78 protein-coding genes and 1 pseudogene (2 of these 79 cut by a window edge) are annotated in these 53150 nt (G+C 52.0%); 13 read left to right on the top strand and 66 right to left on the bottom strand.

The genetic code is table 11. The annotated features are described in order from the left end of the window. The 3 genes and pseudogenes from JD108_RS04785 to JD108_RS04775 all read right to left on the bottom strand — a co-directional run. A protein-coding gene (locus tag JD108_RS04785) for a bifunctional metallophosphatase/5'-nucleotidase (protein ID WP_198828779.1) crosses the window boundary here: on the bottom strand, positions 1-163 show its 5' portion. It extends 1277 nt beyond the left edge of the window; 163 of the gene's 1440 nt are visible here — the first part of the coding sequence; its start codon is at positions 161-163; its stop codon lies beyond the left edge, outside the window. Positions 164-232: 69 nt separating this feature from the next. Further along, positions 233-1057, bottom strand: coding sequence for a sulfite exporter TauE/SafE family protein (locus tag JD108_RS04780; RefSeq protein ID WP_198828778.1), 825 nt, complete (start codon positions 1055-1057; stop codon positions 233-235). A 44-nt stretch (positions 1058-1101) separates the two neighbouring features. Then, positions 1102-1704 (bottom strand): annotated as a pseudogene (locus tag JD108_RS04775) (DUF72 domain-containing protein). 31 nt (positions 1705-1735) lie between these two features. Between JD108_RS04775 and JD108_RS04770 the strand changes: the two are divergent. Further along, positions 1736-2209: a M67 family metallopeptidase gene (locus tag JD108_RS04770; protein WP_198828777.1), complete on the top strand. Its 474-nt coding sequence runs from the start codon at positions 1736-1738 to the stop codon at positions 2207-2209. Positions 2210-2228: 19 nt separating this feature from the next. Here JD108_RS04770 and JD108_RS04765 read toward each other — a convergent pair whose 3' ends face one another. Together JD108_RS04765 and JD108_RS04760 are read right to left on the bottom strand one after the other, a co-directional pair. Then, on the bottom strand, positions 2229-3818 hold the full coding sequence (locus JD108_RS04765) for a flotillin lipid rafts scaffold protein FloT (protein ID WP_198829989.1): 1590 nt from the start codon (positions 3816-3818) through the stop codon (positions 2229-2231). A gap of 5 nt (positions 3819-3823) precedes the next feature. Beyond that, positions 3824-4360 carry an NfeD family membrane protein gene (locus tag JD108_RS04760; RefSeq protein WP_198828776.1) on the bottom strand — a complete coding sequence of 179 codons (537 nt, stop codon included), beginning with the start codon at positions 4358-4360 and terminating at the stop codon, positions 3824-3826. A gap of 232 nt (positions 4361-4592) precedes the next feature. Here JD108_RS04760 and JD108_RS04755 point away from each other — a divergent pair, with 232 nt between their 5' ends. Together JD108_RS04755 and JD108_RS04750 are read left to right on the top strand one after the other, a co-directional pair. Next, entirely contained in the window at positions 4593-6332 is a 1740-nt protein-coding gene (locus JD108_RS04755; protein WP_198828775.1) for a SulP family inorganic anion transporter, read from the top strand. Positions 6333-6348: 16 nt separating this feature from the next. After that, positions 6349-6702, top strand: a complete 354-nt coding sequence (locus JD108_RS04750; RefSeq protein ID WP_198828774.1) for an ArsR/SmtB family transcription factor — start codon at positions 6349-6351, stop codon at positions 6700-6702. A 134-nt stretch (positions 6703-6836) separates the two neighbouring features. Here JD108_RS04750 and JD108_RS04745 read toward each other — a convergent pair whose 3' ends face one another. The 3 genes from JD108_RS04745 to JD108_RS04735 form a co-directional block, all read right to left on the bottom strand. Then, the gene (locus JD108_RS04745; protein ID WP_198828773.1) at positions 6837-7292 is read right to left on the bottom strand and encodes an NUDIX domain-containing protein; all 456 of its coding nucleotides are present in this window, start codon (positions 7290-7292) and stop codon (positions 6837-6839) included. Between the two features lie 13 nt (positions 7293-7305). Beyond that, on the bottom strand, positions 7306-7842 hold the full coding sequence (locus JD108_RS04740) for a suppressor of fused domain protein (RefSeq protein ID WP_198828772.1): 537 nt from the start codon (positions 7840-7842) through the stop codon (positions 7306-7308). Between the two features lie 779 nt (positions 7843-8621). Continuing rightward, the gene (locus JD108_RS04735; protein ID WP_198828771.1) at positions 8622-9179 is read right to left on the bottom strand and encodes a helix-turn-helix domain-containing protein; all 558 of its coding nucleotides are present in this window, start codon (positions 9177-9179) and stop codon (positions 8622-8624) included. A 303-nt stretch (positions 9180-9482) separates the two neighbouring features. On the opposite strand from JD108_RS04735, the gene JD108_RS04730 reads away from it, so the two are divergent. The 5 genes from JD108_RS04730 (at position 9483) to JD108_RS04710 (ending at position 12419) form a co-directional block, all read left to right on the top strand. After that, positions 9483-10514 carry a tyrosine-type recombinase/integrase gene (locus tag JD108_RS04730; protein WP_198828770.1) on the top strand — a complete coding sequence of 344 codons (1032 nt, stop codon included), beginning with the start codon at positions 9483-9485 and terminating at the stop codon, positions 10512-10514. A 116-nt stretch (positions 10515-10630) separates the two neighbouring features. Beyond that, positions 10631-10984, top strand: coding sequence for a hypothetical protein (locus JD108_RS04725; RefSeq protein ID WP_198828769.1), 354 nt, complete (start codon positions 10631-10633; stop codon positions 10982-10984). A gap of 222 nt (positions 10985-11206) precedes the next feature. Continuing rightward, positions 11207-11644, top strand: a complete 438-nt coding sequence (locus JD108_RS04720; RefSeq protein ID WP_198828768.1) for an RNA-binding protein — start codon at positions 11207-11209, stop codon at positions 11642-11644. Next, positions 11580-11888, top strand: a complete 309-nt coding sequence (locus tag JD108_RS22775) for a helix-turn-helix domain-containing protein (RefSeq protein WP_407649399.1) — start codon at positions 11580-11582, stop codon at positions 11886-11888. The genes JD108_RS04720 and JD108_RS22775 overlap by 65 nt, the downstream gene beginning before the upstream one ends. Before the next feature lie 111 nt (positions 11889-11999). Further along, positions 12000-12419, top strand: coding sequence for a hypothetical protein (locus JD108_RS04710; protein ID WP_198828766.1), 420 nt, complete (start codon positions 12000-12002; stop codon positions 12417-12419). A gap of 45 nt (positions 12420-12464) precedes the next feature. Here JD108_RS04710 and JD108_RS04705 read toward each other — a convergent pair whose 3' ends face one another. The 44 genes from JD108_RS04705 to JD108_RS04495 form a co-directional block, all read right to left on the bottom strand. Beyond that, positions 12465-12665 (bottom strand): hypothetical protein, encoded by a 201-nt coding sequence (locus JD108_RS04705; RefSeq protein ID WP_198828765.1) that lies wholly within the window; start codon positions 12663-12665, stop codon positions 12465-12467. Between the two features lie 12 nt (positions 12666-12677). Beyond that, entirely contained in the window at positions 12678-13352 is a 675-nt protein-coding gene (locus tag JD108_RS04700; RefSeq protein ID WP_198828764.1) for a M23 family metallopeptidase, read from the bottom strand. Beyond that, entirely contained in the window at positions 13339-13701 is a 363-nt protein-coding gene (locus tag JD108_RS04695; RefSeq protein ID WP_198828763.1) for a hypothetical protein, read from the bottom strand. Before JD108_RS04695 ends, JD108_RS04700 begins: the two co-directional genes overlap by 14 nt. A 4-nt stretch (positions 13702-13705) precedes the next feature. After that, entirely contained in the window at positions 13706-13951 is a 246-nt protein-coding gene (locus JD108_RS04690) for a hemolysin XhlA family protein (RefSeq protein WP_198828762.1), read from the bottom strand. Between the two features lie 29 nt (positions 13952-13980). After that, the gene (locus tag JD108_RS22540; RefSeq protein WP_267459303.1) at positions 13981-14115 is read right to left on the bottom strand and encodes a CD1375 family protein; all 135 of its coding nucleotides are present in this window, start codon (positions 14113-14115) and stop codon (positions 13981-13983) included. A 43-nt stretch (positions 14116-14158) separates the two neighbouring features. Further along, positions 14159-14272 carry a CD1375 family protein gene (locus JD108_RS22535; protein ID WP_267459302.1) on the bottom strand — a complete coding sequence of 38 codons (114 nt, stop codon included), beginning with the start codon at positions 14270-14272 and terminating at the stop codon, positions 14159-14161. Beyond that, a complete protein-coding gene (locus JD108_RS04680) occupies positions 14272-14463 on the bottom strand; it encodes a hypothetical protein (RefSeq protein WP_198828760.1) in 192 nt (63 codons plus the stop codon). The genes JD108_RS22535 and JD108_RS04680 overlap by 1 nt, the downstream gene beginning before the upstream one ends. Continuing rightward, positions 14463-15881: an Ig-like domain-containing protein gene (locus tag JD108_RS04675; protein WP_198828759.1), complete on the bottom strand. Its 1419-nt coding sequence runs from the start codon at positions 15879-15881 to the stop codon at positions 14463-14465. Before JD108_RS04675 ends, JD108_RS04680 begins: the two co-directional genes overlap by 1 nt. Positions 15882-15937: 56 nt before the next feature. Continuing rightward, positions 15938-16213, bottom strand: coding sequence for a hypothetical protein (locus JD108_RS04670; protein WP_198828758.1), 276 nt, complete (start codon positions 16211-16213; stop codon positions 15938-15940). Continuing rightward, on the bottom strand, positions 16210-16494 hold the full coding sequence (locus JD108_RS04665; RefSeq protein WP_198828757.1) for a hypothetical protein: 285 nt from the start codon (positions 16492-16494) through the stop codon (positions 16210-16212). Before JD108_RS04665 ends, JD108_RS04670 begins: the two co-directional genes overlap by 4 nt. Then, positions 16491-17045, bottom strand: a complete 555-nt coding sequence (locus tag JD108_RS04660) for a putative phage tail protein (protein ID WP_198828756.1) — start codon at positions 17043-17045, stop codon at positions 16491-16493. The genes JD108_RS04665 and JD108_RS04660 overlap by 4 nt, the downstream gene beginning before the upstream one ends. After that, complete coding sequence (locus JD108_RS04655; RefSeq protein ID WP_198828755.1) at positions 17038-18096, bottom strand: baseplate J/gp47 family protein; 1059 nt, start codon at positions 18094-18096, stop codon at positions 17038-17040. The genes JD108_RS04660 and JD108_RS04655 overlap by 8 nt, the downstream gene beginning before the upstream one ends. Then, a complete protein-coding gene (locus JD108_RS04650) occupies positions 18096-18533 on the bottom strand; it encodes a DUF2634 domain-containing protein (RefSeq protein ID WP_198828754.1) in 438 nt (145 codons plus the stop codon). Before JD108_RS04650 ends, JD108_RS04655 begins: the two co-directional genes overlap by 1 nt. Further along, on the bottom strand, positions 18530-18976 hold the full coding sequence (locus JD108_RS04645) for a DUF2577 domain-containing protein (protein WP_198828753.1): 447 nt from the start codon (positions 18974-18976) through the stop codon (positions 18530-18532). The genes JD108_RS04650 and JD108_RS04645 overlap by 4 nt, the downstream gene beginning before the upstream one ends. A gap of 10 nt (positions 18977-18986) precedes the next feature. After that, a complete protein-coding gene (locus JD108_RS04640; RefSeq protein ID WP_198828752.1) occupies positions 18987-20003 on the bottom strand; it encodes an XkdQ/YqbQ family protein in 1017 nt (338 codons plus the stop codon). A gap of 4 nt (positions 20004-20007) precedes the next feature. Then, on the bottom strand, positions 20008-20430 hold the full coding sequence (locus tag JD108_RS04635; RefSeq protein WP_228728309.1) for a hypothetical protein: 423 nt from the start codon (positions 20428-20430) through the stop codon (positions 20008-20010). Positions 20431-20442: 12 nt separating this feature from the next. Next, positions 20443-22173, bottom strand: a complete 1731-nt coding sequence (locus tag JD108_RS04630; protein WP_198828751.1) for a tape measure protein — start codon at positions 22171-22173, stop codon at positions 20443-20445. Positions 22174-22377: 204 nt separating this feature from the next. Further along, a complete protein-coding gene (locus JD108_RS04625; RefSeq protein WP_198828750.1) occupies positions 22378-22767 on the bottom strand; it encodes a phage tail assembly chaperone in 390 nt (129 codons plus the stop codon). 13 nt (positions 22768-22780) lie between these two features. After that, complete coding sequence (locus tag JD108_RS04620; RefSeq protein WP_198828749.1) at positions 22781-23215, bottom strand: phage tail tube protein; 435 nt, start codon at positions 23213-23215, stop codon at positions 22781-22783. A gap of 15 nt (positions 23216-23230) precedes the next feature. Continuing rightward, positions 23231-24289 (bottom strand): phage tail sheath subtilisin-like domain-containing protein, encoded by a 1059-nt coding sequence (locus tag JD108_RS04615; RefSeq protein WP_198828748.1) that lies wholly within the window; start codon positions 24287-24289, stop codon positions 23231-23233. An 11-nt stretch (positions 24290-24300) separates the two neighbouring features. Next, positions 24301-24723 carry an HK97 gp10 family phage protein gene (locus tag JD108_RS04610; protein WP_198828747.1) on the bottom strand — a complete coding sequence of 141 codons (423 nt, stop codon included), beginning with the start codon at positions 24721-24723 and terminating at the stop codon, positions 24301-24303. Next, positions 24716-25147: a phage tail terminator family protein gene (locus JD108_RS04605; RefSeq protein WP_198828746.1), complete on the bottom strand. Its 432-nt coding sequence runs from the start codon at positions 25145-25147 to the stop codon at positions 24716-24718. Before JD108_RS04605 ends, JD108_RS04610 begins: the two co-directional genes overlap by 8 nt. A 1-nt stretch (position 25148) precedes the next feature. Further along, entirely contained in the window at positions 25149-25472 is a 324-nt protein-coding gene (locus JD108_RS04600; RefSeq protein WP_198828745.1) for a phage head closure protein, read from the bottom strand. Beyond that, positions 25469-25768, bottom strand: a complete 300-nt coding sequence (locus JD108_RS04595; RefSeq protein WP_198828744.1) for a head-tail connector protein — start codon at positions 25766-25768, stop codon at positions 25469-25471. The genes JD108_RS04600 and JD108_RS04595 overlap by 4 nt, the downstream gene beginning before the upstream one ends. Continuing rightward, a complete protein-coding gene (locus tag JD108_RS04590) occupies positions 25749-26105 on the bottom strand; it encodes a hypothetical protein (RefSeq protein ID WP_198828743.1) in 357 nt (118 codons plus the stop codon). The genes JD108_RS04595 and JD108_RS04590 overlap by 20 nt, the downstream gene beginning before the upstream one ends. A gap of 58 nt (positions 26106-26163) precedes the next feature. Next, positions 26164-27351 carry a phage major capsid protein gene (locus tag JD108_RS04585; protein WP_198828742.1) on the bottom strand — a complete coding sequence of 396 codons (1188 nt, stop codon included), beginning with the start codon at positions 27349-27351 and terminating at the stop codon, positions 26164-26166. A 37-nt stretch (positions 27352-27388) separates the two neighbouring features. After that, the gene (locus JD108_RS04580) at positions 27389-28021 is read right to left on the bottom strand and encodes an HK97 family phage prohead protease (RefSeq protein ID WP_198828741.1); all 633 of its coding nucleotides are present in this window, start codon (positions 28019-28021) and stop codon (positions 27389-27391) included. Continuing rightward, positions 27960-29273 carry a phage portal protein gene (locus tag JD108_RS04575; RefSeq protein ID WP_407649420.1) on the bottom strand — a complete coding sequence of 438 codons (1314 nt, stop codon included), beginning with the start codon at positions 29271-29273 and terminating at the stop codon, positions 27960-27962. The genes JD108_RS04580 and JD108_RS04575 overlap by 62 nt, the downstream gene beginning before the upstream one ends. A 51-nt stretch (positions 29274-29324) precedes the next feature. Continuing rightward, on the bottom strand, positions 29325-30893 hold the full coding sequence (locus tag JD108_RS04570; RefSeq protein ID WP_198828740.1) for a terminase large subunit: 1569 nt from the start codon (positions 30891-30893) through the stop codon (positions 29325-29327). After that, positions 30883-31413 (bottom strand): hypothetical protein, encoded by a 531-nt coding sequence (locus JD108_RS04565; RefSeq protein WP_198828739.1) that lies wholly within the window; start codon positions 31411-31413, stop codon positions 30883-30885. The genes JD108_RS04570 and JD108_RS04565 overlap by 11 nt, the downstream gene beginning before the upstream one ends. A gap of 132 nt (positions 31414-31545) precedes the next feature. Continuing rightward, positions 31546-31935 carry an HNH endonuclease gene (locus JD108_RS04560; RefSeq protein ID WP_198828738.1) on the bottom strand — a complete coding sequence of 130 codons (390 nt, stop codon included), beginning with the start codon at positions 31933-31935 and terminating at the stop codon, positions 31546-31548. After that, positions 31925-32227, bottom strand: a complete 303-nt coding sequence (locus tag JD108_RS04555) for a hypothetical protein (RefSeq protein WP_198828737.1) — start codon at positions 32225-32227, stop codon at positions 31925-31927. The genes JD108_RS04560 and JD108_RS04555 overlap by 11 nt, the downstream gene beginning before the upstream one ends. 120 nt (positions 32228-32347) lie before the next feature. Next, the gene (locus JD108_RS04550; protein ID WP_198828736.1) at positions 32348-32773 is read right to left on the bottom strand and encodes a transcriptional regulator; all 426 of its coding nucleotides are present in this window, start codon (positions 32771-32773) and stop codon (positions 32348-32350) included. A 32-nt stretch (positions 32774-32805) separates the two neighbouring features. Beyond that, entirely contained in the window at positions 32806-33222 is a 417-nt protein-coding gene (locus tag JD108_RS04545) for a hypothetical protein (protein WP_198828735.1), read from the bottom strand. 160 nt (positions 33223-33382) lie between these two features. Beyond that, positions 33383-33898, bottom strand: coding sequence for a sigma-70 family RNA polymerase sigma factor (locus tag JD108_RS04540; RefSeq protein WP_198828734.1), 516 nt, complete (start codon positions 33896-33898; stop codon positions 33383-33385). 4 nt (positions 33899-33902) lie between these two features. Then, positions 33903-34127, bottom strand: a complete 225-nt coding sequence (locus tag JD108_RS04535; RefSeq protein WP_198828733.1) for a hypothetical protein — start codon at positions 34125-34127, stop codon at positions 33903-33905. Between the two features lie 3 nt (positions 34128-34130). Next, entirely contained in the window at positions 34131-34529 is a 399-nt protein-coding gene (locus JD108_RS04530; protein ID WP_198828732.1) for a RusA family crossover junction endodeoxyribonuclease, read from the bottom strand. Beyond that, positions 34519-34788 carry a hypothetical protein gene (locus tag JD108_RS04525; protein WP_198828731.1) on the bottom strand — a complete coding sequence of 90 codons (270 nt, stop codon included), beginning with the start codon at positions 34786-34788 and terminating at the stop codon, positions 34519-34521. Before JD108_RS04525 ends, JD108_RS04530 begins: the two co-directional genes overlap by 11 nt. 275 nt (positions 34789-35063) lie before the next feature. Beyond that, positions 35064-37304 (bottom strand): AAA family ATPase, encoded by a 2241-nt coding sequence (locus JD108_RS04520; RefSeq protein ID WP_198828730.1) that lies wholly within the window; start codon positions 37302-37304, stop codon positions 35064-35066. Between the two features lie 4 nt (positions 37305-37308). After that, positions 37309-37812 carry a hypothetical protein gene (locus JD108_RS04515; RefSeq protein ID WP_198828729.1) on the bottom strand — a complete coding sequence of 168 codons (504 nt, stop codon included), beginning with the start codon at positions 37810-37812 and terminating at the stop codon, positions 37309-37311. 3 nt (positions 37813-37815) lie between these two features. After that, the gene (locus JD108_RS04510; RefSeq protein ID WP_198828728.1) at positions 37816-39399 is read right to left on the bottom strand and encodes a DEAD/DEAH box helicase; all 1584 of its coding nucleotides are present in this window, start codon (positions 39397-39399) and stop codon (positions 37816-37818) included. A gap of 9 nt (positions 39400-39408) precedes the next feature. Next, entirely contained in the window at positions 39409-39960 is a 552-nt protein-coding gene (locus tag JD108_RS04505) for a hypothetical protein (RefSeq protein WP_198828727.1), read from the bottom strand. A gap of 18 nt (positions 39961-39978) precedes the next feature. Continuing rightward, positions 39979-41055, bottom strand: coding sequence for an ATP-binding protein (locus JD108_RS04500; protein ID WP_198828726.1), 1077 nt, complete (start codon positions 41053-41055; stop codon positions 39979-39981). 2 nt (positions 41056-41057) lie between these two features. Beyond that, positions 41058-42392 (bottom strand): AAA family ATPase, encoded by a 1335-nt coding sequence (locus JD108_RS04495; protein ID WP_198828725.1) that lies wholly within the window; start codon positions 42390-42392, stop codon positions 41058-41060. A 310-nt stretch (positions 42393-42702) separates the two neighbouring features. On the opposite strand from JD108_RS04495, the gene JD108_RS22770 reads away from it, so the two are divergent. Beyond that, entirely contained in the window at positions 42703-43272 is a 570-nt protein-coding gene (locus JD108_RS22770; RefSeq protein ID WP_198828724.1) for a hypothetical protein, read from the top strand. Here the strand turns inward: JD108_RS22770 and JD108_RS04485 are convergent. The 3 genes from JD108_RS04485 to JD108_RS04475 form a co-directional block, all read right to left on the bottom strand. Beyond that, entirely contained in the window at positions 43265-43621 is a 357-nt protein-coding gene (locus tag JD108_RS04485) for a replication terminator protein (RefSeq protein WP_198828723.1), read from the bottom strand. The two genes, JD108_RS22770 and JD108_RS04485, sit on opposite strands and share 8 nt — an antisense overlap. Positions 43622-43969: 348 nt before the next feature. Then, positions 43970-44242 (bottom strand): hypothetical protein, encoded by a 273-nt coding sequence (locus JD108_RS04480; protein ID WP_198828722.1) that lies wholly within the window; start codon positions 44240-44242, stop codon positions 43970-43972. After that, positions 44239-44406 carry a hypothetical protein gene (locus JD108_RS04475; RefSeq protein WP_198830238.1) on the bottom strand — a complete coding sequence of 56 codons (168 nt, stop codon included), beginning with the start codon at positions 44404-44406 and terminating at the stop codon, positions 44239-44241. Before JD108_RS04475 ends, JD108_RS04480 begins: the two co-directional genes overlap by 4 nt. Positions 44407-44500: 94 nt before the next feature. On the opposite strand from JD108_RS04475, the gene JD108_RS04470 reads away from it, so the two are divergent. Continuing rightward, a complete protein-coding gene (locus JD108_RS04470) occupies positions 44501-44776 on the top strand; it encodes a hypothetical protein (RefSeq protein ID WP_198828721.1) in 276 nt (91 codons plus the stop codon). On the opposite strand, the gene JD108_RS04465 is transcribed toward JD108_RS04470, so the two are convergent. After that, entirely contained in the window at positions 44766-45104 is a 339-nt protein-coding gene (locus JD108_RS04465) for a hypothetical protein (RefSeq protein ID WP_198828720.1), read from the bottom strand. The genes JD108_RS04470 and JD108_RS04465 overlap by 11 nt on opposite strands. Before the next feature lie 6 nt (positions 45105-45110). Further along, on the bottom strand, positions 45111-45326 hold the full coding sequence (locus JD108_RS04460) for a hypothetical protein (RefSeq protein WP_198828719.1): 216 nt from the start codon (positions 45324-45326) through the stop codon (positions 45111-45113). 96 nt (positions 45327-45422) lie between these two features. On the opposite strand from JD108_RS04460, the gene JD108_RS04455 reads away from it, so the two are divergent. Then, complete coding sequence (locus tag JD108_RS04455) at positions 45423-45764, top strand: hypothetical protein (protein WP_198828718.1); 342 nt, start codon at positions 45423-45425, stop codon at positions 45762-45764. A gap of 256 nt (positions 45765-46020) precedes the next feature. Here the strand turns inward: JD108_RS04455 and JD108_RS04450 are convergent, their stop codons facing one another. Genes JD108_RS04450 through JD108_RS04430 form a run of 5 tightly spaced genes read right to left on the bottom strand, consistent with a single transcriptional unit; the run spans position 46021 to position 47819 of the window. Beyond that, entirely contained in the window at positions 46021-46230 is a 210-nt protein-coding gene (locus JD108_RS04450; protein WP_198828717.1) for a hypothetical protein, read from the bottom strand. Positions 46231-46286: 56 nt separating this feature from the next. Continuing rightward, a complete protein-coding gene (locus JD108_RS04445; RefSeq protein WP_456062007.1) occupies positions 46287-46505 on the bottom strand; it encodes a DUF7667 family protein in 219 nt (72 codons plus the stop codon). Further along, positions 46498-46782, bottom strand: coding sequence for a helix-turn-helix domain-containing protein (locus JD108_RS04440; protein WP_198828715.1), 285 nt, complete (start codon positions 46780-46782; stop codon positions 46498-46500). The genes JD108_RS04445 and JD108_RS04440 overlap by 8 nt, the downstream gene beginning before the upstream one ends. After that, positions 46779-47582 (bottom strand): phage antirepressor, encoded by an 804-nt coding sequence (locus tag JD108_RS04435; protein WP_198828714.1) that lies wholly within the window; start codon positions 47580-47582, stop codon positions 46779-46781. Before JD108_RS04435 ends, JD108_RS04440 begins: the two co-directional genes overlap by 4 nt. Positions 47583-47603: 21 nt before the next feature. After that, on the bottom strand, positions 47604-47819 hold the full coding sequence (locus JD108_RS04430) for a helix-turn-helix transcriptional regulator (RefSeq protein WP_198828713.1): 216 nt from the start codon (positions 47817-47819) through the stop codon (positions 47604-47606). A 144-nt stretch (positions 47820-47963) separates the two neighbouring features. Here JD108_RS04430 and JD108_RS04425 point away from each other — a divergent pair, with 144 nt between their 5' ends. Next, positions 47964-48593: a LexA family protein gene (locus JD108_RS04425; RefSeq protein WP_198828712.1), complete on the top strand. Its 630-nt coding sequence runs from the start codon at positions 47964-47966 to the stop codon at positions 48591-48593. A 13-nt stretch (positions 48594-48606) separates the two neighbouring features. Continuing rightward, positions 48607-49791 (top strand): tyrosine-type recombinase/integrase, encoded by a 1185-nt coding sequence (locus tag JD108_RS04420; protein ID WP_198828711.1) that lies wholly within the window; start codon positions 48607-48609, stop codon positions 49789-49791. Between the two features lie 69 nt (positions 49792-49860). Here JD108_RS04420 and sufB read toward each other — a convergent pair whose 3' ends face one another. The 4 genes in view from sufB to sufD are tightly spaced (at most 13 nt apart) and all read right to left on the bottom strand, a layout consistent with a single transcriptional unit that may run on beyond the window. Beyond that, positions 49861-51258 (bottom strand): Fe-S cluster assembly protein SufB, encoded by a 1398-nt coding sequence (gene sufB / locus JD108_RS04415; protein WP_198828710.1) that lies wholly within the window; start codon positions 51256-51258, stop codon positions 49861-49863. 13 nt (positions 51259-51271) lie between these two features. Beyond that, on the bottom strand, positions 51272-51715 hold the full coding sequence (gene sufU / locus JD108_RS04410; protein ID WP_198828709.1) for a Fe-S cluster assembly sulfur transfer protein SufU: 444 nt from the start codon (positions 51713-51715) through the stop codon (positions 51272-51274). Continuing rightward, positions 51702-52928: a cysteine desulfurase gene (locus JD108_RS04405; protein WP_198828708.1), complete on the bottom strand. Its 1227-nt coding sequence runs from the start codon at positions 52926-52928 to the stop codon at positions 51702-51704. The genes sufU and JD108_RS04405 overlap by 14 nt, the downstream gene beginning before the upstream one ends. After that, positions 52928-53150, bottom strand: partial view of a Fe-S cluster assembly protein SufD gene (gene sufD, locus JD108_RS04400; protein WP_198828707.1) — the final stretch only. The gene runs 1076 nt beyond the window's last position; 223 of the gene's 1299 nt are visible here — the last part of the coding sequence; its start codon lies beyond the right edge, outside the window; it ends in the stop codon at positions 52928-52930. The genes JD108_RS04405 and sufD overlap by 1 nt, the downstream gene beginning before the upstream one ends.

The raw sequence follows: 53150 nt of genomic DNA, 5'->3' as shown, positions 1-53150 counted from the left end.
TCCGGTCGGCATGGTCGCCGATGTCGACGGTCAGCACATGTTCCCCCAGGGCTTCCCATTGCTCCCGGTGCAATCTGAGACACGATGCGATCGACGGCATGCTGCCAAAGTGGCTGTGCAAATCATTGGTGTGCAAAATATGCAAGGTACAGGTGTCCGCCACGACCTTCCCTCCCTCTTCTCACAGGTTTCTCCCCTGTAAAACGGCTCTCTCTCGTATGGCCTTGCTGCTTTATTTGATTACCGCCTCGCCAATCATCTGAATGGCCATTCCCAAAATCAATACCCGCAACAGCAAAACGACGGTTTTCCCCTTCATCCGCCTCGCGATCAGCGTCCCCAGATTGCCGCCGATCCAAGCGCCGGGTGCGAGCAGCGCCGCGTACAGCCAGTTCACATGATCGTGGATGATATTGGTAGCCGAGCCGACCATGGCGGAGAAAAAGATGACGAGCATGGAAGTGGCTGCGGCAATATGCGGGGGAAAACGGAACAGGATGATCATCGCCGGGACCATCAGTATGCCGCCGCCTACTCCAAAGAGTGAAGAAGTGATTCCGACGAGAAAGGCGACGAAGACGACCACCGAGCGTCTGTATCCATATTCATGCTCTACGCCATCCGAATCGACAAATTGTCGGCGGACCTCCCAATTAATGCTGCGGGGCTTGATTTTGTCTTTGACCATCATCAAGATGAACATGCTCAGCTGAAACAAGCCAAACATCAGCGTAAACGCCTTGATTGGCAATAATGTATTCAAATAGACACCTATGATAGCACCAGGGGCGCTGCCTAAAAAAAAGAGCAAGGCGCTTTGGATGTCCACTCGCTTCTGCTTGAGATAAGAAATCGAGGAGGACAAGGCCGTCACGCCGATGACGATTAATGACGTTCCGGCGGCTACCTGCGGGCTGACGGAGCCGGGGAGATAATCATTGCCCAAATAAAGCAGGGCCGGAACGAAAAACATCCCGCCGCCCAGTCCTGCGATGCTGCCCACAATCCCTGCAAACAGGCCGATGACCAAAAACATGACTGCCAATCCGTAAAACATCTGCTACCCTTCTTTCTGCGCGAAGCCCTCTGACTCTCTCGCGGTCAGAAGAGCTCCAATTGACGGGGGTTGAGTCCCGTGGGATCGACGCCCAGCATCTTCATGAACTGCTTGGCGTTCCCGACTGCATCCCCGCCGGAGTTGTTGTTAAACAGGATGGAAACTTCTTTTGTCTGCGCGGCGATCCTGTGGATGCGAGGCACCCATTCTGCCAGCTCGTCCACCGAATAGCGGTACAAATAGCGGACATCTCCTCCAGTTTTGCCCCCCGCCGGGATCGCGCCAGCCGGCCACATTGCGGCCGTGGAAGCGAACAAGCGCCATCTCTGTGCTCGTCCGCCTCGACGATCGGGACGCTGCCTGCCCCCGCCTGCGGCTCGTCACAGAGCACGTGGACCGCCTCCAGGGTGCGCAGCAGCTCTGGTCATGGCCTGAAACGGTTTGACGATAAAGCCAAAGCCGGCAGGCGTCTCCCTAACCCAGGTCTGGTAATGGGCTTGTGGTAAAATGGCGTAAAAGGAGCTGTCCAGCTCGACGATGGGAAAATGGCTGGCGTATACAGACAGCTTGTCCCGGCTGCGGACTCCCTGGGTGTATAGTTCGTGGTGGTCTCCCCAGCCGCACACCCCCACGTGAATGCGATTCATCAACAATCAGCCTCCAGGAGGTAGATGTTCAGTGTATCCCGGTCTTCTCGGCGAACCCTTTGGGTTTAAGCATACCAAAACATGTTTGGACGGAAAAGTAGCGATACGCCTCCTGGCCGAAGCCAAAGAGGCGTTTCCGATGGAATATTCAGCTTTGTTGACGGGGAGAGAGGCCACCATTACCGGCCATTTTCCCCTGCCCTCCGCCACGCCCAGCAGCGTCGCCTTTTCCTGGGACGGTCCGGTTTTTCTGCGCGCCCTGCGCGCGATCCAGTCCGAAGGGCAGCAGTGGCTGGGCGTTCTGCACAGCCATCCGACAGCTCCGCCCCTGCCCTCGCTCGCCGATCGGGAAGGATGGCATTATCCGCAACTCGGCTACTGGATCTTGGGCCCGGTCCAGACAGATCCCCAACTCAAGCTCTACCAGTGGACGGAGGGACGGTTTGTGGAGCGGCCCTTCCAGTTGCTCGGCCATCACTCCTCAGGCTCAGCCATTCGCAGCTAATCCCTGCTTTTTGTCGGCCCTAGGACTGCGCGGGCTGATCAGGAGACGCCTGTGGCGAATCGCTGGCGGCGACAGTGGCTGCCGCCTCCGAAGCGGACTGGCTGCCGAGCAGCTTTTCCGCCGCTTGCTTGAGAGCCGCCGGATCGCTCGGTTCCGCTTTCATGAACCCGGCGATAATCCGGTTCATATCCACGCCCGAGACATCCTTTACCATTTCCGGCAATTGGGCCATCAGCTTCGTGACGTTGCCGCTGAGGCGATTCACACCGTCTCCCTGGCCGCCGCCGGCATCGACGATCGTCACTTTGTCGATCGCCTTCATCGGCTCGGCAATTTTCTCAGCCAGTTCAGGCAGCATCTTGGCGATGATGTCGAGAACCGCGGCCTGACCGAATTTTTCGAATGCTTGCGCCAGCTTCTCTTTCCCTTCCGCTTCCGCTTCGAGCTTCAAACGGGTCACTTCGGCTTCCGCCGTACCGCGCGCCTTCTCCGCTTCGGCGATGGCCAGACCTTCCAGTCTCTTTTGCTCCGCCTGCGCTTTTGCCTCCGCCTCGATGCGGTACTTGAGGGCGTCTGCTTCGCGGATCTTCTTCGCCTTCTCCGCTTCCGCCGCTTGCTCCACCGCATAGCGGTCGGCGTCTGCCTTCTTCTTCACCTCGGCGTCATACTGCCGCTCGCGGCGCAGAATTTCCTTTTCCTCCAGCTCAATCTCTTTTTGCTTGCGGACGATCTCGATCTTCATTTCCTCTTCCGTCACCTGCTGCTTGGCGACGGCTTCCTGCAGCTTATAGGCTTGGTCTGCGGATGCCCGGGCTTTATCCTGCTCCTGCTTAAACGCCGCAATCTTCAGTTCCTTCTCCTTTTCCGACTCGGCGATATGCGTCTCCTTCAACAGCTCGGCCTTGCGCGCTTCCTGCTCCGCCTGCGCCTGCTTGATCCGCGCTTCCTTGTCCGCTTCCGCCTGGGAGATCATCGCGTCCCTCTTCACGGCAGCGATTTGCGGGATTCCCAGCGCTTGCAGGTAGCCGTTTTTATCGCGAACATCCTTAATCGTAAAGCTGACGACGGAGAGACCCATCTTTTTCAGGTCTTTTGCGGCTACCGCCTGCACTTCCTGGGCGAAACGCTCCCGATTCTTGTAGATCTCCTCGACCGTCATGCTGCCCAGAATGGCACGCAGATAGCCTTCCAGGACCTCCTGCGCCTCTTGCTTCAGCGCGTCATCGCTTTTGCCCATGAACTGCTCGGCGGCCGTCGCGATGTCATCGATCGATCCGCCTACCTTGATAATCGCCACGCCGTCAGCCATCACCGGAACGCCCTGTTCGGTGTAGACCTCGGGTGTGGATACATCCAGCTTGTGCGACAAGAGGCTGAGGAAATTGGCTTGTTGGAAAATCGGCAGGATAAAAGCGCCGCCGCCTCGCACAATTTTCATCTTCCTTCCAGTCTCATCGCTCAGGACATTTTTGCTGCCCAAAAAGCTGCCAGTCACGATCATGGCTTCATCAGCGCCGACCGTTTTGTAGCGGGCCCAGAATGCAATGCCCAGCACGACAAACACGCTGACGACTGCCACGACTACGGTAAAAATAACGGGATCATTCATCATCGTCACATGCTCTCCTTATCCTCAGAATTTTGAAGCGGGGCAACATACAGAACGTGATCCCGGACATCGATCACGACGACGCGCGTCCCCTCGCGGATCATTTCCTTGTCAAAGCTGGCTGCCATGTGATTGCTCCTTCCGCTCACCATCGAAATGATCACTTCACCCAGCCCGTCTGCAGGCACCGTGGTCAAGACCTCTCCGACCATGCCTGCAAGCTGCTGCATCGAGTAGCCCACGGAGCTCTCTGCATTCTCCATCGGCTTGATCCAGGTAAAGTAAGCGGCGACAGCAATCACCATTCCCGCCAACACAGCTATTCCAGCCACCATCAACGGCGAGAAGGAGGTAAACCGGTTCAGCAGAAACCCGCTCGCGCCGAAGGCCGTCAGTCCGCTGACGAGAAGGATCGGCTGGAGCACCGGCAGCTCGGTCTGTGCCATCCACTCCGATGCGGCATCGCCAAAAAACAAGGTGATCAAGGTATAGACGAGTCCCGTAATCATACAAACCAAATAGATGATGTCCCACACGCCCATTCTGTCACCCCCTTCCAAAAATGTGTCTATTTCTCATACGGTTCAGAAGCGAAAACGTTTCGCTTTACAGGCAAATTAAATACCGGAACCGATGAACAGGACCGCCAAGACGCGGGACAGACGCTTCCGCTGATTGATTTGATGTGAGGTTTGACAGTCATGCTTATCCGGTGTTATAACATGTGTATATTTAAAAATTCAAATATACAAAATAAGATAAGAAGGGGTTTGCGTGGCACGTTTCCTGTTAGACAGATTTTCCGGTTACTCCATTCGCCATTTTCAGAGGGATCTGACCGCGGGCGTGATTGTTGGCGTCATCGCCATTCCGCTCGGGATGGCATTTGCCATTGCTTCCGGCGTGAAACCCGAGTACGGCATCTACACCACGATCATCGCCGGGATCCTCCTCGCTTTTCTCGGGGGCTCACCCTATCAAATCTCCGGACCCACCGGTGCCTTCATCCCGATCCTGTTTGGAATTGTCATTACCTACGGATATGAGAATCTGTTAATCGCTGGATTTTTGGCCGGTGTTATGTTATTTATAATGGGAATCTTGCGGCTTGGCTCTTTGATTACGTACATTCCCCGTTCGGTTACCATCGGTTTTACCAGCGGCATCGCCGTTGTCATTTTTTCTGGACAGATCGCCAATTTCCTCGGTCTATCCGGGATTGAGCGGCATGAGGATTTTCTTTCCAACCTCAAAGAAATTCTGCTTCATCTGTCCACGGTGAACCCTTACAGTGTGTTGATTGCCTGCATCAGCCTCAGCGCGATTCTCTTGATGCCGAGGCTGCACCCCCGGGTGCCTGGCCCGCTGGTCGGTCTCGTCCTCTCCAGTATGGCCGCGGCCACCCTGTTCCCGGATAAAGCGGCCACAATCGGCTCCACCTTCGGGGCGATTCCCAGCACGTTGCCCAGCCTGGCATGGCCCGAGATCAGTTGGAGCTCCGTGGCGCAGATGATCGGCCCTGCTTTCGTCATCGCTATGCTCGGCGGGATCGAGTCGCTGCTCTCGGCTGTGGTGGCCGACGGGATGACCGGAACCAAGCACAACAGCAACCGGGAGTTGATCGGACAGGGAATCACCAATATGGTCGCCCCCTTGTTCGGCGGGATTCCTGCCACGGGAGCGATCGCGCGCACTGCTACCAATATCAAAAACGGGGCCGCATCGCCCCTCTCCAGTCTGATCCATGCGTTGTTGGTCCTCTTGGTCCTGCTCCTGTTTGCGCCGTATGCCTCCGCGATCCCATTGGCCAGCATGGCGCCCATCCTCATGGTCGTCGCCTGGAACATGAGCGAGCGCAAAGTCTTTGCCCATATCCTGAAAAGCCGCACCAGCGACTCTTTGATCCTGGTGGTTACGTTTCTTTTGACCATTTTCGTCAATCTGATGGTGGCAGTCGAAGTGGGCTTGCTGCTTGCGGCCATCCTGTTTGTCAAACGGATGAGCGACGTCCACTCGGTGGCCCAGGTACTGCCAGATTTCTCTGACAAGCATCAGAAGGTTCGTCAGCATGCCGTTCAGGAATGGCGAGATTGTCCCCAAATCAGCATCTATACGGTCGAAGGGCCGCTGTTTTTTGGAGCCGCCCAGGTCTTTGAAAAGGAAATCATGGCTGCCGTACGGAAGCACCCCCGTGTCCTGCTGCTTCGGATGGGCAAGGTTCCGTACCTGGACATCACCGGGGAGTATTATCTGCGGATGATCTGCCGCCGCCTGCACAAGCACGGAGGCATTCTCCTGATTTCCGGATTGCAGGATCAACCCCGCCAAGTCTTCATGAAGACAGGGCTGCATGCGGTCGTAGGTGAGACACACATGTTTTCCCATACGGGAGAGGCCATCACAGCGGCCTTGTCCATGCTGGATCGCGAAAAGTGCCGCGGCTGCACGCATTTTGCTTTCCATGAATGTCGCCAGCTGTCCGGTCTGCCGGAGAAAGAGGTGGCTCATTCCTAATCGAGGGAGGATTTTGATGGATTTGGAATTGCAGAAGTTTAAAGCCGACTTTTTCAAAGCACTTGCGCACCCGCTGCGCATACGCATCTTGGAGCTTCTCTCTGAGGGCGATAAAAATGTAAACGAGCTGCAAACCCTGATCGGAGCGGAGGGCTCGTCCGTCTCCCAGCAGCTCAGTGTGCTGCGGGCGAAAAATATCGTCTACGGTACCAAAGAGGGAAACCGCGTCCTCTATTCCCTCCGCGATCCGATGATTATCGATCTGCTGCAAATCGCCCGCCAGATTTTTAACAATCACCTGATCGACGCCATTACGATGTTGGACAAGTTTAATGGCGACGGCGGAAAAGACGAAGAGGTGCAGAACTGAGGCTGCTGTTGTCCCGGTCATGCGCCGGCGTACTCTGCATAGCCGGATACATGCAAAGCGTATGTCTTCGATGACACCCCTGCCCAGCGAAAAAGCGGCCCTGTCTCGCAGCTGCTTGGACAGGACCGCTTTTGTCATGAAAGGATATTCCCGAGATACTGCGGCATGTAGCCACTCTGTGTCAAAGCCTCAAACACCTGCTTACGGCGGGCCGAATTAAACAGCGGCATGACGCGGAATTCCTCCAGCGGCACCCAGCCTGCCCACTCGATCTCTTCATCCTCCAGACCGCCCGGGATCGGCGTCGTCTCCTCCCCCTTCAGACGGGCAAGCACGCCAATTCCGATGGTATGCTTCCCTTTTCCGTTTCCATCGATACGCTCATCGAGCCACAGCATGCGCTCGAATTCGACCAGAAGCCCGGTCTCTTCCCAGACCTCCCGGCGGGTGGCGTCGGGAATCGACTCCAGATAATCGACATTGCCCCCGGGCAAATTATAGCAGGGCTGACCCGAGCATTTTTCCTTGATCACCAGGATCGCCCCTTGATGCTCGACCACAACGGTGACACGCATTCGTATTTCGTCCATCCTCTTCGCTCCCTTATATAACAGGGGGACGCATGACATCCAGTGAGTTGACCCCTGCAACCGCAAACTTTCTTTCCAGGGCTTCCAGTCCTTCCCGCTGCAAAAAGCCCGCTTCCGATTCCGAGATGGCATGAAGCATCTGAAACCAGACGACACAGGCCCCATTCGTAAACAGGTCGAAGCCCTCTCCCTCATAGTCTGCCGGAGTCGCGAGCAAATACTGTAGACGGGACCCTTTACCCAGCGGTTTCCTGAGCGGGAACACATCTCCGTTCCCCAGTCTGCCCTCTTTCTCCCCCCACCGGGCGATCACCTGAGCGGCGACCTCTCCCAGATGAGAGAGATAAGTCCGGTCAAACTGGTAGGAGTACAGCAAGCACTCTACTCCTCCATATGGGTGGAGCTCCAGCGTGACATAGGTCCACCAGCCCCTTTCGCGGGTCGGCGGAAATACCGCCAAGAGACCGTCTGCCGCTTCCGAAAAGTACAGCTCTCCGCTTGCGCCAAAGTAGCGGAAGCAGTGATCATACAACTGTTTCACCACTTTCATGTATATGTGCGTCCCCGATCTTTTCATGTTTAGCTGTGCAACTACTGACGCTTCCGCTGCTCCTCTTCGCGATCATTATCGGTCAGCGAAAATCGTTTTATACCGTTACTCTTATTGTACACAACCGCACGAGAAGGGGCAAAAACGGGACAAAAAGAAGCCCTCTTCCCGTTCACATTCGGCGCTTGGTATCGGGATATTGGACGAGAAAGTGTCTGCCGCACAACGTGACATCGCGTAAATTAAAAAGAGTGTTATCCGTCTGAAGGATAATGAACCGTCCGATCGTACCGCTCTACTCCAAACACTGACTGACAAGCTGGACGACCGCGATTCAGAGATTCAGGTATTGAACCGGCGGATTTTTAAGGTCGAAGCCATTACTGAGCGCCTCACTAGCCTTTGAGTCCCAATGCCTTGACACCCTTGTAGACTTGATAGCCCCTCGAACGCCGTGATCATCTGGAGGGGCTTTACGGACCTTTGCCCATAACGAAGACCCCTTACCGTAATGTGTAAGGGGTCTTTGTTTATCCATACACCGCTTATCCGATCGAACCTTCCATTTCGAACTTGATTATTTTCGCGTTTACTCACTTTGCCCGCCTGAGCCCTTCAAAACCCGATAAACCCCGTCGCACCAAGGTTTCTCGGCAATTTCGATTGCCCGTTTTTACCCTTCTCAAAACAGGCGAAAACGGGCAAAAATTTTGCGCATTGTGGGCATTTTGTGGGCAAAAAGGGAAATGGTTATACTGGGACTACACCCTGACCTCGTACTACTTCTTGTCGAACTGGAAGCGCTCAGTAAAGGCTGGCTCGTCGGGTACTGGGGATGGCTTCTGTTCTCTTAGATCCTGCAATTGCTTTTTGAGCAGGTGGATCTCCTGCTCTGCCGCGATAAGCCTGCCTGCTCTTTCCTGAGCCGACTTGAGCAGTTGGTCATACTTGCGCTTCCAGTTGACAGCCTGCTCCTTCTTCTGTCCTTCCAGCTTATCCAATGCATCAAACAGATCGCGGGTGAGAACCGAATTCCTTTCCTCGGCCCGTTCCAATTCTTCGCGCAGCCGGGCGTTTTCTGTCTGTGAGCGCTCCAGTTCCTCTTTCAACCTCTGGATCTCTGCTTCGCACTCAGCAGCCGTGCGCTTCGTATGCTTTTCTTTCCACGAGACGATAAACTTTTCCAAAGATTCTTCCGACACCCTGTAACCGTCTTTACGCCGCTGAGGCTTCTCCGCTTCTATCTTTCCCTCTCGTACCCAGCGTTGGACCATTTGTCTGCTGCTGGTAATCCCTTCAACCTTCAATCGTTCCACAACCTCTAATACCGTAAGCATATTCCAAACCCCCGAACAAGTAAATTTACCTTTGTTGTTATGATTATAACTTTATAACATAACATAATCAAGTAAATTTACTTATATCCCAAAAATTAAAACTTACTATTGCCTAATTATAGTAAAGTGTTATAATCAAAATAGGAACGAATGTTCCGTATAAATGCATCAAAAAAGCAAAAGCCGTTCTGGTCCTGGCAGACAGAGAAAACGACTTTTGCGGCACCAGGCAGCGCCTGATAACTTCATATTAGCACAACGGGCGCTGACCTGGAATACTCATTCCAGGGAGGAAAGCCAACCATGCACGTACTGAGCATCGTCAAAACCAACGTCAACGACCTGTATCTCCGCGAGTATCTGCTCTACCTGAAATCGGACAAGGGAGCTCGCCCCAAAACCTTGGTCGGGTATGAGACCGATCTGCGGCGGTTTGCGGGACACTTCTCGACACGTGACTTGCTGGAGTTGCGGCAGCAGGACATCCGGGAGTACAAGTTCAGCCTGGTCGATGCCGGCTTGGCGCCGCGTACCGTCAACAGGGCCATATCGGTGATCAGGTCGTTTTACGAGTATTTCGTGGACCACGACGATTACGAGATCGTCAAGAACCCGGCCAAGAACATCCAAGGAATGAAAGTACCCAGGACCGTGCCGATCACATTGGGCGAGCAACAGGCCAAGACACTTCTGGATGGAATCATGCTCACCGGGAGATTCGCTGTCCGGGATTATGCGATCTTTGCAACCTTTTTATTTACCGGCATGCGTGTCAGCGAGCTGATCAGCCTCAAAACGTATGACGTCAATTTTGAGGATAGCTACATCCACGTAAGGGACGGTAAGGGCGGCAAAGACCGGGTGATCCCCGTGATCCCACAATTAGCCAACGCCCTTCAGCTGTACCTGCAGACAGGGATCGTTTACGAGGAAGCATGCAAAAGCGATAAACGTTCCGGGATCAGCCGGTATAAATGCGGCCGGCAGTATTTCGTTCACGGTCCAGACGACCAGACGCTTTTTTTGACACAAGAGGGCAAGGCATACAGTCGGAAGGGCATCGACTGGCTGTTTAAGGGGTATACCAAGCGCCTGGGCATCTATAAGGACGGACTGAGCCTCCACGCGCTCCGGCGCAGCTGCCTGACGTTTCTGCACAAGCAAGGAGTGGATCTGTTCATCCTCAAGGAGATAAGTGGACATGCGAGGGTCCAAACCTTGGAACACTATTTGGCGATCGACAACAGCAAGGTTCTGGAAGCGATGCGAGCGCACCCGCTGCACAACCACCAGATTGATCGAGGGCTGGTTGAGATGGTCCGGGGTAGCCGATAGGCTGCTTCGGGCTTATCTAAAAAGTTCACATTATGTTCTTATTGTGTTCCCCTATACATATATGTATAGTGGGTGTATAATAAAGACATAAAGAACGATACGGAGGCGATCGAAAGATGAAAGCAAGAGTGATGAAAAGAGCGCACCAAATAGCGCGGATGTTGGAAGGCGATTACGCTGCACGGATGAGCCTGGCTCTCCGCCAAGCGTGGGCGGAATCACGGGCGCCGAAATACGTAACGGTTGAGTTGCGCGAACCGAACCGGAAACAAAAGACTTGGGTGGCAAAGATCGTCGGCACTCATCCGGTATACAAGTTTGAGCGCAAGTTTATCAACTCGATTGCCTGGGGCGAAACGACTTGGGAATTGGCGGCAGGCGTCTACGAGATCTGCGAAAACGGCAAGCGTTACTTTATCCGCGTCGCCAACGGTGACTATCACCGGATTGAAGCGAACGAGGTGGCATGATGCGCGGAATCGAGATTGGGCAAAAATTTACGCGACTGACCGCGCGGGAGAAACTTGCGGAGAAGCTGCGCAACGAAGAAGCCTGGCTCTGCGATTGCGACTGCGGAGAGACAACAGTTGCTACTAAAAGCCAACTCTTGAGTGGAAGGAAAAAATCGTGCGGTTGCCTGCGGAGAGACGCCCTCTAACGTCCTGGACTTAAAAGGCAAGAGGTTTGGCAAGTTGATTGTGGTTGAGCGTGCAGGCGCCACCAAGAACCAAAACGCCTTATGGCTTTGTCAGTGCGATTGCGGCGGTACAATCGCCGCTAGGGCGACGGGCCTGCGACGAGGTGACACTATATCCTGTGGGTGTTCGAGTAAATCTATGGCACTCAATGCCCGGAAAGTGATGATTGAGGAGCAGACGATTGACGGCGTGCAGGTACCGCTACTCACAAAAAAGGTAAGATCAGATAGCCGAACTGGACATAAAGGTGTTGCCAGAAGAATCCGCAAAGGCAAAGAGTATTACGAGGTCAACATTACCCTCAAAGGGAAGCGATACCACGTTGGTACGTTTGCGGACATCAACGATGCCATAAAAGCCAGAAGAGATGCTGAGATCAAATACCACCAACCTTACATTAGAGCGCTGGAGGATCAAAAAAGTGAAAAGTGAATGGACAGGCACAGGCACATGGACAGGCTGGCAGATAGTCGGGGGTAATCTAATCAGCCCCACAGGGCGTAAGTATGGACCGTCGGACATTGAACCGGAGTATTACTCCCAGGCCGATCTTGCAAAAGCTCTCGGGGTTACGCGAGGTGCTATAGCGGATCGCATCCGGCGCGGCACCTTGCCTCCGTTCGATGTCGATAAAACCTGGAGATACGAAACAATCAAGCACCTCTTCGAAACGTGAAAATTCACAATATGTTCGTATTCGTTCCCCTATACATTATTGTATAGTCCGGTATAATAAAGATAACACCAAAGGAGTGACGGGCAAATCAAAGTAAAGGGGATATTTAGGATGAACATTGTTGAGATGTACGATCTGGTTAAAAATATCTACGAGGAAAACGAGGACAAGTACACGTTTATCGGGCTCCGTTTTGAGAACAAGGTTCGGGAGATCGGAGAAGTTTGCGAACGTAGCCGCCACAATGGAGACCGTGAAGACGAAAGAGACTTTCCGGAGTACGGCACAGAAGAGTATGAGCAAATGGAGGAGCTTGGGGGTACAAGCGCATGGGACATGACGCCAACTGGTTACGGCTATCATCCGGGTATGCACAGTTTGCGGAGAGTCGATCTTTCCAAAGATTGCAGAGAGTTCTTCTTGGCGGACCACTGCTACGTGATAGCTGGTGACTATAAAGGACGTCATGATTGCCCGGACGACGGCGAAATTGTGATTAAAGACGCGGTGGTTATCGCGCAGATATTTTAACGCAAAATAGCCCTCCCCGGACGAATCCGAAGGAGGGCATTAACGTTATTCCGTTTTCTCGCGGTGGGCATCAACGTACCCTTCCGCGAGGACATACGCAACCACCGATCCAAGCGCGGTGATCATCGCGGTCACCTTTTCGATCTCCCCCGCGTCCGTCCCGAACAAGACGAGCACCGACGCGACAAACCCGGCCAGCGCCAGCCAGAGCTTGCGGGACGAGAGTTTCCGTTTCCAATCGTTCATATTATCGGCCTCCTACCGTTTATTCGTGGCGCGGTCGGTCAATACGAAGACCAGCCACGCCATATCATCGCGCACCTTTTCCGGCTCCGAACGCAGGCGGGCCTTCCATTCTTCCGCGTTATTCAATACCGCCTTGGCCGCGAGACTGTCGATCGCCTTGTCCGCGAGTTGCAGTTGCCAATCCTTAATCGTTTCCATTACGGCCACCTCCGCTTTCTCCGTTAGTTCTGCGGCAACTACCGGCACCTTCACCGCCGCATAATGCTCCCGCAAATACGCGATTGGGTCCGTGTGCGTCCCGTACCCCTTCCGCCTCACCTCGTAATGTAGGTGAGAGCCTGTCGACCGCCCCGTACTCCCTTGCCGCCCCACCACGTCTCCGCGCTTTACACGCTGGCCTACCCGGACGGCGGCGTCATGTAGGTGCGCATACAGGTGCGTCGCCCCGCTCCGATCCTGCACCGCGACGACCACGCCAAATCCGCCATACCCCGTACCTGACACACCCTCTTTAGCGTGAGTGACCACTCCATCCGTAAAGGAGTAGATCGGCGCGAGGTGTGTTTTGACGAGGTCGATACCGGTATGAAAGGCGCTCTTCCCGGTAAATGGGTCTTTGCGCGGGCCATACGGACTTGTAATGCGATACTCTGCCAGCAGGGAGTCAACAACACTACACTCGGGCATCGTAATCCTCCCCTTTCGCCGTTTGACCCCGCCTTGAGAAGTTTTTTGCCGTACGATCGATGAAATAGCCGCCAAGAACAGTGGTTACGGGAATGATCGCCTGACCAAGCAACGATATATCGTTAAATGTGAGCGTCCCTTTCACCATCTTGTAGGCGAAAGGGACAAGGAACAGAATGTAACTGCCGACGATTGAAACGGCCATAAGGTCCGTAATGGACAGTCCATCCGAATCATTCCAAAAGCCAGCGAGTTTTTCGCTTTTTCTGACCGCTCTGAAGGCAAGGACCAGCAACGCGAGAATGGCTATAGCAGCCAGCGCGATGCCTATCTGACTGTAAGTAACCATTCGCTCACACCGCCTTTATGACAAGGTTCAATATCGCAGCAATAAGTGCTCCCAGCGCCAAACGGTTCAACCAGGTCAGTGTAGTTTTGATGTCTTTTACATCCTGCGCCACCGTGTCCATCCGTTGTTCAGTCATCGCCTGTCTCACCTCCAGTTGGCGAACGCGATCTTCTAATGTATCCATGATCATCACCCACTCTTCTCTATCTAACCCCGATCGGTTCGGGGTGGGCTCCTGTCGTGCTGTCATGAAAAAAGCCCTCTCCACTGGAAAGAGCGTTATGTCAGAGGTTTTCCGTCCGTTCCAAGGCCAAGAGCCTCGAGATCGGCTTGTACCGATGGTTGCAAAATCGCCGGTACGCTTTCAAACGTGCGACGACCGGCAATAATCAAAGCCACATAGATTGCTACCATGAACCCATCACCTCCCTTCAGGGAAATGAGCCAAAGGCCAATGTTATGAAGAAGCGTCTGCATCGAGCATCGCCTGCACTTCCTCGCGAAGATTGGCTGGTACTTGATCGATTGTTCGTCGTCCGGCTTTCACCAGGTTGTAGTAAATCAATGCCACTATGGGGTTCCTCCGATCTGTTCCTTGAGAGCAAGCAACTCCTCGTATACTTGAGCCGTTGCTTCCATGATGGTCAACTTGTCCTCTTTTTCTGCTGCCAGTTCTGCTTGGAGCCTTACGACTTTCGCTTCTGGTGTTTCCAGTTCATCTTCACGAATTTGGGTGATGGCCTTTACGTTTTGAAACTTCATCAGTCAAACGCACCTCCGAATCCGTCCAATCTAGCGCGCTCAGTGGCAGTACCCTTCGCGATGACTACCCAAATATCAATACGCCAGTCCTGTGCCGTTCTTGTCTGGTTGGTGAAGAGATAACCCCTTCCGGCTGTTACCGCTGCCGTAGCATCTTCCCATGTTGGCTCCGCGTCGAGGGCATTGTTGCAAACCTTAACACTCTCGATTGATGATCCTGGTGGCAAGTACCGCTCAAGAGTGACCAGTACCCGTTTGGGCATGCCATCCAGAGTGAAGTGGGCTGCCACAGCTGGGTTGTCAAAGTTGAGTAGAAACTCAATATGTGTCTCCGTCCGGGTGAAGGTAAACGTCCTGGTCGACGTCAGACCGTTGCTGTCAGTTGCCTCCACAGTCAACGTGTGGGGCGTGTCCAGGTCTAGCCGGATCCACAGATCATGGGGGATCGTTATCGTTTCCTCCTGGCCAGCGACACCCGGGAAAGTGCGGATCACGGTACCGTTAATTTTCTCGGTCACGGTAAAAGGATTGCTTTCCGGATCTGTGACCGTGTATGTTCGGCTTGGCGGCGTCATGATGGTGCCCAGATCCGCATTTTCTCCGCTAATCACCGGCGGCCGGTTGTGAATCACGCGAAACTTGCGTGTGATCTCCGCACTCTTACCGCCCTGGTCGTCCTCGGCCCATACGGCAAGGGTGTGGTCAACGCCCTCGGCCAGATCGGCGCCGACGATATCCGTGGAACCATCAAACAGCCGCTTGTTGCTGTACGTGAGGGCCTTGGAAAAAGAAATAGGGCTGCTGCCATCCGAGACTCCGGAGGCAATCGCCCTGTTTGTTCCGCCGTTGATTCGATATTTGACCGTAACCACGTTGCCGTTATCTGTGTCGCCGGCCGTTCCCTCAACCAGCATTGTGTTTCCTTCCGCTAATGTCTGATTATCGGAAGGAGACGTTAAGTTAAGTGTCGGGACTGCGTTGACTGAATACTCTAGCCCTAAGTTTTGGTCTGCTGCTGTTATTGCTGTTGGGTTATTGATAAAATCCGGATTGTACGTTCCGTTTGCATACAAATAAACATCTGGATAGTCTACAGCTGCTGAATCACTCCCGTAAATATCTAAGAAGTTTGTTCCGTCTACGCCTATCCAATAATCGGTATTGGCCTGCAATTCTATTTGCGTGATAGGGAACGTCCACCATTGTAAGGTAGTGTTTATCACTACAGCCGAACCCGTTGAAATTTTCGTACCTGCGGTGTTTTTTATCCACGGCGTTGCATTTACCGAGCCACCGGATTTTGTATAAAAGTACAATGCGCTAACTTTCATTTTCTTTTTTGGTTTTATTTTTACCGCAAATCCTGCTGAGTTAGCATATGTCCCGCCATTAGGGTAACTATGCTTTAAAGTTGTCATTCTCTCAATCCTTTCCTATCGTAGATGGCCGTTATTGGCAGGTTTCCACATTATCCCTACACCTCCAACCGACTCTGCGCCTCGTTGTAGTAGCCCCTAATCACCCGGATAGCGCTGATGGTGGAAAGATCATCATCAAATTTGTTGTACAGGAAATTCTCCGGCAGCACGCTTTCCATCGTGTTCATCCGGGTTTTCAGGTTTGACACGTCTGCAGAGAGCTGAGCAATTTGCGCGTGCGCATCTGCGATACCCTGCTCCCAGCGGTTAATGTCCTGTTCCGTGACGTCATCATCGTATTTCCAATCCAACTTTGGGTTATAACTACTCATCTTGTCTCACCCCTAACCTCAAACTCAAAACGGAATGCCAGTCGCTGCTGATCCGCAACAGTAATGCTGGGCATCCGCTCGGTGATCAGGTTACCTTTCTCATCGTACAGCCTAATGGATGTCACTTCCGTGATCCCTTGCTGGCTCAATGTTTCCACGACGATCGTCCGGCCGTTCCGAGTAACGCTTTGAATCGGGACGGTTTGATTATTCGCGACGAGTGACCCAATCCGGTTTTTCAGGTCTTCGGCGGCGCGGGCCAAATATGCGTTGTCAATCATACGATCACCTCTGTCTGATACTTAATCGGCTTCATTCCGACACGGAACTCAGACACCTTATGGTACCGGCGTTGGCTGACAGTCACCTTATCTGATATCACCAAGTCGGAACTGTTTCCCATGTCATACTCCACATCAATATGCGCCTGCTTGACGTCCTCCAGTGCAGCCGCGACGGTAATGAGGTTTAGGTTGGTGAGCCCGTTAAAATGGATTTTAATCCTACCCGTAAAGGTTACCCGTCGGACTTTATCGGTGTAGGCACTCACAATGGCGTGCGCCATCGTGGCTGTAAATTTGCCGGTTGCGCGCATCTTCGCCATAACAGCTGCCCTGCGTTCCTCCAGTGGAGATGGATCCGTTTTTAACTCATATTCCTTTTCATACAAAAGCAAGCCCCAAGTTGCGGTGGTCACCGACATCTGGGCCTGCAGGTCTGCTATGGCTTCATCTCTGCTGGAAAACTCCGGTTCGACAGACGCAAAGAATGACTTTAACACCTCGGACCGGCGCATAAAGGGTGCCAATCTATTGATCATCTTATCAGCCATCCACCGTCACCGTCCCTAGTACAGCTACTTCTTCAGTGTCAATGGAGATATTGGCGGTTCCCCCGTTTACAGTCAGGCCAGAGTAGTCCTCCACGCCCTCGCTTTCCAGGATGGCCGCCCCGATCTTCGCGTAACTGACCACCGGCTCCACGAAAGCGATCTCTTTCAGATACTGCCGCAAACGCTCTTGGATGTTCTCCGTTGCTTGTTGCAGGGTGTATCCGGCCGAGAGTGTGATCGTGACGGAAACGTCGATGTCCACCCCGGTCGCGCTTACCACGGTGCAATACGCACCAAGAGGTGCTGCGCCGCTTCCGTCACCAGCGATGCCTGGATCAATGTACTCTTGCACAGCGTCCACGATGGATTGACTGGCCGGCTTTCTGTCACTGTCGATGATGACCACCTTCACCGTGTTGTCGCCGTTCCAGAGGGGAATGACCCGAGCATCTCCAACACCGGGTACCTCCTTCGCCCAGTTCTTGTAGTGGTGCTTATTGCCGCTCGTTGCTGGCGTGCGGATCCGCTCATAGTACCGCTGCAGCAAGTCCACATCAGACTCCGCGTCAAATCCGTCTGTGGTCGGAGAGGGATTGGTGACAGCCGTAAATCCGGCCAGTGTAACCGGAAACATGGTGATCGTGTTCGCTGGGACGTTCCCGCTGCTGCCAGGGACAACGGCCCTTATCGACACTGTGCCGGACATCACAATGTTCTTCTTTTCAGTCGCCTCGAACTGTACTCCTCCGGGCGTCTCGAACAGATCACCCACATTAATCGCCCCGGTTCCCGTCACGACTACGCTGCCCACGGACCTGGTCGCCTCTTTCCGTTCGATGCCAGTCCGCTCTTTGATCCGTTGAGCCAACTCGTCTCCTGCCAAGTTCTCGATGCTCAACTTTTCTTTCGCCGTTTCGATTGACTGATCCGTTTTTTCAAACCGTTCCGCAACCGGCGCCAAAGCGTCGTACATAAAATTCCCAGCCCGTTTGTCGTACGAACTGGGAACAGCGTTCAGCATCTCGGTAAGTATTTCGTTCTTGGTAGACATTAGACTGTCACCGCCCCTTGTGTTGTCCCAAAGATACTCACGACGTCAAAACTGATTGTCAGCCCGGAACCAGACTGATCAAAAGAGAAGTTATCTACCTTCGTTATCGCGGAGTTTTGAAGGAGCGCCTCCCGAATCATCCGCTCATATTCGGCCTTGGAGAAGTCCGGGTGAAAGTTTTGTCCGATCAGTGTGTGATGTTCACTTCCAAAACCCGTCCCTTCATAGATCAGGGAATCTTTCATAGTGTGCAAGGCCTTTTCCACCCAGACCTTCACATACTCAATCCCAGTGACTTCGACCAGGTGTCCGTCCCGCAAAACAAAATCGCCCTTTGCGAAGTCCCACAAGAACGTTTTGTGGACCGTCTCATGCGATGTTTGCTGGATAAGGTTGGCTTCAGGAATTTCCAACTGAGCAACTTGAGGCAGCGTCATATTTTGCTCTCCTTCCACACTTTATCAAGGACATACCATTTCTTCCAGTCCTGGTCAGGAATCATGATCACCTGGTCCCCTTCTTGCAGGGGAGTGGTCAGTTTGGCCATGACCTTGTTGTTCTCCCCGGCGGCCGCAGGGATAGACAGCCGCTTGATGCGCTCAGTCAGGTCTCCGCCTACTTCGCGGTGGAATGTGATGGTGGCCGGATTGCTGGCGTCGTTTCCCACCATATTGGCTTCCGTTATCTCGATGTTTGTCCCGGCCATCAACCGCTCCGCGACGATCAGTTTTTCCTGCTCAAGAAGGACGTTATCCCCGTACTGGATGCGGAGAGGAGATATGCTCAGAACCTTCCCCACAACCGGAGCCGTGCTCTTGGGATTTCGATTCTGTTTATGCATCTCTGCGATTTTTTGAGCTAATCGATCAATACTGTCCATTTCCTCACCCCTACTTCACATCCTCAGGCAAGGCAAGCTCAAGCTGCATCGTGTGGATCTGTTTTTTCACTTCGTGTTTCACCGCCGTGATCATGAATCTCTGTTTCATGCCAGTGATTGGTTCGTCTACATCTAGCAGCCGGCCTGCCTTGAAAGCCACGTCTCCCAGTAGCTTGATGCTGTTCGTCTCGTGGATCCGCGCCAGCCGCTGGAGAAGAATGCGAGCGACTTCCCTGGCCTTTGCGGCGTCTTCGGCGTCTATCTTGAATACTTCCTCCAGAAGGCCGTATTTTTGGATCAATCCCTCATCCTGCACATTTGCGACGATTTCGTATTTGGGTTTCGTCTTTTCCTTGTCGTCATGCTCGACCAGGATCTTAACCCTGTTGCGCATGCTTTCGATTGTTCGGGTACGATCCGCGCCCAAGGGATTCGCCAGGACATCAGCAGGAGCGACATTTTCCGCCAGCTTGAACGTTCCCTTTATGACCAGGTTTTTCATCTCTTCAAAGTAGATTTTGCCTTGCCGCATCTCCACGTTGTACCGTTTCCCGGATGCCCGCTCATGTTTTTTGTAGATGTCTTCGATGATCTCCGCCGGGCTTTTCTCCAGGTAGATCTCATCTATTGGTGTGGCCATCTCCGGAACATGACCGATCAGCATGCCAAAGTCATTCAGTATCTTTGTGATTGCCTGCGATGCGGGAATATTGTTGAACTGGTACACGCTCTTGGACTTGCCCAGATACCAGGCGTAATCGTACACGGTGTACTTGATTGCCGCTCTTCCGGATCGCCCTTCCGTCACGATTACGCCGCGGTGGACCTCCTCTCCATCTTTGGTGAGGATGACAACGTCGCCTAGGTCACAGGGATTAGCCGGAAAAAGTTTTGCATCGGTCCAGCTAATATCGAACTCCATCGCTGCCATCATGGAGAGATTCGAGTCCCATGTTATACTTCCGACCAAAGGCGTGATATCGTAGCTTTTTTGCCCGTCGTTTTTGATAAGAAGTATTTGGAACACATCATCACCCCCTTGATGTGCTGATAAATGCAAACTCCGTCATCTGCAGCGTGTATTCGATGTCCCCGCTCTTGCCGACTTTCCACTCAAAGCTGTCGATTGTGACCGCCATGTTCAAGGACTGGGCACCTCCGGAATCAACGATGACCAAACGGACCGGGATCCGCATGCCGCGCCAACGTTCGATCGTCTCGACGTACGCCATCCCCCACATATTTCGGTTGCGGAGGAAAGGATAATCCCGGATCGGAAAGAAGCTTTTGATCTCAACCGTCCGGAGTCCTTTCAGGCCGATCAAGTTCAGCGTCTGTTGTAACCCATCAGCGCGTTCATTGTTCCACGGGGAATCGACCGAATACTCAGCAGGAGGAACGGGGAGTTGCAAGACCTCCGCGTTGTTGTTGATAGACAGAAACACGTTGATCACAGTCGCACCTCCCTATGTTGACCAGATATGCCGCTCGATGCGCCCCAAGAGACTATCGGCAAGATCCATAGGGCTCTGGTTATCCCGCAAGCGAGCTTTGGTGTTTTTATCCGTTGCTGAGGTGTTGTTTGTGAGAGCTGCCGTATTCGCGTTGAGAGCATTCTCCAATTGTCTATTGCGTTCTGCCTGAGCTTTTCTCATGTCCCGCTGCTCTTTGCGTGCCTGTTCAAGATCATCTCTTACCCCTGATCTGTGCACATTTGCTTTAAGCCCTTGAAGGCTTACCTTCGGAATGGGGGCAAAGCTTGTATCCCATTTCGGTGCCGCGACTTCAGCGAACTTAGCGCCGCCAAAACTGACGTCCACTGTTTCCTTCCCCATTGCGGATAAAACGGCATTGAGGGGCTTGATCATCCTCTTAACGCCGGACTCAGTCGCTTCGATTAGATGGTTCCATGCGCTTTTCCCGATCCAAACGATGGAATCGAATAAGAATTTATAGGCCCGCAGAATAGAGTTGGCGAAATCGACATATTTGTTTACGCCCCATTCAGCGGCATCTACCATCACGTTCCAGCCCTCGCGGAGCTTTAGGGACACAACATCCCAATTTCGCCAAAGCGCCACCCCCGCCGCGATTAGTGCGCCAATACCAACGATGATCATCCCGATGGGGTTGGCTGTCATGGCCAAGTTCAGCGCCAGCTGCTTCACAGTCAAGATGGCGATCGTGGTTTTCAGGGCCGCAAACGCCCCTACGACTCCCCATACGGCAGGCTCGATCCAGGACCAGTTATTAACAAAGAACATGGAAATGGTGTAAAGGGATTGCCCCACAGCTTTCGCACCTTGGTAGATCTTTACCATCCCGTTCGACAAATCTTCGGCCCACTTCTTACCCGAGCTGGACTCCATCATCTGCTGGATACTATGCAGATCAGTTTTGATTGCAAGAAATAATGGTTTAGTCAGCTCTCCCAGCATCTGAACCGCTGTTTCTTTGATGTTTGCCAGCGTGTAGGTAAATGTATTGGACATCTCTTTCATACTGCCACCGAACCGATCTTTCAGCCCTTTCATGATGAGCGGAAGCGCCTGATCCGCGAACAATTTGCCGTTCTCGCTGAGCTTCATAACCTCCGCAGTAGATTTACCCATTTCCTTGGCCAGAAGCGACCAGGCCGGGATCCCACGCTCCGCCAATTGGTTCATTTCCTCGGCGCTGATCTTTCCCTTAGATTTGATCTGGCCGAGCGCCAGGGCAATCCCTTTGAGCTCATCGATGCCCCGCCCTGTTGCAGCAACCGCATCTCCCAGGGTGTACATCAGTGGCATGACTTCTTGGCCGGCATACCCCATTCCGAGAAGCATTTTCGCAGAATCCTGCAATCCATCGAACTCAAACGGTGATTCTCGCGAGAGCTTGCGGAGATCGGACACCATCGTTTGGGCATCACGTGCAGAATTCAGCAGAATCCCGAAAGATTTCTCTGCCGTCTCGGCGCTGGCGTTTGCATGAACTCCAAGGCCGATCAGGCCAGCGCTCGCGATCGCGGTGGTGGTAGCCACAGTAATGGCCGCCGATTTTACGCCACTTTTGATCGACTTCCACGTATCCATTCCCTGGTCTTTCAGCTCTTTGAGCTGCTTCTTATAGCGGACAGTGCCCCCTGCAATTCTGGCAAGGGTAGCCGTTACGCCGTCTTTGAGGACAAGCGTCTTCGAGATATCCTTCGCACTCACTTTGATATCCCTCCTCCCTTCAAAGGAAAAGAGGCGCTGGAATGCGCCTCCGTGCGATTTACCGAGGTTCTTCTTTAATTGCCAGGAGCATTGACTGCATCATCACCCGCTTGGTAAGATAGTCGAGCCCCAGTAAATACTCGACAGTATGGCCTTTTTGGACATAGTGGTGAAGAAAGTAGAAGTCTTCATCACCACTATGCATCAGTTTTTTATTTCATCATCAACTGCCTTTACCCCTTTGCCATAACCAGCCAGTTTCATTGCAAAGCCACCGATTGTCGCCACTTCACCAGGAAGGAAAATCATATCGACAATATCCATTGGTTCAGCGCAGCCGAATTCCTGCTGGAGTGCTGGATCCTTTAAGTTGGGCTCAACTACACAATGGTAAACGAGGTACGGGTCAGCTAGATCTTCTCGTTCGCTATCCTGAGTCATTTCCAGCGCTTCAAGTGCAACAGACTTCTCTGGTTGTTGGATCACGATCTCACCCTCCAGAGAATCAACATATAGTGTTTGTCTTTTGGCTTTCTTGTTTTTCAACTTGTCTTTATTCTCAAGCAGTTTCGCAATCGTAATTTTTTTGGACATATTGCCCCTCCTATCATCCTGTTATCAAATCGATCGGGTCGTAATCGCTAAAAGCAAAAGGAACTTCTTCGCTTCCCAAAGTTTTCTGTTCAAACTTCATGAGCATAAATTCATTTATCGTCACGTCATGAAGCGCAACTCGTTCAGATCCGAATGCATCTGGATCTGCTAACTTCCCGACAAGCTCCAACCTTGGGTATTCACCTCGCCGGATAGCCTCCGCCATCTTTTTCTGGACTCGGGAATAGATTTTCTTGATCGTCATGCTGCCCTCTCCGGTCCATCCGATTCCCTTCTTGTACGTGGCGCCCTCCCCGGCAAAATTAACATCCTCCCAGTTGACCACCACTTTCGCTTCAAAGCTGTCTACTTCTGCCCACAATTCGTTATCTACCCAAAGACGGCCATATGTTCCATTAATGACTCGTCTTCCATCAGGCTTCGCCATTGTCTATTCACCGCCTCACACGTGGATTTTCATCTGCAGATCTTCGACTGCATCCAAAAACTTCAGGCCGCCAGCCAGGAACACGAAAGACTGAAACGTCATTTCTTTTACTTTCTGATCATCCCAGGTGCTCGTATCCGTTCCGATGCTCTCCCACGCCAAGCGCTGTGCCTCCACATCGACACCTACTTTGTTTTCGGCTGCGGGATCGAGCACAGTTCCCTCTAGGCTGCGCGAATACGCATTTACTGCCGTGATAAAGAGCACTTGGTTATCGTAGCTGTTGTTGACCTTGCCGACGTAGTGTTCTTCGAAGGTACGTCTTACGTCCTCCATCCACAGGTCGTGACCCTCGATGATCTTGATCTTTTTCCAGTCTGCACCTTTGTCGGTTGTGGTCGTCGTCAAGCTGTTGACGCCGCGGGCAATTTTGATTTTTTCGCCGTCATTGATCAAAATGAGCTTTCCGGCATCGATGTCGGCATCCGGATCAGAGCTCTCTTGGATTGCTTCAACCTCTGGCAGCACGTAGTACGTGGAGCTACGTGTCAGCGGTAACCCAGCAAGGATGCCTGCTATTCTGGCTGTATATTGAGAGGCAGTGAAAGGTTCCGCAACGCCTTTTACCTTTCCCTCGGTGGCGAAATTGATAATGCCCTCATGGTCCGCATCAATATTCGGCAGCACCGCCTTAAAGGTCTTTTTGTTCACGTCGCGCCACGTTTTGACCTGTGTTGCAACTGTGGCGGCATCCGCAGGCGAAATTCCAGGAATGGCCAAATAGTTCCACCGTTTGCTTGCGAGACGAGTGTGTGCCTCATTGTAGTCGGTCGCAGCCGCATCAATCCGCTCAACGATCACCTTAGACGGCGTGCCAAGAAAGGCATCCTTGATGTACTGCAGGTTTGTTGCGGTCCAATCACTTGATTGGACTTCAGACACGGATTTGTACTCTTTTGTATCAAAGGTCCCAGTATCGTCCTTGAGAATCAACGCTACAATGCCGCGTTGACTCCGCTGAATGGCCGAAACGGCCAGAGACGAGAAGATAATCGAAATCTCAGGCAGTCCCATGCCGACACCTCCTATAACTTGCTCATGATCTTGTCAAACTCTTTTTCCAGGATCCCGTTCCATTTCTGGTTGATCTCTTTTGCCGCCTTGTCGAATACATGAAAACCAAGAACGAATCCGAGCTCCTTTTTGTTTGGCTCCGGGCCCACCATGCGGTGGCCATACTCAAGTAAGTGGGCGTGTCTGCTGCGGCTATACGTCCGTACCTTGTATTCACCGTTTTTAACCCATACCCGGCCTCGTTTGATCGACTTGAAGTAGTCTCCAGTATCTTCGATGACGGATGCCTTCGCCCGGCGAAGAACGATTTTTCGTGCGTGATTTCCAGATGCTCTCATTAACCGTTTGGCCTCATTGGGAAAGAGCTTTTTCAGATCCTCAAGCTCTCCATGGAACCTGTCCAGACCCCTTGTATCGATGTCGAAGTCAGCCACGATAGTTCAGCTCCTGCATCTTGTCTTGGTTTTCGTTGCCTTCCTCGTAAGGCGAGTCATCATAGTATTCAAAGTCGAAATCGAAGTGGACGACTTTATCAACCAGCCGAGACTCCGCATGATTAATTGTGATCACCCTATCGCCAACCGGGAGGGAAAGGCCAAATAACTTTTCGAGCCGGTCCATGACGTCATAGGCTTCTTCTTTGTATTTGTGCCGGCTGGTGGGGAAGAACAAGATGCGGCAAGTCATGTCCCGCAAACTATTGAATTGGAGAGCCTCTGCTCGATTTGTCTCCAGCATGACGAAAAAAGAAGGGCGTTTGAACCCTTCTTCTACATCGCTGCTCGCTATCTCAATGCCAGGGAACTCAGCTTTGATTTTGTCGTTTATGGCTTTGTTGATTTGTGCGCGCGTCAGCATGTCACTGTCTCTCCCTACACATCAACTGCAGCTCCCGCCCATTGAAATTAGGATGGATGATGTACATGATCTCGAAATCCACGCCGTTGCAACGGACCGTCATTGATCGGTCGATATCATCGCGGTGGCGTATCCGGATACGAGTGGTGACATCGGCCTCGCTCCGCTGTGCAACAAAAAACTCCTGCCCGCGTAAGGGCTCAACGCTCGCCCAGACCGTCACGTAGTCTTCCCACGCTTGCTTTCGTTCCCCCATGCTATTCTCCGCCCAAATTTGCCGCCGGATCGTCACTCGTTTATTCAGCCGATTGACCAGTGATTTCATGGCGTTGTCTCCGGTGGCGGCGCGTAAGCATGCTGGAGTTGTGCAAGCATGGACTGCACGGAAAAACGGATCTTGTCGGACGGTTGCGACCCAATTAGGTCCCGGTTCTCATACCAATCCGCGCAAATCACCAGGCAAAACAGCTTCGCAAGCTGGTTGGTGCTGTCAAATTCTACTTCAACGGCATTACGCAAATATTCCTCTGCTGCACCGATCAGTGTTTGGATGAGCGAGTCCTCATCTGCTCCGTCTACCCGCAGCCAGGTCTTCGTTTCTTCAAGCGTCAAGATCGGCATCAGTATTCACTACTCCATCATTGGCCGCTCCGTCGTCTACTGTGGAAGAATCAACGCCAAGATATTGCCGGTAAAGTGCCTCCCGCTTATCCGCGTTGCTGTCGTCCCCTACGATTCCCAAAGTGGCCAACCATTTTTTCTGCTCAGCAGCCGAAAGCTCCGAAAATTCTTCCAATGTCGGCGACTTGGGCGGAACTGCTTTTTCGGACGCTTTCAAAAATCCTTGGGAGACCAGATATTGAACCCGCTGTTGGTCATCATCCGGGTATTCTTCACCAGGAAGATACAGTTTCATGTCGTGATACCGCTCACGAAAGGCTTTGTTCACCTTAGCCATACAGTTCACCCCCAAATACTGAGGGCCGGCTTCCCCCGGCCCCCCGCTTTATTGATTATCAAGGTGTTGGTGTGATATCCAATTGGCCGAATACGGCAGCCTCCGCATCCCATTTTACGTAATCATCGCGCATGATGGTCCGGAGCTCTGTAGTATCACGGCGCCATGCATCGCCGCCTTCCCGGGTGGATGCCAGCTCAAAGAATCGGCGGTTGAACAGTACCATGAACTGCTTCAGGTTACCGATGATCAACGGTGCATTGGTACCATCAGAAGGCAAGTTACGGTTAGATACGACCGCAATCGGACGACCTTTGAAAAGCTTACGTCCTGGTTGTGTGAAGTCATCCATCAGAATCGGGCGCCCCTTGCCATCAACTTGGTTATCCAGCCAGTTGAATCCGTCCTGGTTGGTCAAGATAACGGCGGAACGGCTGATTGCCGGGTCCAGGTCCACGTTGAGGACCGTGTTGATCGCTTTCAAATCCGCCAGCGTCTTTGGTGTGATAGTCTTCAACAAATTGATGATGTGCACGTTGCGTGTATGGGCCGCCTTCCGGGCGATCCAGTTTGTAACGTACCCCAGCAGGTTCGCATCGTTATCCTGAAGTAGCTCATTGGTCAGTGGCAAGTAACCTGCCCGCTTTTTGACCTTATAGCTGATCGGTGTAAACTTCGGATTATCCGTCGCCTGGATTATTCCGTACTCGTCTACATCCGCAAAGGGAGTCATGTCTGCGTCCGACTCCATAACCCGAGTACCAGAGAGCGCGGTGACGTTCTCAACGGTCACATACTGGCTCAAGTCGTTCCAATCACGCATCAGTGTATTGATTTGCGTCTGGATGTCCTGCGGCACGACAATCCCAACGTCTCCGTCAGCGATAGCCGGATTTGTATTCCCCTCGTTCATGACGGCTCGTTTTTCATATTCGCGGATGACAGAGCGCATCTCCTCTGAGATTGGGCGGCGGCGGATCCCGCGCAGTACGATGCCGGTATATTCTTTCTCCAGCTCCTGCATGTCGCGTTCTTCCACGTTGCCATCGTCGTTCAGTTCCTTCCCGCCAAGACCGCGAGCCTCGGTTTCTTCCAGTTCACGTTGCAAATCTACTTTTGCTTGCAGGCTTCGGACCTCGTCCATTTTATCTTTCGCTTCTTGTGTCTTGTCTTCGGCCAGCAGGGACCGTACTTCTTGTTTCGCGTTGTCCAGCTTCTGGAGCAGCGCTCGCAATTCTTTTGTCATGGGATCACCTCATGAGTTATTTGGCAAAACAAAAAGCTTAACCAAAAAGGTCAAGCTCGATGAGCAGTTTTTCTTTTTCATACTTGTCAACAGCTCGTTGTTCAGAAGCTTTAAACTCCTCTAAACTCCGGACGCTGACTTCATTTGCAGGGTACGCGGGGAATGCTACTGGGCTAATCTCGTACAATTCAGCATTCAAGATATTGCGCTTATAGACCCGTTTTTCATCGCGCTTCTCACTTGTCCACTTGTCTTTTGTCACGCGCATTCCGAACGACACGCCGTCCACATCACCGCGCTGGATCAACTCCCACGCATCATTGCCGACAGTGGTGTTCGGGATATCTAGTTCGAAGCGAAGCTCTGTATCCGTGTTGGTCAGGCGAAGCGTCCCCGACTTCGTGTTTCCCAGTACCTGAGATGTGTCGTGGCTCCACAAACCAACGACGTTACGCGAAGCGATGCTATCCTTGAACGCTTCTTTGTCGATCGACTCAACAAATGTGTCTCCCCACCAGTCGCGCATCTCTGCACTGTCTGTGTTGTACTTGATTGCACCGGTGATGGTCCGTTTGCCGTCGTCACCATCAGAGGCTCGAACCTCAAGCTTAACCGGTAACGCCCGGATCTCCTTCGTCTGGGTCGTCTTTTTTTCCTTGTCCAGCTCCATCACCCCCTTTCGCTTTATAGGCGCTTCCAGCCATGGTGATCGGTACAACACTACCGTTCACCAGCAGTTGGTCGCCGCCTTCCATTGGCGGAAGTTCCTCCTTCGCCCGGGCCTCATTGGGTGCGAGAAACCCACCCTGCACGCCGATGCGATACGCTTCATACCTGGTTTTGATATCGCTCCGCAGAATGGCGTCGACGTTAAAGCGGAAAAAGTACCCTTCCTGGATCTCTTCGTCCAGCAGCAGCTTGTATGTCAGTTCTTGTTCGTACATCGTGAGGATCGGCTGTAGCGTGTCCGTGTAAAACTCCTTCTGCTGCTCAGCTACGTTTGTATGCGTCGCCCTGGTCAAGTCATTGAGCTGATGCATCTTAATACCAAAGGCAGAAGCAATTTGCCGGATCGTCAGCTGATTGTTCTCTAGGAATTGCGCGTCGTGCATATTCAGCGCAATCGGCACGAACTGATAGCCAATGGGCATCAACGCGACCCGGTGGCTGTTGTTCAACCCCGATGACATGGCTTCAAACTTCTCACGGAAATTTTTCTTGGCCTTCTCATCCAGGTCGCCAACATACTGGACGATACCTTTTACCTGCAATCCCTGCTTGTAGAAGTTGTTGACGAACTTGTTCGCCGACGCCGCATTTTCAACTGTAGCCCGCAAGCAATCCAGCGGGGATAGACCGACAATCCCGTCCAGGGTCACGCCGCCTTTGAAGTGCAGAACCTCATCCGGCGAAAGCTTTCGCTGCTCATAGCCAAGGTTCACCTCATACCAGAGCTTCGATCGACTGGTGAGAACGCCGCTTGCGCCGGTGTCGTTATCCACGATGATCTTAACCCGGCTGGCGTCCATCGGCCACAACCCGACAATCCGTCCGCGATGATCAAACTCCATGGAAACGTAAGCGTTGCCGTACATACTGTTTTGCGCCTCGATGCACTTCCAAAAGTCAAAAGCGCTCATGTACGGATTGGGGCGCAACCGGAGCAATTGATACACCGGGTGCCGCGTGTGTTTTTGTATTCCAGACTCATCCTCCTGGAATACCTTCAGAGGCAGTTTCGCCACCGATTCGGATCGGATGCGGACACAGGCAAACACAGTGTCTACTTTGAGGGCGTTTTTCCCCCGCACGTTGACATCACCCGGCTCAATGCCCAACACTTCGAGCAGCCGCCGGTCATCAACGTTCAGTTCCAATGTTTCTCGCTTTTCCATACCAAGCCAGCGCCGTGCATAATCTATGATCTTCACATCTGCACCTCCCTCCTTTCAAAATCCCAACCGCTTGGGATTTTACCCCCACAGTTTGTTGAGGAATGATTCGTCTGCAAACTCCGACACATCCAGGCTGATCTCCTCAAACAGCATGGCCGTCGCCATCGCGTTGATCAACGCGACGGTTAAATCGATCCGATCCGCCGATTTGTTTTTCATCGGCTTGATATTCTCGTTTCCATCGACGGCCACCACGACATTGCCCCAGCACCACCGGGCCAACGGGTTTTCTTCATGGCTCATCATCCCGCGCTTCATCAGCTGCTCGATCAATTTCATGGCCGGACTCATGTTGGCCATGTTTTGAGGGATCTCCACAACCTCAACGCCCTGACGCATAAGCCGCTGTGTCAGCATCCGGCTGTTCCAGGGGTCGGCGCCAAGCGTGTGCAGGTCGTATTGCTTGCTCGCCGCGACGATCCTGGCCTCCACAAAGTCGTAATCCACGACATTCCCGGGTGTTGCATGCAAGACCTTTTGATTCACCCATCGATCATAAGGCACATGGTCGCGTGTGACCCGCTCTTTCATGTTGTCCTCGGGGATCCAGGCATCATGGATGAACCGCCAGTCTGGCATGCCATTCTGCGGCGGGAACAGATAGACGGCAGCTGTGATGTCCGTCGTGCTTGACAAGTCCAACCCCACATAGCAACGCTTCCCAACCAACTCCGACAGTGACCACTTGCCAGTCGTTTGGTCCCAGAGCGTAAGCGGTAACCAGCCGACCCGCTTGAGTGACACCCATTGATTCAGCCGCAACCAACGGAAAAGGCGCTCCGCCGCTTCACTGTTACGTGCGGCCAGCGCCTCCTGGCGAACGCTTTCTATGCTAATGGTATGACCAAGACTCGGGTTGGCTTTAAACCAGGTTTCCTCGTCAAAGATGTCTGCATTCTCTGGCGCCGCATAGATTTTTGCGTACCAATACGGATCATCCAGTTCACCGGAGATGATTTTTCGCGCTTTGTCGTGGACCTCCCAACCGATCGACTTCCGGTCCGGGTCGTCGCCGGCCGTGGTGATAACCCACCAGATCGGTTCTTTCCGGGCGGCCCCGGCGCCAAAGGTCATGACATCCCACAGGTCGCGGTTCGGCTGCGCGTGCAACTCATCAAAGATGACCACCGTCGGGTTGATCCCGTGTTTGGTGTACGCTTCTGCCGATAGTACCTTTAGAGTCGTCCCGGTCAGCTTGTTTTTGATCTCTTTTTTGCTCTCGGTGACCTTCAGGATCGCTTCAAGCTCAGGCTCCTGCTCGATCATGCCGCAGGCCGCCCGATAGACCAACTCCGCTTGCTGCCGGTCAGCAGCGCAACAGTAAATCTGTCCGCCGGGCCCGTCGCAGACGATGTGATAAAGCGCGATTGCCGCAATCAGCGAGGTCTTGCCGTTCTTCTTCGGGATCTCCAAGTACGCATAGCGATACTGCCGGTATCCGTCCTCTTTGACGGTGCCATACACATCCCACAGGACTTGATACTGCCAGTCAAGCAGCTGGAATGGCTGGCCGTAGAAGTCATCGACGGCATGGAGCATTTGGATGAATTCAATGGGCTCTAGGGCTCGTTGTTTATCATGGGGCATGGCCACCAGCTCGTCTGTTTATGAATTGAGCCATCGCTGACTCTTTCTTTTCCTCCGCCGGCATTTTCGGGATCGATTTGATCCGTGCCGTGGGGTTAAGGAACAGCCGATCCTCCAGCTTGAGCAGCATGTCCCTGGTCTTCATGACTTTGTCCGTAACGCCGGCGATCGACTCGTATATCCGCATACGATCCTCTACGTCCTCTACCTGGTCGATGTCCATCCGCATCCGCTCCATCATTTTCGCCAATGCATGTTCCTGGCTGATCAGCATGCAGTAACGGTTGATGATCTGTTCATCAAGGCCGTCGACAAACTCGATCGACTTGTAAAGCTTCTTCAGCCTCAGGAATTCGCGGTGAGCGACGGGATCCGCCTTCACGGCGGGCGACTCCTTGAAGGTCGTGCCGGTGTAAAGTGACTTCTCCGCCTTCTCGCGGTGTTTCAGTTCTGACTTTGTCCGATGACTTTTTCCCTCCAACTTGATCAGCTGGACCGGTTTACTGGGTCGTCCTGCCATGTTCTCACCTCCTGAAAAAATCTCATTTTGGGAAAAAATCTCGCGCGAGGGGGGCGCGGCGGTCTCCGGCGACGCGGTCGAAAATTTTTGACCCTCCCCCTGCCCCTAATCCTTTACACAAATAAAGCGTTTCTAAGACGGGTACCGCTTCTTGTCCTCCGCCGTCTTTTGGTTATGGTGCGGATGGCATAATGACCGCAGGTTGTCCAGCCGTAACCGCAGATGCCAAAATGGCCTCACAGGCCTAATGTGGTCCACAACATCGGCTGTTCGGATGTGCTGCTGATCCAGACAGTCCTGGCATAGCCCGTGATCGCGCATCAGTGCCTGTTGGCGAAGCCGCTCCCATTCTGCGCTGCGGTAAAAGTCTCTTGCCTGCTTGTCACGCTGGTGCAGGTCATACTGCTTGTTTCGCTCTCTCTTCTGCTTGTTCACAAGCGGCATGTGATCCGGGCAATAGCCTCTGTCTGTCAGGTTGCGACAGCCCGGTGCTGCGCATGGTCGTTTCGGTTTAGTCGCCATATAGGTCTCCCAGCACAATCCGATCTCTGTGCTGTTTTGCCCACCGGATCGCTGCCGGCAGATCAATGTGATGCCGTCCGTAGCAGGTGTGCATCGTGATCACAGCGTCCGTTACGCTGTACCTCCACCAAACGCCGTCAAGCTGGAGATACCCTTTCTGCCGGTAGTACCCGGGTTGCAGTTGCTCGCCGATAAGGGACAGCAGCGCTTCCCTGGTCACTGGCTCCACCCGCTGGCAGTATCGTTTATACGCATGATCGTCTAGGATGAATTGCAACTCATCAAGTCTCATAGCTCCTCTCTCCTTCAGGAAATGAAAAAGCCACCCGAATATCGGATGGCTTGTCCTACTTGGTATGATCTTCCACGTTATTAGATTACCACGTTTTGAAGTGCCAAAAGTGACATCTTGTTACACCCACCCCAACCGCTCAGCTATGGCATACACGATGCCATCTCGCCAGCGCATTGCATGGCGGCGGCTGACCCCGATTTCAAGGGCTATACCGTCCCAGGTTAAGGTCTGTGGCTTGCGCCAATATTTCAGTTCGATGAGTTTCTTGCGATCTGCCGGAAGTCTTCCGTACACGTCATCGATTGCATTTACAACCTCACGCATCCTGTTCAGCATCCGGTAGGTAGCCAACAGCGTGCCTCGTGTAGCTGTCGGATCACCCGGCAGATTGCCTCGTCCACCGCCTACGTTTTCGTCATCCCCTTTGCTGCCATGTAAGAATTCATTCTCCAGCCGTATGATCTCTTTTCGCGTTTCATGGTATGCGTACAGTTCCGACTCCACATGTTGAAAGGTGCCTTTTCTGATTTTGGTTATTGTCATGCTGTTCACCATCCCTTGGGCTTCACGTCAAATCAAAGCAATTTTTTTAGCAGCTTCCGTATCAATTCGTATGATTCATCGTTAAACCGAGTATACTGATCGCCAGGTGAGTGAATCTTTTGTGTCAGCTGGGTGAGAATCTCGCGGATCTCGTTCAGCTGCTTTTTTGTTTCTTCCTGTTCAACAGCCATTTTGGAAACTTGCACCAGTATTCGTTCCGCCAATTCTGTTTGTCCTGAAGAAGCCGGATTCGCCTCCACCTTTTCGTCAGGTGCAACTCCCCACGTATCCTTGATCTTCTGCAAGGTAGCCCAACTCCCGATATTGTACTTTTCACGAATCTGTCTGTCCGACATCCCTTGATTAACCAGTTTTCTGTAGATGTCTTTGGTCAAGTCGGACTTGGTCAACTTTTGCGGCTGGCGCTTTGTTGTGGTGGCATTGCTCATCCCCTTGTCATCCCCTTTCCTGTATGTCTCCAATTCCTCGGGAGACAAACGGTACGTAATGACCTCCCCCGGCTGCACATCCTCTTCCCGATGTGAGAAACGAATATCACCCCGACCGTTAGAACGACCGAAAAACCTCGCTTTGGTAACCATGGCTATATCAGCACAATGCTGCTACAGCTTTTTTCATGCTGAACATTCTTCGCGAGACATTGACCTGGCTCATCCCTAATTTGCGGCCAATCTCTTTCTGGGTATATCCCTGCAGCGCAAGCATTGTAATGGCTGGTTCCCGTCTGAACAGTTCCGAAAAGAGCAACTTGGCTTCGACCTCTTCTTCCACCGAATCGAAGTTCGCCAGCAGATCCGCCAGTGATCCTTCTTCCCGGTCCCATCCATCGATCGAAAAAACATCCCCCGTTCTCTTTACAGCCTTTTGCATACGAATTGCCTTTCTGATCTCGTTCTCAATCCAAATTCCTGCAAACGTGGTGAACTTGTACCCCAAGGAGGGATCAAACTTTTTCGCCGCTTGGACAAGCCCGATGCATCCAACCTGATAAAGGTCCTCGTATTCATACCCAGTGGGTGGGTAATATTTTTTCAGGATGTGGTGGACGAATGGCAATGTATTCTGAACCAAAGTGTCAACATCATTGCTCCGTACAGCGTTCATCTTTTTAACTCCTTTCTCTCATGCTTTCATACACTTCTTCCAGCCACCTAACGAGCATGAGCATTTGCTTTATAGTCAGCTGGTGATTCTGATACTTCCGGCATAGCTTATCGCTTGAATCGACTACCCATGCCCAGAACTGCTCATCATGCATCCCATATTTGGCAGCGGCCTGATTTGCTTGATTGATCCAGCCAACGACATCGTCGTAAAAGGCTTTATAGTCCATAGGCTAAACCTCTTCAATCCGGACGTAGATCCCTGGCAACCTGGCCCAAAACTTTTCCGCGATCAGGCTGACCACCAGCGCGTCATCCTTCCAAAATCCCAAGTCGGTCATGCAGTCAAACAGCAGCTTCTGGCTGTTGTCGATGTCGGGCCGCGTGGCCTTGTACTCCCCGTCCTGACGCTTGCCAGTGATCGGAAAGCACCATTTGACGATCAGGCGAACCGGGCGATGGTATGGACGTTCTGGCTTGTGTTGCCCAAGATGAGCCATCAACTTCGCTCTCGCAGCTTTCAGCGCGGCTGGTTCGTAGAATACTGGCTTGTCCTTCACGACCGTTACCTGTTTTTGCTGATGGGTAACGGTCGGCACTTTTTTCATCGGCATAAAAAATTCAGTCGTCATTTCGTTCACCTTCGAGCATCTCTTCCCAATCGTCGATCGTGCCGCGCAAGTAACTTGGCGCTTCGTCGCTGGAGAACAGGGATTCACGATCGAGTACGAATTTTACGGCATAAACCCATTCACCTGATTTTTGATCGCGGAGTTTTACTCCAAATTGGAGCTTTCCAGCTTTGTCATAGCACCTCATAAAGAAACTGCCGAATTCAATCAATTCTCCCGTTTCATTTTCCCAGTATTTCTCATTCGTTTTTTTTGGCATTTTATTTTTCCTTTCTCGCGCGGGTGTCAGTTCGGCAGAGAGAAGGGGTTGCCGCAAACCTGCGGCGGCAACCTTCTCTCTCTGACGATTACTGTTTACCTGACTTAATCTTTAATTTATTACTACGGGCGCGCGATATATTTATATATAAGGCGTGATTCTGATTTTTCGGCGGCGGCAACCATAAAATGATGGTGTTCGCCGCCGAAGTTTTATTTGCGGCGGCGGCGGTTATCATGGTTCTTGCCGTATATTACTTCATGGCGGCGGCGGAATTAATCATGATCTGCGCCATCGTCCTTTACGATCAAACCATCTTGCAAAACATATCCGTACTTTTTGATCCAGTCTCTCACAGTCCGCTCAGACACCTCTTTGCCAGATTTTCCAAACCATTCGACAACATCTTTTACTGTCGGTGGTTCCCCGAAATTACAATTGTTCACCGCGTCTTCAAACTGCTCGGCTTTGCTCCGACGTTCCTTTTGGGCTGACGATTTTCGCTTTTCTGCTGCCTTCTTCCACGCTGGGGCTTCCCCTTCCGGCTCGATGTCCTTCAGGCTGCCCACCTCGTCCACCTTATGGATCGGATACTGGAACCACATATTGATGGGCTCGAATTTCGGGTACTCTCGCAATGTGCCCTCTACGCGCCATGCCGTCCGGATGCGGACGCTCTTCACGGCCTGCTTGATGCTTTCCTGCGCTGCATTCAAATGTGCCGGTATTGCCCGTTTAGCGTGGTCTTCCATCGCCCTGGCGCTCAACAAATCATCTTGGGATACATGTTCATCCAAATAGTCTGGATTGAATTTTTCAAAGAGCTGCTGGTACACCGCGCAAACGGCCTTGTTTTCCTCCTGCTTGAGCAGATCCTCCGTAATATCTAACTCCACGAGGTCGATGAGCGCGTCTGGGTCGCGGGCAAATACGCCGCTTCCGCTGGCGCGGTCCATGGACTTTTTGCCCCCTTGGGCACCTTTTGAATGGTGGTGGCAGTAGATGACGCTGGCTCCCAGCTCTGTCGCGATCTTGTCAAACTGGTTGGTAAAGTGCGCCATCTGGTCCGCGCTGTTCTCATCACCAGTCAAGACCTTATAGATTGGGTCGATGATGACGGCGATATAGCCTTTTTTGGCCGCGCGCCGGATCAGCTTCGGCGCCAGCTTGTCCATCGGGACTGATTTCCCGCGCAAATTCCAGATGTCGATCTTATCAATGTTCCTTGGCTCCAGTCCCAGTGCTTGATAGACACTTTTGAAGCGATCAAGCGCACTTGCACTATCCAACTCCAGATTCACGTAGAGGACTCGCCCCTGCGTGCACTTCCAGCCCAACCATCGCTCTCCCTCGGCAATGGCTATGGAAAGCTCAATCAAGGCAAAAGACTTGCCGGCCTTCGACGGCCCAGCCATCAGCATTTTATGGCCTTGCCGGAGCACACCCTCAATTAACGGCGGAGCCAATGACGGCATGTTATCCCAATAGTTCGCCAAGCTCTCTGGATCTGGCAGATCGTCGTTGATGCCCTCGATCCATTCGTGCCATTCGGCCCAGCTCGCTTTCCCGATGTTGGTGTCGACGATGAATTGCTTTTTCCCGTTCCTCTCGACGCCCGGCATTCGCGACAGCCTGGATGGATTGCGATTTTGGTTGTCGATATTCAGCCCATTCTTTTTGCAGACGTTATACAGGTAGTCCACCCGTTTGCGGTACTCGTCGTAGTTGGCTGCTTCCACTCGCACGATGGCGTGGAGACTCTTCCCGCCGCTGTATACGAGGACAGCTATTGGCAGCTCCAGCTCGCGCATGATCGCATGCTGCTTTTCAATGTCCATGGTATCGGACTCGACCAAGGCGTACCGGAATTCGGTCACGTTTTCGTTTTTGACGCCTTTGCCATCCAGCGGGTTGAACCGGATCCACGCACCGGCTGCTGGATTATAGTCACCGAGCACTGCTCCGATGTCACCTTCGCACATATGTAGCAGTTCAATCAGCTCGCCGGCAGTTCGGTCCCACGCCCCTTTGGTGGGTAGGTACTTACCGTCATCGTCTTGCCACGATTCCGTAACGTAGCCGACATTTTCAGATGCCTCGAAGAGCGTCTGCAGGTATGTGGTCAATTGCTGCACTGGGTTCCAAACGGCTGGCTCGTGGATCTCCTTGCCCTCGATCCAGTTCTTATCGACCACCACGTAATCGCCAGCTATCTCGTCATCCCATCCGAGTTCCCGGCCATCTCGATCAGAACGTGGCACCCAGCCGTTGTCCTTGGCCATCTGCGTGATCGTTGCCCCCGTAACAGGTGTGCCAGCCCCTTCGAACGTCGTCCACTTTTTGAAGCACTCACCGGGATGGTACCGGGCCGGATCACGTTTGCTCCAGTTATCCCAGTCAGCTGCGGTATAGCCCTCGTATTTGAGGGCCATGCCTACACTAAGCCACTCCTGGTATGTCAATTGAGCTGGGTCGATATAGGCCAGCAGTGCAATAAGATCGAGTTTGTGCTCCATGGTTTTACCCCACTGAAAGACTTTTTCGTCTTTTTCTCCTGTTATTAGCTTGAGTCTTTGCATCTGTCCACCTGCAGTTAGATGGTTCATAATTTCCGTCGTTATTGATTCGATCAATACTTAGTGAATCAGAATATCCGTGTTTTAATGCCCAATCACGAAATTTCGAGAAATCCAACCAATCATCACAAACTTTAATACCCCTGCCACCGTAATTCTCATAAGAGTGACTGTTTGGGTTGTTACACCGTTTGAGCATTCCAGACCAAATTTCATAAAGTCGAGAATTTCTGCCACCGTGTTTGGTATTTGCTCCATTTTTTCTGTTTTCTTCTTCAAGGCAACCACAGCTTCTGATTAAATTATTTCTTAGGTGGTCGCCTCTCACTGTCGTTGTTTTTCCGCAATCACATTTACATAACCATGCTGGGTGTTTTCCGATATTTCCTGAGCGACTTAATACTGTCAATCTGCCGATTCTTTGATTCGTTAAATCAATAATTCGCATCCGTCACACCTCTGGCCGGTATTCTTTGGGGTTAATATCATTTGGAATACGCCATCCATTGGCTGCAATTCTATCGATCAGTCGTTTGGCAGATTCAAATGACCAAGTACCGACATGATTGAATCCTCGCTGTTCCAAAAATCGAATTTGCTTAGGAGTAGTTAATCCTTCTTGTCTACGTTTCTCCAGACGTTCAAGTAAGAGTGATGCTTTTCCGGCGTTGTCAATTTCATCCGGATAAATCCCCATCTTTTCTAATGCTTTCAACTGACTATCACTTGGCGGAGACATCTGCCAACCGAATACTGGCACGTAACTGGCAAGATCCTCCGCCTGGATGCTCATCTCAAATTGCAAGGGATCTACAAGCTGCCGTTTTCGTTTCTTCATTTCGGCGAGCTGCTTTGCCAGCGCTTCCTCGCGCTGCGCGACCACATCTTCGGTTGCCTGCTTCTCTACCGCCTCCAGATCCAGTGGGATGCCCGCCTGCTCGATCTGCTTGGTCATGGCCTTCGCAATCTCTTCGTTCTCGGCGATAAGGTGGGCAGGGTGGCAGAGTTCATGTCGCTCGGTATGCCACAAGAAATCCAGCAACAACAGCTCAGTTTTTCCAGGATGGAGCCGGGTACCTCGCCCGACCATTTGACTGTAAAGACTACGGACTTTCGTCGGCCGCAAGACAACTACGCAATCCACGCTGGGACAATCCCAGCCTTCTGTAAGCAGCATGGAATTGCACAGGACGTTGTATCTGTCCTTATCGAAGTCATCCAAAATCATTGCTCGGTCCTGTGATTCGCCATTGACTTCGGCGGCGCGGAAGCCAATGTTATTCAAAATATTCGTGAATTTTTGACTGGTCCTAACCAACGGGAGGAACACGACGATTTTCCTGTCTTGGGCAACGCGCCACATTTCGGCAGCGATCGATTCCAGGTACGGGTCCAAAGCTGTCCCCAGATCGCTGTTTTTAAAGTCACCGGCCTGTTGTCCGACCGCTGACAAATCCAGCTGCAATGGGATGGTCAATGCCTTGATCGGGCTGAGGTATCCTTCTTTGATTGCTCTCGGCAACGTGTACTCAAAAGCCAAGCTTTCAAAATATGATCCGAGATTTCGCATATCTCCCCGGTCTGGCGTAGCCGTCACGCCTAATACGTTAGCCGAATCAAAATATTGCAGCACCCGTTGATAGCTGTCGGAAAGACAATGATGGGCCTCGTCGATGATGATCGTATCAAAGAAGTTCCGGTCAAATTGCTCCAGTCGTTTTTCGCGCATCATGGTTTGTACGCTTCCAACGACAACGCGATACCAGCTGCCGACTGATGTTTGTTCAGCTTTTTCCCTCGCACACTTCAATCCAGTTGACTTCTCCAGTTTATCGGCTGCTTGGTCCAGCAACTCTCCGCGGTGGGCTAGGACGAGCACACGCTCGCCCAGCCTTACGCGGTCTTCGATAACCTTCGAGAATACGATCGTCTTGCCGCATCCGGTTGGGAGGACCAAGAGCGTCTTTTTCACGCCGTTTCTCCATTCCGTTTGAATTGCTTCCCGCGCCTTTTGTTGGTATGGTCTGAGTTCCATAGTCCCCTCCTAAAACTGGCCCGGCGTAAACCCGCCGTTTTGCTGGCTGGTCGGGAACGGTGTTTGATATTGGATTTGTTGCGGCTGTTGTTGAAACTGAGATGGCTGCTGGTATTGCTGTTGTTGCTTTCCAAAAACTTCATCATAAGGATAGAAGGACTTGACCTGGTTATTGGTTCGCTCCACGCCATCCTTGCCTTTAAATCTGTTGATCTCCAACTTCAACCGACCTTTTGCACCCACAACCGCGTTCCAGTTCATACGCAACGGCTCACCCTTCTTCTTTTGACCGATCCCTGTAAAGAAGTTGGAGAGCAGCCCTTCTGTCTTGGTGTGCAAGAAAAGGTTATGGAAAACGATCACATCGCCGTGTTGAGGGGAGTGAATGGTCAACTCCAGTTTTGCTTGGTTGCACGGCGGCATTTTCTCGCTCCCATTGAAACGCCCGCGCTCGAACTTCGTGACCGTAAAATTGTAGTCACCTTCTGGCAGTACGATAAACTCTCCGCCGTCCTTTTGAATTTCGTCGTCCCAATTCAGTTCTCTATCCATTTGATTCATGTGTATTTCCTCCCGTTGTTAAAATGGCAAGTCATTTCTGATGGCTTTAATCATTTCGAAAACTTGTGGCCATGCTCCGACCAACACACCTTCGACGAAGCCAGGATCGTAATTGGCGATTGGTGTATCCATCGGATAGTAACCTCTCTTGCTTACCACGATTTGAATTTCATTTTCGGACACCTGATGTTGGACCATCAGATCGCGCAATGAGGCTGGAATGTCGGTTGGGATATGCGGTTTCAATGCTTCTTCGGCAGAAGGTTGTTGTTCCTGTGGCAGCTGTTGCTCGTCGGTCATCTTTCCCCATGCTTCCTGTACCGGCGGAGTTGCTACAGGAGGCGTTTGGACAGGTTGCGCGTTTGTAGGACCCTCAAAAATGTGGGCGATATGGGCATAGTCCAGCGGGAATTCATCCGGCAATCCGTGACGATTTTTCGCGTCCCAGGCCGGGTGATGCGTGGCGTAGACCGTCCTGACGCCGCCTTGTCCCTTATGCTTCCTACCCTTGTCATCCGTCGCGACGGAGAATGTTTTATAGTTGATGAACAAGACCATGTCTGCCCATTCTTTGACCAGGGCAGCAGTGCGCGAACCCGTTTTCTTGCCCAATTTCAACTGGTAGCGATCATAGGCCCCCATCTCGTCGGGTTGCTCAAACTTAACGATTTGCGAATGCGCGTTGAGGACGACATTTATTCCGGCTTCGATCACGTCGCTCAGCATATTAAGGAATCGACCAAATTCTTCCTCCGCGTAAATGTATCCCTTGCCGTAACCGAAGTCCTCGATACCTCGCTTCTGGTGAGCCGCGCATACACTTTCGTTACAAAGCAATTCCGCCCAGTCGATCGTATCGATGACAAGTGTCCCGAACTGCCCGGCTTGCTGCTTCACCCACTGGACCTGTTGCTTGAGCATTTCCCAGCTCGTCGGCTTTGGCAGGCGATCAACGTCCATTTCCGTCGTCGACCCTTCCGTGTCAATAAAAATGGGCCGCGGGAACCGGGCGGCCAGAGAGGACTTGCCAATCCCCTCTGGGCCATACAGCACAACCTTTTTAGCCTTCTGGACTTTCCCTCTGATGACTTGCATTTTTAAAACTCACCTGCTTTCCACGTTGTTTTGGATCCGGTGCCCCATGTTGGTCCGGGATCGATTTCGCCTGGCGGCTGCTGCAATTGCACGCCCTCCTGACCGACAACATAACCGTCCTCAATGATGATGGAGCATTCTTCGCCTGTGCTGACGCGCGTGGCAATCGCCTGTAGCCCCTCCTGCTCTAACCATGCACCGAACTCCCGAAGTGTCTCCAAATCCATCTGCTCCAGCTTGTCCAACAGAATAAATCCGCAGTTTGGTTTCAGTCGCCGCACGATTGCCGTCGCCACTCGGAGCTGTTCGGAACCGCTCATGTTATCCCAGCGCTGGCCGTTGTAGACCAGTTCGCCATCTTCGACCGACAGGCCCGGCAGAGGCAGATTCGCGTTCGTCAACAATTCCGTCTTCTGACGGCGAATGGCTGTAATTTCGGCCGTCAATGCTTCGTATTGCACGCGGTAGTCGTTGGCATCCGCTTCAGCCTTGTCCTTGTCCAGATTTGCCCGGACCTTACGGTTGATCTCGTCGATCTGACGGATGTTCGCCTCCAACTCAGCGGTTGATTCGTCCATCAGGTCGAGCGTGTCTTTCTGGGCAATCTCCAAGTCTCCCCCCAGTTGCGCATATTTTGTTTCAGCTTCGGCCAGCAACGCTTTTAATCTCCTGACTTCTTCTCCTTGATTTGCGTATGCCACCTGAATCTGCGCCAGCCGCTGCCGCTTGCGCTGGTTCTCGCCGTTCCGGGCGAGGATTTCTTGCTGCTGACGGATCAACTCCGATGCTGAAATTGGCTCTTTTGGAGCATCCGGAAAGTATGGTTGTTCTTTGGCGAATTTGGCCTTCTGGTCGGCAATCTGCCCAATCGCATGACGTCGGTTGTACAACTCCTGTTCTTGACGCTCCAATTCATGTAGACGATCACCTACGCCAATGATACGTAGCAGAATGGCCGTTTTTTCCTTGGCGCTCGCGTTCATAAACTTGGGCAAATCGATCGCCAGTTCTTCCACGAAGCTGTCAAGCAACTGTTGGCCGCCCTTTTGGCCGTTCGGGTCGATGATTTTCAAGTCGCTGTTTTTCCCTTTACGCTCAACGATCAGGCCGTTGGACAAGACGATATGGAGATAGGGCGGTACTGCTGATCCCTCGCGAGCGGGCTGGGAAGGGCGGTACTTATTTCCGCCCAAGCCCCATGCAATCGCGTCCAGTACGCTCGTTTTCCCTTGACTATTCTTCCCGCCGACAATCGTCAGGCCGTTCGCGGTCGGCTCCATTTTGACCGCTTTGACGCGCTTGACGTTTTCAATTTCCAGTTTATTGATCTTTATCATATTTACCTCCATGCTCCAACTGTGCTATGATGGAGCAAACTATAGTATTGTGCGAACCCAGCGCGGCAACGCTGGGTTTTATATTTGAAGTAATTTCCCGCCCAGCAAGCGAAGTTGAACACGGGCGGGCAACTCGTTCACAGCGTTATGCAATAATCGTGACTTTTCCGTTGGTAACCTCATCTTCCAACGCGGCTTGGAGGTAGTCCTTGATTCGCGCTATTGCGGTCAACTTCCATGTTCCGCCATCGGCTTCAAATAAACCTGCCGCCGGTCCGGTTCGCATCCGGAAGATGAATTCGCTTTCTGGTTGTTCGATTTCTACGAATGTTCGGAACGGTTTCAAAGTAACCGGATTCGGGACCACTACATTTTCAACGGTGGCGACTCCTGTTTTTGCTGTAACCTGCTGAGACACCCCATCATCGCCGAATGTAGATACCGTTTCCTCTTTGATGTTGCCAATTACTTTCAACACCATGGCCCGATCTTCGTTCGAAACGAAGCAGCTTTGGAGAAGAATGTTGAACTGTTCAGTATCCAAGAACTGTCCAAATGGGATTTTGGGAAGCAGCGCTTCGGCTCTCAAAAGATGATTCCGATTGTAGTCGGTATTGAAAGTGCTGAGTACATCCACCTGCGTCGGGCTGGCGACATGAACAAGGACCGGTGGCTGATTGTCGTAGTTATGGATCAGGTAATCCACCAGGCCAGAGAGGTTTCTGACGACCAACGCATCTGGTGTTGGTCGTTTGAGCAAGTGAACCGTTTGCGAAGCGTACTCCTGGCCGCTAACAGAATTGAAAATTTTTGCATTTCCAAGACCAATCAAATACTGCAGAGCTTCTTTCAACATGGGTTAGCCTCCCCGATTATTTGAATTGCACAACTTTGTTCCCGCGATCATCAGCTACATCGCCTTCATCTGTGATGTAGGTTTGACCGACTACGCCAGATTTCAGTTCTGCAGCTTCAACCTTCCCTTGTCTGTCGCGACCCATGATGATTTTCGTTTGCACACCTTTTGCAGGTGCAAGGGATGCCTTGGCGTTGATGTCAACCATAGCCAGTTCGCGGTTTTCATCAGCTTTGAGTGTGACTGTCAAAGTGATGGTACGTGCCTTCTTTGGATCCGTATTGGGATCCGCGATGTTCTCCAGCACTCGCTGTGCTTCAATGTTGAATTTCTCTGCAAGAGCACCGTTTGCAAACTCGTCCAATTTGAACACTGTTTCTCCTCCCTTCTTCGTTTGTCACGAGGCCGCCAGCAGCCCAACCTCTCTGCCAGCCGTTGCAGCTCCATCGGCTGCGCCACGCTTTGACCTCGCATATGTAGACCTGTCTCATCAGGCAGGGGCGGTCATCTCCCTGCGACCAGCGGGGCATTGCCGCCGGTTTCGACTATGTGATTATGTGATCCGCATCGGCTCAACAGCACCGATAGCGTTTTTGAAGCATGCACTACAACAGTAGATCTCTCCGCCGATCTTCCAGATTGCTTGGCCGCATAAATCCCGTTTCCACAATCATCACAATAGTCCAACGGCCTGTCCGCCTCGTCGAAGATGATCGAATCCTTAAAGGCTCCCACTTTGCACGACCTCCTTGCTCGCTGTTTGCCAAGCAGGTATAATCGGAGTGATAACATTTGAAACAGCTTTTGCTGGATGGCCGTCCTGCCTGACGGCCATTTTGCGTTTGGCCTCTTCGATCTCCAGCTCGATCTCCTCGATCTGTGCCATGATCCACCAGTCCCAGGTGCCGTCCTCTTGATGCTGCTCCTTTATTTGCCGATAGATCAGTTTCAGTTCCTCAATCCGCCGCTCCGCGGCTTGGAAATCGTATTTCATTCCTTGATTCCTCCCATCTTCTTTTTGTTTTCCAAGAGCCTGTCGCTGTAGGCTGCCACAGCCTGGTGCGTCCCCGGGAGCCCCGATGCCGTCATCCGGCGGATCTCCCAGGCAAAGGTTTTTTCAAGAATCTCCTGCTGTCGTTGGTTCATCAGCTTGTCCATACCTCTCATCTCCTTTGTGTAGGATTTTCCACCTTTCCGTCGAATTTGGAAGTTGTCCAGACTTACCAAATCATTACAGGAAGGAGGTGAAACCTTGTACAAGAATCCTTTAATCGCACCATCATTGACAGATGAAACCACACTGGATGATGCTGGAATAGAGGTATACACTCACGACTGCCATAACCTACCCATATGTATGTCTTATGGCAGCCACTACATCGCCTGTCTTGCTGGTGCTTACGCTGGGAACAGATGCAGTCGCGGTGAGAAAATGAATATTCGGATTCTGAATGACATGAATCCAAATGCAACTTATAAACCAGAAAAACCATCCCGAGAAACAGTTGAGGCTTATATCAAAGGGTGAATTTCGAATTTAGGATCGCGTTTTTTGCTGTGTCCAGTATTGAGATTGCATCTTGAACCGTAAGTCCCTCATCATATAAACGACTTGCGAATTCTTGTGCAATCTCATTTTTTTTGCTCCGAATCGCTTTCTCTAAAAGAATCCCTTTTGATGATGTTGCAGGGCATATCTTTTGTACTTGAAGCATTTGTCCAAGATTTTGAAACCCAACTTGATCAACAAAGGCTTGCCAGTTGTTCAAATCATCTAGCACGCCTCCTCTTTGAAGAACTGATAAATTCTTAATTCGTTCCAGCACGTCGGCCAGATCAGCATGAACCTTTTCCATCCCCACTCACCTCCCCTCAAATTGCCGCAGGATCGAATCCCGCTCCTTACGAAGCTGCTCAATGCGTGCCGCGAAGATTTCCTTGTTCTCGTCTGTCAGGTGCTTGTTGACAATTAACTCCCGCGCCAAACGGGTATGTTCCTGCGCGATCTCCACCAGCCAGTCGCCGTATTCATCAGAGTTAACTGCTTGCCAAATTGCTTGTTTGCTGATGTTGTTCATTAAACACCCTCACTTTCTTGTAGGAATTTCCACTTTCTTGTCGAAATGGTTCGTTGTCCAGACTTACCAAATCGTTACAGGAAGGAGGCGATTTCAATGAATCCATACTTGTTTGTGATTAATATTGTTCCGATGCCAGATAATAAAGATTGTGAAGATATTGCCGGTGCAAAGGCTCACGTTTGGGTTATTGCGGAAGATAAAGAGAGCGCCAAGCTCCGGGCAATAAACTACATCGAAAAATCCCTTTGGAAAGTTATAAATTTTGAGTACGAGCTCGAGATTCATCAAGAGCAGATTCCATCGTTGCATGAAGACGAAGTTCGATTATATGAACGGGCTCTTCAACATGGGATTGCTGCGGATTACATTGCATATCCGAAGAAACCAGGGAAACCGGATGATCCTGTGATAAAAAGGCAACTTCGGAACCCTTAGCCTTTTCCTTTCCTGCCACCGTACCTACGGTGGTTTCTTTTTGTTTGTTCATCCACACTCTTGCAAATTCTTTCCAAGCCGCCAGCAGCGCATGTCTGCAATCGCGGACGCTGTCTCGGCGCTCCGGGCTCAAGAGCATCGACATGCGCAAGTTGCGATACGCCAGGCCGAACCAGCGGCCTGCATTGTGGAACCCGGTTTGTGCGGTACGTCCGCTCCAGTGAGTGCATGTATTCATCTTTTGTGAACATGTGATTCACCTCCCATCAAGCCGTTTAATCTCGAATAGTAGGTCTTCGTGAAGCATTTCCAGATTGATGCGCATCGGGACTAGGTACTTATCCTCACGGCACCCGGCAGCCCCAAGAAAAAACTTTGCCCTGTCTAGCTCTTTATGTGCGGCCTCAATGTGCGCGATCCCGCGCTGCAAATACTTACTAAGCGAGCTTTTTATTTGAGTATCCATCGGCGATCACTCCTTCCAACATACGTCAACTCTGTTACCAACCGCCCATCCCCCACTCACCTCCCATCTAAGGCGTCAATCTTTCGGCAGATCTCGTGCTGCCATTCGGTATCGTTAGTCAGGCTCGCGAGATATGACTGCGCTTCTAAAAGACCGAGTTTCCATTCACGTTCCACTAGAAACCGATGGCAGAATCGCAGGTCGTCACGTTCTGCAGCGGTAAGCTGGCGTTGGAAAGATATTCCCACCAACTCAAGCAGCCGTTTCTCAACCACGTGCAAGGTGGTAACCTCCTTTCTTTCTGGGTGAGGTGTTTAGGCGATCCTCTTCAACTTCATCCGTTCGTAATATTGCGAAAGTGTCTGCTTTCTCAAGCCGCTCCATCCATTCAATAAACGCTTCCCGGCGAATGCGACGGCTGTTGCCGCTTTTGAAGCTTGGCAGCTCTCCGCTCGTACAGCGGATATATACCGTGTTGGGATGCCAGCCCATGATCTCGGCCACTTGCTTGACTGTGAGGATGTTGGGGAGTTGGTCAAACGATGTGTTCATGATGCTTCGACCCTCCCGGCATATTTGTTAATAAAATAAATTTGCCCTTTGCCGGTTACCTTTGGTGTTTTGCTTATGGAAATGTGACCGTCAGAGTGGGTGACCACAGTCTCTTTGATTTCAAACAGCCCCACTTCCATTGCCCGTTGCGTCGGCATGTTATAGTCGGCGCCTTTACGTTTGATCAGATAACCTTCATCCCGAAGCTGAGCGAATAGACGTTTTTGACCAGTGTCATATCCGTTTTGCTTCAGGATCTTCGCCAGATCGCCGATCAGGATACTTGTTTTACTGGCGGCCACCGAATCAGCGAAGATGACTTTCGGCTTATCGGCTTCTATCTGCGCAGTCAGCTTCGCTTTTTCTTCGTTCGCCTGTTTCAGCCGCTGTGCAAGATCAATGATGGTATCCGGGTTGAGCAGCACTTCTTCGATCTTCGCTGGCGTTAGGTAGCCACCGTGTTTGCGGATCGTCGGGAGCACTTCGCGGGTTACCCAACGCTTGAACTGCTTTGCTTTTTCCTGAATTTCCGGGTTGTTACCTTGCTTGGCCGCCCCAAAGATCAGGCTGTAAAGACCGGACTCGATGATAAACTTCTTCTGCTGCGTTCTACCGAGTGAGTCGATGACTCCGTAGACCGCGGAGTCATCTTCATCCACGTGGTTGGTAATGGCATCATGTGGTTTTGCGAACGTCAACGCCTTCGCCACTTCCGTTGCTCCGAACCACTCAACCCCGCCCACAACGATTACCGGCAGATCGCCGAACATAGAATGATTGAAAATTTGCTGTTTGTTCATCGCTTTGGTTCAACTCCTTTCTTACGAAACTTCATGTTTCTCGAAGTTCGTCGGTAAAAAAATTTCGTCAATTGGCATTTGAAATTTTCGAGCGATGGCGAACATTTCATTTGCTTTGAATTGAGACTGGCCATTCTCTTTATTGATGTAAGTACGAAGATCCACTCTAATGAGATCGGCCATCTCCTTTTGGGAGATATTATGGTAGCGTCGAAGAGCAGCCAGTTTTTCTTGCATATATGTCACCTCCATGCCTTCGTCTGACTTCATAATACATGAAGCGACAAACCGAGTCAACAGAAAACTTCATACAACATGAAGAAATTTGTTTACAATTTCGCGAAATTTGATATAATAACCCTTGTGAGGAGGTATGATTTCATGAAATTTGAAAACAGTGTGACCAAATATGTGGGAGCGCAGATAAGGAAATATCGGAAAGCAAGGGGGATGACCCAAAAGGAATTGGGGTTCAGAATTGGAGTGAAGCACAACACGATTTCGGGGTATGAAAGCGGTACGAATGAGCCGGAGCAAAACATCCTTTTTGCAATAGCCGATGTTTTGGGTGTATCAATCAACGATCTTTTCCCGTCACCGACAAACGTAGAGCCGGTTGAGCCGAAATTTGCCCGAATTCCAGTTCTCGGGACAATTGCTTGCGGCGAGCCTATCCTTGCTGAAGAAAATATTTCAGAATACATATATATGCCAATCGACCGGCTTCCCAGCGGTAAGCTTTTTTACCTCCGTGCAAAAGGTTCTAGCATGGAGCCGACGATCCCTGATGGCTCACTTGTTTTGATACGTGAGCAGCCGGAAGTTGAACCAGGGGCAATCGCAGCTGTACTCGTCAACGGCGATACGGAAGCGACTCTTAAAAGGATTAAGCGACAGGGGGATATGGTCATCCTCATGCCGGATAACCCCGAGCACGAGCCGATTGTTATTACACCGGACAACCCTGCTCGTATTATCGGACGAGCTGTTCAGGTTACACAATTGCTTTAAGGAGGTATAATACATGGCTAGTTTCAGACTCAAAAACTGCAAATGTCCGCCAGAGCGTAAACGCTGCACCTGCGGCGCGAAATGGGAATATCGCATCCGATACCTTGACCGAAAAACAGGGAAATACCGTGAAAAATCAAAGGGCGGCTTCGACACCAAGAAGGCCGCCCAACTTGCAGCTGCAGAAGAGGAGTTAGCTATCGAGCGGCACGGATTTGCTGAAAACGGAAACGAAACGGTTAAAACTTACTTTGAAGAGTGGCTTGAAGTATACAAAAAACCGAACGTTAAACCCATCACGTACAGCGTGCAGGAGCGCAACGTGCGCCTGAACATTTTGCCGCAATGGGGGAATTACAGGCTCAAGGACATTACCCGTTCCGAGTATCAGAAATGGATAAATGAACTGAGAAAGAAATACAGCGAAGGAACCGTGAGGAGGATACACAGCATTTTCAGCAGCGCGATGAATGACGCTGTTTACGAGTTTCAGATTTTACGGGACAACCCGATCCAAAGGATAAAAATCCCGAAGCAGACAGATCAAACAGACGAGTTGAAGTATTTTACGAAGGAACAACTGGCAGCCCTTCTTAAGGCTTGCAAGCCCGCAAAAAACGCGAAATACCAGCACTCTATCCAGTATTACGCCCTCTTTACCCTGTTGGCGCGTACAGGCTTGCGCATCGGGGAAGCTTTGGCGTTGACCTGGGATGACTTGATTGGTGACCGAATCAACGTGAATAAAACGCTTGTTTACCCGCTGAACTCAACACCGTACATCTCAACACCAAAATCTAAAGCCAGCATAAGACAAGTCGCGCTCGATACTGCTACACTCGCCTTGCTCAAACGGCACCGTATTAACCAGAAAGAAGTGATCTTGCGTTACGAAAATTATAGACCCTCAAAGGACAATCTTATGTTCCACCAGCATGACGGCCGCTGGCTCCGGACGAACGTCGTACGCGAATACATGAAAGAAGTCTGCAAGCGCGTCGGTCTGCCGCAACTATCCCCGCATGCACTTCGGCATACCCATGCCGTCCATCTACTAGAGTCGGGCGCGAACATAAAATACGTGTCCGAGCGTCTCGGGCATGCCAGCGTGAAAATTACTGCTGACACGTACCTGCATGTAACAAAAAAGATCGAGCAGGATGCACTCGATCTTTACACCTCTTATATTGCAGACTGAAAAACATTTGTGGGCAAATTGTGGGCTGGCGGTACTTTGATGGTTGAGAAAACCGCGCTGCTATGCGGGTTAACCTATACTACCTTCCATCTCGAACTTGATCAGACGGTTCATCTCAACAGCGTATTCCATCGGCAGTTCTTTGGTGAACGGCTCGATAAAGCCCATGACGATCATCTCTGTCGCTTCCGCTTCGGACAGGCCGCGGCTCATCAGGTAGAAGAGCTGGTCTTCGGATACCTTGGAGACTGTCGCCTCGTGCTCCAGCGTAATGTTGTCGTTCATGATCTCGTTGTACGGGATCGTGTCGGACGTGGACAGTTTATCCAGAATCAGCGTATCGCACTTGATGTTGGACTTGGAACCCTCCGATTTGCGGCCGAACTGGGCCAGACCGCGGTAGGTTACCTTTCCGCCATCGCGGGAGATCGATTTGGAGATAATCGTGGAGGTGCAATCCGGCGCCAAGTGAATCATTTTCGCACCCGCATCCTGATGCTGTCCTTTGCCCGCTACGGCGATGGAAAGGACAGTACCTTTGGCGCGAGGCCCTTTCATGATCACGGCCGGGTATTTCATGGTCAGCTTGGAACCGATGTTGCCGTCGATCCACTCCATGTTGGCATCGGCGTAAGCGACGGCGCGCTTGGTAACCAGATTGTATACGTTGTTGGACCAGTTTTGGATCGTCGTGTAGCGGCAGCGTGCGCGCTCCTTGACGATGATTTCCACGACGGCGGAGTGCAGGGAGTCGGTGCTGTAGATCGGAGCCGTACAGCCCTCGACGTAGTGGACGAACGCGTCCTCATCGACGATGATCAGCGTGCGCTCAAATTGTCCCATGTTCTCCGAGTTGATGCGGAAGTAGGCTTGCAGCGGAGTTTCCACCTTCACGCCTTTTGGCACGTAGATGAAGGAACCTCCAGACCACACCGCAGAGTTGAGCGCTGCGAACTTGTTGTCCGCCGGCGGAATGACCGTAGAGAAGTATTCCTTCACGATGTCCGGATACAGCTTAACAGCAGAATCCATGTCGCAGAAGAGAACACCCAGCTCTTCCAGGTCTTCCTGCATGTTGTGGTACACGACTTCCGATTCGTACTGGGCAGATACGCCGGCGAGGAACTTCTGCTCCGCTTCCGGAATACCCAGCTTGTCAAAGGTTGCCTTGATTTCTTCCGGCACCTCATCCCAGCTGCGACCCGCTTTTTCGGAAGGCTTTACATAGTAGGTGATGTCGTCGAAATTGAGGTCATCCAGATCGCCGCCCCATTTCGGCATCGGCAATTTTTCAAAGATTTCCAGAGATTTCAGGCGGAATTCCAGCATCCAGGCCGGCTCTTCCTTGATCCGGGAGATTTCCTCGACGATTTCGCGGGTCAAGCCCTTTTTCGTGCGGAAAATGGAGACGTCCTTGTCGTGGAAACCGTACTGGTACTCCTGTATTTCAGGGGCCTTTTTCGCCATGTCCGTTCACTCCTTACGCATTTTCTTGTCCTGCTTGCTTGATGCCCTGCTCCAACGCTTTCCAAGCCAGCGTGGCGCATTTGATCCGTGCGGGGAATTTTGCTACGCCGGAGAGTGCTTCAATATCTCCCAAGTCGACAGAGTCGTCCACGTCTTTTCCTTGCATCATATCGGAGAAAATCTGCACCAGCTTGAGCGCTTCCTCCACTGGCTTGCCTTTGACAGCCTCCGTCATCATGGAAGCAGAGGACATGCTGATGGAGCAGCCTTCCCCGAGAAACTTGGCGTCGGTGACGACCCCATTCTCCACCTTCAGGGACAGCGAAATGCTGTCCCCGCAGGTCGGATTGTTCAAATTGACGATGAGTCCTTCTGATTCTTCCAGCTTGCCGCGGTTGCGCGGTTTCTGGTAGTGGTCCATAATCACGCGGCGATACAGATCATCAAGAGAAGACATTGCCGAAATACTCCTTCGTCTTTTTCAACCCTGCCAGAAAGACATCCACTTCTTCTTCTGTGTTGTACACATAGAAGCTGGCGCGAGCAGTGGCCGATACATTCAGCCAGCGCATCAGCGGCTGCGCGCAGTGGTGGCCGGCCCGGATCGCAATCCCGTGGCTGTCCAGCACTGTCGCCAGGTCATGGGGATGAACCTGCGCCAGGTTGAAAGTGATTAAACTGCTTCGGTCTTGCTTCGGGCCGTAGATGGTTATTCCCTCCATCTCCAGCATTTGCTCCAGGGCGTACGCGATCAGCTTTTTCTCGTGGCGCTCGATCTCGTCCATGCCGATCTCTTGCAAAAAGTCGATCGCGGCACCGAGACCGATCGCACCCGCGATAATCGGGGTGCCGCCCTCGAATTTCCACGGGACTTCCTTCCACGTCGAATCATACAGATCCACGTAGTCGATCATTTCTCCGCCAAACTCGACCGGCTCTGTCTTTTCCAGGAGCTCGCGCTTGCCGTACAGGACCCCGATGCCGGTCGGACCGCACATCTTATGGCTGGAGAAGGTATAAAAATCGCAATCCAGCTCCTGTACGTCAATTCTCATGTGCGGTGCGCCTTGCGCTCCGTCCACGACCAGGATGGCGCCGTTCTCGTGGGCGATCTTGGCGATCTCTTTGACAGGCACGGTATCGCCCAGCACGTTGGAAATATGGCGAATGGCCACGATTTTGGTCTGAGGGGTGATGGTCTCCCTGACGGCGTCCAGCGTGACGGTGCCTTCCTCCGTCAGCGGAATGAATTTAAAAGTAGCTCCGGTTACCTTTGCCGCCTGCTGCCAAGGGATGAAATTGGCGTGGTGCTCCGCGATCGTTGTCACAATTTCATCGCCTGGTTTGAGCGTGGCGCGGGCATAGCCATATGCCACCGTATTGATGGCCGTCGTCGTCCCCCGGGTAAATACGATTTCCGCCGCTTCCCGGGCGTTGATGAAGGCGCGCACCTTTTCGCGCGCTCCTTCATACCCGTCTGTGGCTTTGCTCCCCAGTGTGTGTACACCGCGATGCACGTTGGAATTGTACTCCTTATAGTACTTCTCCATGGCTTCGATGACTTGAATCGGCTTTTGCGAGGTGGCCCCATTGTCGAGATACACCAGCGAGTGGCCATTTACCTCTTGGTGAAGAATGGGAAAGTATTGCCGAAGCTCTTTGGCATTCATTAGCCCAACTTCCTTTCGAGCGCCTGGCGAAGCCGGTTTTTAACCTCTTCCACCGGAATCTCGGCTACGACAGGATCGAGGAAGCCGAGGATGATCAGGCGTTCTGCCTGGCGTCGAGAGATACCGCGGGACATCAGATAGTAGATGCTCTCTTCACTGAAGCGACCAACGGAAGCGGCGTGGCCTGCCTTTACGTCATCCTCGTCAATCAGGAGGATCGGG

This window comes from Brevibacillus composti, from assembly GCF_016406105.1.
GTDB lineage: Bacteria > Bacillota > Bacilli > Brevibacillales > Brevibacillaceae > Brevibacillus > Brevibacillus composti.
Note: the sequence above shows the minus strand (reverse complement) of the source record. Positions and strands in the feature narration are given on the sequence as shown.

Bases quoted from the DNA above. Each gene is read 5' to 3' on its own strand.
- JD108_RS04780 (WP_198828778.1), bottom strand. From the start codon at position 1,057: ATGTTTTACGGATTGGCAGTCATGTTTTTGGTCATCGGCCTGTTTGCA.
- JD108_RS04765 (WP_198829989.1), bottom strand. From the start codon at position 3,818: ATGAATGATCCCGTTATTTTTACCGTAGTCGTGGCAGTCGTCAGCGTG.
- JD108_RS04760 (WP_198828776.1), bottom strand. From the start codon at position 4,360: ATGGGCGTGTGGGACATCATCTATTTGGTTTGTATGATTACGGGACTC.
- JD108_RS04750 (WP_198828774.1), top strand. From the start codon at position 6,349: ATGGATTTGGAATTGCAGAAGTTTAAAGCCGACTTTTTCAAAGCACTT.
- JD108_RS04745 (WP_198828773.1), bottom strand. From the start codon at position 7,292: ATGGACGAAATACGAATGCGTGTCACCGTTGTGGTCGAGCATCAAGGG.
- JD108_RS04740 (WP_198828772.1), bottom strand. From the start codon at position 7,842: ATGAAAGTGGTGAAACAGTTGTATGATCACTGCTTCCGCTACTTTGGC.
- JD108_RS04735 (WP_198828771.1), bottom strand. From the start codon at position 9,179: ATGCTTACGGTATTAGAGGTTGTGGAACGATTGAAGGTTGAAGGGATT.
- JD108_RS04730 (WP_198828770.1), top strand. From the start codon at position 9,483: ATGCACGTACTGAGCATCGTCAAAACCAACGTCAACGACCTGTATCTC.
- JD108_RS04725 (WP_198828769.1), top strand. From the start codon at position 10,631: ATGAAAGCAAGAGTGATGAAAAGAGCGCACCAAATAGCGCGGATGTTG.
- JD108_RS22775 (WP_407649399.1), top strand. From the start codon at position 11,580: ATGCTGAGATCAAATACCACCAACCTTACATTAGAGCGCTGGAGGATC.
- JD108_RS04710 (WP_198828766.1), top strand. From the start codon at position 12,000: ATGAACATTGTTGAGATGTACGATCTGGTTAAAAATATCTACGAGGAA.
- JD108_RS04705 (WP_198828765.1), bottom strand. From the start codon at position 12,665: ATGAACGATTGGAAACGGAAACTCTCGTCCCGCAAGCTCTGGCTGGCG.
- JD108_RS04700 (WP_198828764.1), bottom strand. From the start codon at position 13,352: ATGCCCGAGTGTAGTGTTGTTGACTCCCTGCTGGCAGAGTATCGCATT.
- JD108_RS04695 (WP_198828763.1), bottom strand. From the start codon at position 13,701: ATGGTTACTTACAGTCAGATAGGCATCGCGCTGGCTGCTATAGCCATT.
- JD108_RS04690 (WP_198828762.1), bottom strand. From the start codon at position 13,951: ATGACAGCACGACAGGAGCCCACCCCGAACCGATCGGGGTTAGATAGA.
- JD108_RS22540 (WP_267459303.1), bottom strand. From the start codon at position 14,115: ATGGTAGCAATCTATGTGGCTTTGATTATTGCCGGTCGTCGCACGTTT.
- JD108_RS04680 (WP_198828760.1), bottom strand. From the start codon at position 14,463: ATGAAGTTTCAAAACGTAAAGGCCATCACCCAAATTCGTGAAGATGAA.
- JD108_RS04675 (WP_198828759.1), bottom strand. From the start codon at position 15,881: ATGACAACTTTAAAGCATAGTTACCCTAATGGCGGGACATATGCTAAC.
- JD108_RS04670 (WP_198828758.1), bottom strand. From the start codon at position 16,213: ATGAGTAGTTATAACCCAAAGTTGGATTGGAAATACGATGATGACGTC.
- JD108_RS04665 (WP_198828757.1), bottom strand. From the start codon at position 16,494: ATGATTGACAACGCATATTTGGCCCGCGCCGCCGAAGACCTGAAAAAC.
- JD108_RS04660 (WP_198828756.1), bottom strand. From the start codon at position 17,045: ATGGCTGATAAGATGATCAATAGATTGGCACCCTTTATGCGCCGGTCC.
- JD108_RS04655 (WP_198828755.1), bottom strand. From the start codon at position 18,096: ATGTCTACCAAGAACGAAATACTTACCGAGATGCTGAACGCTGTTCCC.
- JD108_RS04650 (WP_198828754.1), bottom strand. From the start codon at position 18,533: ATGACGCTGCCTCAAGTTGCTCAGTTGGAAATTCCTGAAGCCAACCTT.
- JD108_RS04645 (WP_198828753.1), bottom strand. From the start codon at position 18,976: ATGGACAGTATTGATCGATTAGCTCAAAAAATCGCAGAGATGCATAAA.
- JD108_RS04625 (WP_198828750.1), bottom strand. From the start codon at position 22,767: ATGTCCAAAAAAATTACGATTGCGAAACTGCTTGAGAATAAAGACAAG.
- JD108_RS04620 (WP_198828749.1), bottom strand. From the start codon at position 23,215: ATGGCGAAGCCTGATGGAAGACGAGTCATTAATGGAACATATGGCCGT.
- JD108_RS04615 (WP_198828748.1), bottom strand. From the start codon at position 24,289: ATGGGACTGCCTGAGATTTCGATTATCTTCTCGTCTCTGGCCGTTTCG.
- JD108_RS04605 (WP_198828746.1), bottom strand. From the start codon at position 25,147: ATGCTGACGCGCGCACAAATCAACAAAGCCATAAACGACAAAATCAAA.
- JD108_RS04600 (WP_198828745.1), bottom strand. From the start codon at position 25,472: ATGAAATCACTGGTCAATCGGCTGAATAAACGAGTGACGATCCGGCGG.
- JD108_RS04595 (WP_198828744.1), bottom strand. From the start codon at position 25,768: ATGCCGATCTTGACGCTTGAAGAAACGAAGACCTGGCTGCGGGTAGAC.
- JD108_RS04590 (WP_198828743.1), bottom strand. From the start codon at position 26,105: ATGGCTAAGGTGAACAAAGCCTTTCGTGAGCGGTATCACGACATGAAA.
- JD108_RS04585 (WP_198828742.1), bottom strand. From the start codon at position 27,351: ATGACAAAAGAATTGCGAGCGCTGCTCCAGAAGCTGGACAACGCGAAA.
- JD108_RS04580 (WP_198828741.1), bottom strand. From the start codon at position 28,021: ATGGAGCTGGACAAGGAAAAAAAGACGACCCAGACGAAGGAGATCCGG.
- JD108_RS04570 (WP_198828740.1), bottom strand. From the start codon at position 30,893: ATGCCCCATGATAAACAACGAGCCCTAGAGCCCATTGAATTCATCCAA.
- JD108_RS04565 (WP_198828739.1), bottom strand. From the start codon at position 31,413: ATGGCAGGACGACCCAGTAAACCGGTCCAGCTGATCAAGTTGGAGGGA.
- JD108_RS04560 (WP_198828738.1), bottom strand. From the start codon at position 31,935: ATGGCGACTAAACCGAAACGACCATGCGCAGCACCGGGCTGTCGCAAC.
- JD108_RS04555 (WP_198828737.1), bottom strand. From the start codon at position 32,227: ATGAGACTTGATGAGTTGCAATTCATCCTAGACGATCATGCGTATAAA.
- JD108_RS04550 (WP_198828736.1), bottom strand. From the start codon at position 32,773: ATGACAATAACCAAAATCAGAAAAGGCACCTTTCAACATGTGGAGTCG.
- JD108_RS04545 (WP_198828735.1), bottom strand. From the start codon at position 33,222: ATGAGCAATGCCACCACAACAAAGCGCCAGCCGCAAAAGTTGACCAAG.
- JD108_RS04540 (WP_198828734.1), bottom strand. From the start codon at position 33,898: ATGAACGCTGTACGGAGCAATGATGTTGACACTTTGGTTCAGAATACA.
- JD108_RS04535 (WP_198828733.1), bottom strand. From the start codon at position 34,127: ATGGACTATAAAGCCTTTTACGACGATGTCGTTGGCTGGATCAATCAA.
- JD108_RS04530 (WP_198828732.1), bottom strand. From the start codon at position 34,529: ATGACGACTGAATTTTTTATGCCGATGAAAAAAGTGCCGACCGTTACC.
- JD108_RS04525 (WP_198828731.1), bottom strand. From the start codon at position 34,788: ATGCCAAAAAAAACGAATGAGAAATACTGGGAAAATGAAACGGGAGAA.
- JD108_RS04520 (WP_198828730.1), bottom strand. From the start codon at position 37,304: ATGGAGCACAAACTCGATCTTATTGCACTGCTGGCCTATATCGACCCA.
- JD108_RS04515 (WP_198828729.1), bottom strand. From the start codon at position 37,812: ATGCGAATTATTGATTTAACGAATCAAAGAATCGGCAGATTGACAGTA.
- JD108_RS04510 (WP_198828728.1), bottom strand. From the start codon at position 39,399: ATGGAACTCAGACCATACCAACAAAAGGCGCGGGAAGCAATTCAAACG.
- JD108_RS04505 (WP_198828727.1), bottom strand. From the start codon at position 39,960: ATGAATCAAATGGATAGAGAACTGAATTGGGACGACGAAATTCAAAAG.
- JD108_RS04500 (WP_198828726.1), bottom strand. From the start codon at position 41,055: ATGCAAGTCATCAGAGGGAAAGTCCAGAAGGCTAAAAAGGTTGTGCTG.
- JD108_RS04495 (WP_198828725.1), bottom strand. From the start codon at position 42,392: ATGATAAAGATCAATAAACTGGAAATTGAAAACGTCAAGCGCGTCAAA.
- JD108_RS04480 (WP_198828722.1), bottom strand. From the start codon at position 44,242: ATGAAATACGATTTCCAAGCCGCGGAGCGGCGGATTGAGGAACTGAAA.
- JD108_RS04475 (WP_198830238.1), bottom strand. From the start codon at position 44,406: ATGGACAAGCTGATGAACCAACGACAGCAGGAGATTCTTGAAAAAACC.
- JD108_RS04465 (WP_198828720.1), bottom strand. From the start codon at position 45,104: ATGGAAAAGGTTCATGCTGATCTGGCCGACGTGCTGGAACGAATTAAG.
- JD108_RS04460 (WP_198828719.1), bottom strand. From the start codon at position 45,326: ATGAACAACATCAGCAAACAAGCAATTTGGCAAGCAGTTAACTCTGAT.
- JD108_RS04455 (WP_198828718.1), top strand. From the start codon at position 45,423: ATGAATCCATACTTGTTTGTGATTAATATTGTTCCGATGCCAGATAAT.
- JD108_RS04450 (WP_198828717.1), bottom strand. From the start codon at position 46,230: ATGGATACTCAAATAAAAAGCTCGCTTAGTAAGTATTTGCAGCGCGGG.
- JD108_RS04440 (WP_198828715.1), bottom strand. From the start codon at position 46,782: ATGAACACATCGTTTGACCAACTCCCCAACATCCTCACAGTCAAGCAA.
- JD108_RS04435 (WP_198828714.1), bottom strand. From the start codon at position 47,582: ATGAACAAACAGCAAATTTTCAATCATTCTATGTTCGGCGATCTGCCG.
- JD108_RS04430 (WP_198828713.1), bottom strand. From the start codon at position 47,819: ATGCAAGAAAAACTGGCTGCTCTTCGACGCTACCATAATATCTCCCAA.
- JD108_RS04425 (WP_198828712.1), top strand. From the start codon at position 47,964: ATGAAATTTGAAAACAGTGTGACCAAATATGTGGGAGCGCAGATAAGG.
- JD108_RS04420 (WP_198828711.1), top strand. From the start codon at position 48,607: ATGGCTAGTTTCAGACTCAAAAACTGCAAATGTCCGCCAGAGCGTAAA.
- sufB (WP_198828710.1), bottom strand. From the start codon at position 51,258: ATGGCGAAAAAGGCCCCTGAAATACAGGAGTACCAGTACGGTTTCCAC.
- sufU (WP_198828709.1), bottom strand. From the start codon at position 51,715: ATGTCTTCTCTTGATGATCTGTATCGCCGCGTGATTATGGACCACTAC.
- JD108_RS04405 (WP_198828708.1), bottom strand. From the start codon at position 52,928: ATGAATGCCAAAGAGCTTCGGCAATACTTTCCCATTCTTCACCAAGAG.